This is a genomic window from Paenibacillus sp. GCM10023250 (assembly GCF_042653205.1).
Taxonomy (GTDB): domain Bacteria; phylum Bacillota; class Bacilli; order Paenibacillales; family Paenibacillaceae; genus Paenibacillus_Z.
The window spans coordinates 57,672-98,779 of the sequence record NZ_JBHSHY010000023.1 but is presented as its reverse complement, the minus strand read 5'-3'; the positions used below and the strand labels follow the sequence as shown (position 1 = coordinate 98,779).

Annotated in this window: 37 protein-coding genes (1 of these 37 only partly in view); 12 read left to right on the top strand and 25 right to left on the bottom strand. The window is 65.5% G+C overall.

Going from position 1 to position 41,108, the window contains the following annotated elements:
- The first annotated feature begins 127 nt into the window (after positions 1-127).
- A complete protein-coding gene (locus tag ACFPB1_RS17975; RefSeq protein WP_379227487.1) occupies positions 128-1,156 on the top strand; it encodes an electron transfer flavoprotein subunit alpha/FixB family protein in 1,029 nt (342 codons plus the stop codon).
- Positions 1,157-1,374: 218 nt separating this feature from the next.
- Here the strand turns inward: ACFPB1_RS17975 and ACFPB1_RS17970 are convergent, their stop codons facing one another.
- From ACFPB1_RS17970 to ACFPB1_RS17955, 4 genes are all read right to left on the bottom strand, one after another.
- Complete coding sequence (locus tag ACFPB1_RS17970) at positions 1,375-5,268, bottom strand: choice-of-anchor I family protein (protein WP_379227486.1); 3,894 nt, start codon at positions 5,266-5,268, stop codon at positions 1,375-1,377.
- A gap of 260 nt (positions 5,269-5,528) precedes the next feature.
- Positions 5,529-5,954: a metallothiol transferase FosB gene (gene fosB, locus ACFPB1_RS17965; RefSeq protein WP_379227485.1), complete on the bottom strand. Its 426-nt coding sequence runs from the start codon at positions 5,952-5,954 to the stop codon at positions 5,529-5,531.
- Positions 5,955-5,967: 13 nt separating this feature from the next.
- On the bottom strand, positions 5,968-6,285 hold the full coding sequence (locus tag ACFPB1_RS17960) for a Dabb family protein (protein ID WP_379227484.1): 318 nt from the start codon (positions 6,283-6,285) through the stop codon (positions 5,968-5,970).
- Positions 6,286-6,382: 97 nt separating this feature from the next.
- Positions 6,383-6,802: a GNAT family N-acetyltransferase gene (locus ACFPB1_RS17955; RefSeq protein WP_379227483.1), complete on the bottom strand. Its 420-nt coding sequence runs from the start codon at positions 6,800-6,802 to the stop codon at positions 6,383-6,385.
- 221 nt (positions 6,803-7,023) lie between these two features.
- Between ACFPB1_RS17955 and ACFPB1_RS17950 the strand changes: the two genes are divergently transcribed.
- From ACFPB1_RS17950 to ACFPB1_RS17920, 7 genes are all read left to right on the top strand, one after another.
- Complete coding sequence (locus ACFPB1_RS17950) at positions 7,024-7,839, top strand: PPK2 family polyphosphate kinase (RefSeq protein ID WP_379227482.1); 816 nt, start codon at positions 7,024-7,026, stop codon at positions 7,837-7,839.
- Between the two features lie 492 nt (positions 7,840-8,331).
- Positions 8,332-9,603 carry a threonine ammonia-lyase IlvA gene (ilvA, locus tag ACFPB1_RS17945; RefSeq protein ID WP_379227481.1) on the top strand — a complete coding sequence of 424 codons (1,272 nt, stop codon included), beginning with the start codon at positions 8,332-8,334 and terminating at the stop codon, positions 9,601-9,603.
- A 203-nt stretch (positions 9,604-9,806) separates the two neighbouring features.
- Positions 9,807-10,943, top strand: a complete 1,137-nt coding sequence (locus tag ACFPB1_RS17940; protein ID WP_379227480.1) for an MGDG synthase family glycosyltransferase — start codon at positions 9,807-9,809, stop codon at positions 10,941-10,943.
- Between the two features lie 50 nt (positions 10,944-10,993).
- Complete coding sequence (locus ACFPB1_RS17935; protein WP_379227479.1) at positions 10,994-12,184, top strand: MFS transporter; 1,191 nt, start codon at positions 10,994-10,996, stop codon at positions 12,182-12,184.
- Positions 12,185-12,214: 30 nt separating this feature from the next.
- Positions 12,215-12,820 carry a TVP38/TMEM64 family protein gene (locus tag ACFPB1_RS17930; RefSeq protein ID WP_379227478.1) on the top strand — a complete coding sequence of 202 codons (606 nt, stop codon included), beginning with the start codon at positions 12,215-12,217 and terminating at the stop codon, positions 12,818-12,820.
- Positions 12,821-12,952: 132 nt separating this feature from the next.
- Complete coding sequence (locus ACFPB1_RS17925) at positions 12,953-13,099, top strand: hypothetical protein (RefSeq protein WP_379227477.1); 147 nt, start codon at positions 12,953-12,955, stop codon at positions 13,097-13,099.
- 35 nt (positions 13,100-13,134) lie between these two features.
- A complete protein-coding gene (locus ACFPB1_RS17920) occupies positions 13,135-13,428 on the top strand; it encodes a transposase (protein ID WP_379227476.1) in 294 nt (97 codons plus the stop codon).
- An 83-nt stretch (positions 13,429-13,511) separates the two neighbouring features.
- Here ACFPB1_RS17920 and ACFPB1_RS17915 read toward each other — a convergent pair whose 3' ends face one another.
- The 9 genes from ACFPB1_RS17915 to ACFPB1_RS17875 form a co-directional block, all read right to left on the bottom strand.
- Positions 13,512-14,402 (bottom strand): helix-turn-helix transcriptional regulator, encoded by an 891-nt coding sequence (locus ACFPB1_RS17915; RefSeq protein ID WP_379227475.1) that lies wholly within the window; start codon positions 14,400-14,402, stop codon positions 13,512-13,514.
- A 180-nt stretch (positions 14,403-14,582) separates the two neighbouring features.
- Entirely contained in the window at positions 14,583-15,632 is a 1,050-nt protein-coding gene (locus ACFPB1_RS17910) for a substrate-binding domain-containing protein (protein ID WP_379227474.1), read from the bottom strand.
- A 24-nt stretch (positions 15,633-15,656) separates the two neighbouring features.
- Positions 15,657-16,127: a hypothetical protein gene (locus ACFPB1_RS17905; protein WP_379227473.1), complete on the bottom strand. Its 471-nt coding sequence runs from the start codon at positions 16,125-16,127 to the stop codon at positions 15,657-15,659.
- A 5-nt stretch (positions 16,128-16,132) separates the two neighbouring features.
- Positions 16,133-16,444 (bottom strand): hypothetical protein, encoded by a 312-nt coding sequence (locus tag ACFPB1_RS17900; protein ID WP_208850858.1) that lies wholly within the window; start codon positions 16,442-16,444, stop codon positions 16,133-16,135.
- A complete protein-coding gene (locus ACFPB1_RS17895; RefSeq protein WP_379227489.1) occupies positions 16,441-17,466 on the bottom strand; it encodes an ABC transporter ATP-binding protein in 1,026 nt (341 codons plus the stop codon). The genes ACFPB1_RS17900 and ACFPB1_RS17895 overlap by 4 nt, the downstream gene beginning before the upstream one ends.
- A 35-nt stretch (positions 17,467-17,501) precedes the next feature.
- Entirely contained in the window at positions 17,502-18,575 is a 1,074-nt protein-coding gene (locus ACFPB1_RS17890; protein ID WP_379227472.1) for an ABC transporter ATP-binding protein, read from the bottom strand.
- 12 nt (positions 18,576-18,587) lie between these two features.
- Positions 18,588-19,754, bottom strand: coding sequence for an ABC transporter permease (locus ACFPB1_RS17885; RefSeq protein ID WP_240546571.1), 1,167 nt, complete (start codon positions 19,752-19,754; stop codon positions 18,588-18,590).
- Complete coding sequence (locus ACFPB1_RS17880) at positions 19,751-20,749, bottom strand: ABC transporter permease (RefSeq protein ID WP_208850856.1); 999 nt, start codon at positions 20,747-20,749, stop codon at positions 19,751-19,753. Before ACFPB1_RS17880 ends, ACFPB1_RS17885 begins: the two co-directional genes overlap by 4 nt.
- An 88-nt stretch (positions 20,750-20,837) precedes the next feature.
- On the bottom strand, positions 20,838-22,856 hold the full coding sequence (locus ACFPB1_RS17875) for an ABC transporter substrate-binding protein (RefSeq protein WP_379227471.1): 2,019 nt from the start codon (positions 22,854-22,856) through the stop codon (positions 20,838-20,840).
- Positions 22,857-23,318: 462 nt separating this feature from the next.
- Between ACFPB1_RS17875 and ACFPB1_RS17870 the strand changes: the two genes are divergently transcribed.
- Both ACFPB1_RS17870 and ACFPB1_RS17865 read left to right on the top strand, forming a co-directional pair.
- Positions 23,319-23,462, top strand: a complete 144-nt coding sequence (locus ACFPB1_RS17870) for a hypothetical protein (protein ID WP_379227470.1) — start codon at positions 23,319-23,321, stop codon at positions 23,460-23,462.
- Between the two features lie 8 nt (positions 23,463-23,470).
- Positions 23,471-24,157 carry a phytanoyl-CoA dioxygenase family protein gene (locus ACFPB1_RS17865; protein ID WP_379227469.1) on the top strand — a complete coding sequence of 229 codons (687 nt, stop codon included), beginning with the start codon at positions 23,471-23,473 and terminating at the stop codon, positions 24,155-24,157.
- A 192-nt stretch (positions 24,158-24,349) separates the two neighbouring features.
- Here the strand turns inward: ACFPB1_RS17865 and ACFPB1_RS17860 are convergent, their stop codons facing one another.
- From ACFPB1_RS17860 to ACFPB1_RS17850, 3 genes are all read right to left on the bottom strand, one after another.
- Positions 24,350-25,405: an FUSC family protein gene (locus tag ACFPB1_RS17860; RefSeq protein WP_379227468.1), complete on the bottom strand. Its 1,056-nt coding sequence runs from the start codon at positions 25,403-25,405 to the stop codon at positions 24,350-24,352.
- A complete protein-coding gene (locus ACFPB1_RS17855) occupies positions 25,402-26,547 on the bottom strand; it encodes a DNA alkylation repair protein (RefSeq protein WP_379227467.1) in 1,146 nt (381 codons plus the stop codon). The genes ACFPB1_RS17860 and ACFPB1_RS17855 overlap by 4 nt, the downstream gene beginning before the upstream one ends.
- Before the next feature lie 232 nt (positions 26,548-26,779).
- The gene (locus ACFPB1_RS17850; protein ID WP_379227466.1) at positions 26,780-28,582 is read right to left on the bottom strand and encodes an ATP-binding protein; all 1,803 of its coding nucleotides are present in this window, start codon (positions 28,580-28,582) and stop codon (positions 26,780-26,782) included.
- A gap of 171 nt (positions 28,583-28,753) precedes the next feature.
- Here ACFPB1_RS17850 and mscL point away from each other — a divergent pair, with 171 nt between their 5' ends.
- Positions 28,754-29,248 (top strand): large conductance mechanosensitive channel protein MscL, encoded by a 495-nt coding sequence (gene mscL / locus ACFPB1_RS17845; RefSeq protein ID WP_379227465.1) that lies wholly within the window; start codon positions 28,754-28,756, stop codon positions 29,246-29,248.
- 2 nt (positions 29,249-29,250) lie between these two features.
- The gene (locus tag ACFPB1_RS17840) at positions 29,251-29,952 is read left to right on the top strand and encodes an NUDIX hydrolase (protein ID WP_379227464.1); all 702 of its coding nucleotides are present in this window, start codon (positions 29,251-29,253) and stop codon (positions 29,950-29,952) included.
- 81 nt (positions 29,953-30,033) lie between these two features.
- Here ACFPB1_RS17840 and ACFPB1_RS17835 read toward each other — a convergent pair whose 3' ends face one another.
- From ACFPB1_RS17835 to ACFPB1_RS17795, 9 genes are all read right to left on the bottom strand, one after another.
- Complete coding sequence (locus tag ACFPB1_RS17835) at positions 30,034-30,564, bottom strand: hypothetical protein (RefSeq protein WP_379227463.1); 531 nt, start codon at positions 30,562-30,564, stop codon at positions 30,034-30,036.
- Between the two features lie 372 nt (positions 30,565-30,936).
- On the bottom strand, positions 30,937-31,347 hold the full coding sequence (locus ACFPB1_RS17830) for a hypothetical protein (protein WP_379227462.1): 411 nt from the start codon (positions 31,345-31,347) through the stop codon (positions 30,937-30,939).
- A gap of 300 nt (positions 31,348-31,647) precedes the next feature.
- Positions 31,648-33,144, bottom strand: coding sequence for an FGGY-family carbohydrate kinase (locus ACFPB1_RS17825; RefSeq protein WP_379227461.1), 1,497 nt, complete (start codon positions 33,142-33,144; stop codon positions 31,648-31,650).
- A gap of 149 nt (positions 33,145-33,293) precedes the next feature.
- Positions 33,294-35,411, bottom strand: coding sequence for a Sip1-related alpha-galactosidase (locus ACFPB1_RS17820; RefSeq protein WP_379227460.1), 2,118 nt, complete (start codon positions 35,409-35,411; stop codon positions 33,294-33,296).
- Between the two features lie 42 nt (positions 35,412-35,453).
- Entirely contained in the window at positions 35,454-36,425 is a 972-nt protein-coding gene (locus ACFPB1_RS17815; RefSeq protein ID WP_379227459.1) for an ROK family protein, read from the bottom strand.
- The gene (locus ACFPB1_RS17810) at positions 36,422-37,051 is read right to left on the bottom strand and encodes a D-sedoheptulose-7-phosphate isomerase (protein WP_379227458.1); all 630 of its coding nucleotides are present in this window, start codon (positions 37,049-37,051) and stop codon (positions 36,422-36,424) included. The genes ACFPB1_RS17815 and ACFPB1_RS17810 overlap by 4 nt, the downstream gene beginning before the upstream one ends.
- Before the next feature lie 12 nt (positions 37,052-37,063).
- A complete protein-coding gene (locus ACFPB1_RS17805; RefSeq protein ID WP_379227457.1) occupies positions 37,064-38,440 on the bottom strand; it encodes a four-carbon acid sugar kinase family protein in 1,377 nt (458 codons plus the stop codon).
- A complete protein-coding gene (locus ACFPB1_RS17800) occupies positions 38,437-39,108 on the bottom strand; it encodes a class II aldolase/adducin family protein (RefSeq protein ID WP_379227456.1) in 672 nt (223 codons plus the stop codon). Before ACFPB1_RS17800 ends, ACFPB1_RS17805 begins: the two co-directional genes overlap by 4 nt.
- Positions 39,105-41,108, bottom strand: partial view of an alpha-mannosidase gene (locus tag ACFPB1_RS17795; protein WP_379227455.1) — the 3' portion only. Its footprint extends 435 nt past the window's final position; the window shows 2,004 of its 2,439 coding nt (coding positions 436-2,439); its start codon lies beyond the right edge, outside the window; its stop codon occupies positions 39,105-39,107. Before ACFPB1_RS17795 ends, ACFPB1_RS17800 begins: the two co-directional genes overlap by 4 nt.

Genomic DNA, 41,108 nt, shown 5'->3' with positions numbered 1-41,108 from the left:
CTGCTGGCGCCGCCGGCCCGCGCGGCCGGCCGCCGGCTGGGCGGCACGGCGGCGGAGCAGGCCGCGCAGCTGGCGGACGCGCTGCGCGGCGAAGCGAAGCTGTTTTAAGAAGGGAGGTCGCGAATCGATGACCGATACGGGAAAGATTACGGCGCTCGTCTATGGCGAGTGCCTGGATGGCAAGCTGCGCCGCGTGGCGCTGGAGGCGCTCGGCGCCGCGCGGCGCTTGGCCGGGGACGGCGGCGCCGTGCATGCCGTCGTCGTCGGCGGCGGGCCCGGGGCGGCGCTGCGGGAGGCCGCCGCGGAGCTCGCCGCCCGCGGGGCCGAGGTCGTCCACGTCGTCGACGACCCGGCCCTGGCCGGCTTCGCGCCGGAGGCGTACGCCGCCGCCATCGGCGCCGCGGTTGACGCGGCGGGGGCGAGCGTGATCGTGCTCGGCCACACCGCGGCGGGGCGCGAGCTTGCGCCCCGCGTGGCCGCGCGGCTCGGCGCCGGCCACGTCGCGGACGTGACCGCCGTCGAGCCGCCGGGCGACGGCCGCGCGGCGTCCGCGGTGCTGACCCGCCCGCTCTACGCCGGCAAGGCGTTCGAGCAGCGGCGGCTGCTCCCCGGGGCGCGGCAGGTCGTGACCGTGCGCCCCAATAATCTGCCGGCCGCGGAGCCGGTCGCGGCCGGCGCCGAAGGCGCGGTGGCGGCGCTGCCGTACGCGGCGCCGCCGCTCTGGACCGTCGTCCGCGGCATCGCGCGCAAGGCCGGCGGCACGGTCGACCTCGCCGAGGCGGACGTCATCGTCGCCGGCGGCCGGGGCGTCCGCAGCGCGGAGGGCTTCGCCCCGCTCGCGGAGCTGGCGGCCGTGCTCGGCGGCGCGGTCGGCGCCTCGCGCGGCGCGTGCGACGCCGGCTACTGCGACTACGCGCTGCAGATCGGCCAGACGGGCAAGACCGTCACGCCGAAGCTGTACATCGCCTGCGGCATCAGCGGCGCGATCCAGCATTTGGCGGGCATGAGCCAATCGCGCGTCATCGTCGCCATCAACAAAGACCCCGACGCGCCCATCTTCGGCGTGGCCGATTACGGAATCGTCGGGGACTTGTTCGAGGTCGTGCCGGAGCTGACGGCGCAGTTCAGGCGGATGCTCGCCAACCCGGGCGCATGACGCCCGGGTTTTACTGGTTTGCGGCAGCGGCGGGGTCCGGATCGCGCCGGCATGCGGCCGTTCCGCCGGCTCGCCGACCGGCCCGTCCTTCCGCCGAAGCCATCGCGGCCGCCGCGGAACCGTTCCCCTGCGGCGAATCCCGCCTCCTCATACGCAAAAAAACAGCCCGGACCGCGAACGGTCCGGGCTGTTCCTTGCGTCTTTCCTATTTCTCGCGGTTACTTCGTCATGAGCCGATAGAGCGCGGCGATCATTTTCGCCGTCTCTTCGCGCGTCGCGAATTGCTTCGGCGCGAACTTCGCGCCGCTGCCGCTCGGCTGGCCGTTGATGATGCCGGCCTGCTGCGCGGCCGCTGCCGCTTCCCGCGCGTACGGCGCGATGCTCGCGGCATCCGTGAACGCGATGCCCGGCACCGACGCCGGCAGCTCGAGCTTCTGCGCGTCCGCGAAGCGGGCGATCATCGCGACCATCTGCTCGCGCGTGATGGACGCGCCCGGGTCGAACCGGCTCGCGGAGACGCCGCTCGCGATGCCGGCCGAAGCCGCCCACGCGACGGACTTCGCGTAGTACGCGTCCGCCCCGACGTCTCCGAACCCGCTCGCGCTATAGGCGCTCAGGTCCGCACCGGCCGCGCGGGCGAGAATGAGCGTAAAGTCCGCCCGCGTCACGTTCGACTTCGGATCGAACACGCTCGCGCTCTTGCCTTGCATGATGTTCCGCGCGGTCAGGTACGTAATGTGATCCTTCGCGAAGCTGTTCGCGATGTCCGCGAACTTCACCGGACTATAAGCCGCCGCGTACGTCGAGAAGTGCTTCACCGTGAAGCTAAGCGTGCCCGCTGCCGAATCGAAGCTCGCTTGCGGCAATAGCGCGAGCTCGCCGTTGTCCGCAATGTCATACACGATGACGGCATTCGGGTTCTCGCCCGCCACCAGCGTATACGGCACGCGGATCTCCGCAGAGCCGCCGGCGAAATCGGCGATAGTCTTGCCGTCCGCCGTCACCGAGAAGTCAAAGACCGGATGCGATCCGACCGCCGCCGCGATCGCCGCCTGCTTGTCGGCCGGCAGCTTCGCCGTCACGTCGGCCAGGTTCTTCTTGGCGACCGTAATCGCGACGTCGCCCGTCGCGGCGCCATTCGCCATCGCCGTCAGCGCCGCTTTGTCGAACGTGACTTGTCCAACGCCCGCATCGAGGACGACGGCGTCCGCCGCGCTGGCCGCCAGCTTACCGACCGATGCCGCCGGCAGCGAGACCGTCGTTTGCTTCGCGTTCGCGTCCGCGGCTGCTCGGATCGTCACCGTCTTGACCGCGCCGGAGAGCTTCCCGATCGCCTGGTCGATTTGCTGCGCCGTCACGGCCGCCGCCGCGCTGCCGCTCGCGTCCGTCGCCGCCTTCGCGATGAGCGTCACCGTGGAGCCGTCAACCGTCGCGCTGTTATCCGGCGTGACCGGTACGTATACGCCCCCGCCCGTGCCGTTATTCGGCGTTTGGCTTACTTCCATTTGCAGCACGGAGATCGTGCCGCCCACTTCGTTCGCCACCAGAATCAGCGGCTTGCCCGTCGGGCTGACCGCCGCCGGGATGAAGTCGATGCCTTCCGGACCGGCGTCGGTTTGCAGGTTATCCGGGTGCGCGAAATCGCGTGTATTGATGTAGTTCGCGAATACCGGATGCGCCGGATCGGTCACGTCGTACGTCATGATGCCGCTGACCCGCTCCAGACCGACGAAAGCATACGTCTTATCGCCGACTTGGCCGACCTTCACGTACTCCGGCTCCGGTCCTTTTTTCGGGCTGCGCTTGTCGAAGGACACGTCGGCGTGATTGGAGTTGAAATACGCCGGAATCCGCTCGGCCGTGATCGTCTCGAAGTCGTTATGGCTGTCGTAGACTTGGGCCATCGAATCGGCATCCCAGACGGAGAACGAACGCGCGCCGTACAGGTAGATGCCGTCCGGTCCCATGTCGCTCGGAATTTCGACGCCGTCGTACGCCGTCTTGCCCGCCAGGAATTTAGCGGCCTCGGAATTCGGATCCAGCTTCGCCTTCATGTCCTTGATCGTCGAGACGTTCGTTCTGCCCGGCCAATCCGTGCTGTCGCCTTCGTTGGCCGTGAACACGTACGTCTTGCCGTTCACGCTGTACGTGTCGATGCCGTCCGGCATGTACATGCCCTTGAACGGCACGCTCTCGAACTTGATCGCGCCGTCCTTGACGAGGTCCAGCGAATTTCCCGGCAGGTTCAGGTCCTTGTAGCCAAGCCCTTTCACCGACGTGACCTTGCCGCCCGCGATGTCGATCGTGCCGATCGCGTTGCCTTCCTGCAGGGACACGTACGCGACGGATTCATCGGCCGACAGCGCGATGTATTCCGGCTCGAGGTCGCGTTCCGCCGCCGACTTGTCCGCGGCCGGTCCGGTGATGACGCCGTCCGCGACGGCGCCGCGGAGATGCACGTTGTCGTCGATGACGCTCTCGTCGTCGAACAGGACGTGCTTCACCGTGCCCGCCAAGGTATCGACGATCGTGACGCTGCCCTTCGGATCCTTCTCCGGATCCGCGCCGCCTTCCCGGTCTTCGGCCTCGTCGGCCGTCAGGACATAACGTCCGTCCTTCGCGACTTTGATCATGTCCGGCTGCACGCCGGCTTCATACGACTTCACGTAGTTGCCGTCGTAATCAAAAACGAGGATGGCGCCGTTCTTGTCGTACGCCTTCTCTTGAATCGCCGCGTAGACCAAATCGTGCTGCGTATCGATGTCCACGCTGGTAAAATCGCCGTAATCGAAGCCGTCCAGATGCGCGGCCACCGTATCCTCGATGTTGACGCGCCGGACCGTTTCCTGATTCGGCTTGCCTTGGCTGTCCAGGCTCACGATATCGAGCGTCGCCGGCGTGCTGGAGCCGTTGACGGAATAGTAGCTCTGGTTCTCCGGGTTGTACTTCACGATTTCGGCGACGCCGCCGTCCTCGTTCGGCTCGCCGGCGATGAAGGAGCCCAATTTCGTGATGTTGACCGTATCCGGATGGCCCGTGCCCACGTTCAGCGTATACGACTTGCTGACCGCCTCGGACCGGCTGTCCGTCACCGTAACGTTAACCGCGGCGGAAGCGGGCGCATCCTGCGCCGGCGTTCCGGAGATCGCGCCCGTGTCGGCATCGATGCTGAGGCCGCTCGGCAGACCCGTCGCTGCAAAGACGTACGGCTTCACGCCGCCCGTTGCCGCGATGCCGGCCGAATACGCAAGGCCCTTGTACGCGTCCGGAAGCGAAGGCGTGGAGATCGCGATCGGATCCGGCACGGCCGCCCACGAACCGTCGCCGGCGTTATGCGGATAGAACGGCGCGGCCTCGGCGGCCGGTAGGCTCTTGTAGTCGATCAATTTGAAATCGTTCACATTGCTGTCCGTATCGATGAAATTGTCGCGGCGCAGCGCGATGTTCTTGGACGGGCCGCCGGCTTCCTTCGGATAATCGCCTTCGGCGCCGTCGATGGTGCTGCCCTTATCATTGCCGGCCGCTCCGAGCATGTCCACGAAGCCGGCCGGTTTATCGGCGGACGGATTGACGTTCGTCTGTTCCAGCGGCGTCTGATTGCTCATCAGGACGACCTTCATGCCTTTGTTTTGCGTCGTCGTGCCGGGCGGCGTGCGATCGAATGGCTGATCCCCCGGCTTGACGTTCACCTTAACGCTCGGCGATTGCGAAGCGGCGGCGCGGATCAGGTACGAGCCGTGCGCCGGGATGCTGCCGGTCAAGTTCAAGACTTCCCACGGTCCGGTCGGGCCGGTCAGCGGCAGTTCGCCGGTATTGGCATCGACCAGCGCCATCCGGTCGGCATATTGGACGGACCATGTACTGAGATCGATGGCGGAATCCGTCGGATTGTACAGCTCGATGAAACCGTAGTCCGCGGCTCCGCCCGTGGATACGCCCGACCCGTAATACTGATTGATCACGACGTGCGGAACGTTCACGTCGTAAGTTCTGTTCGCGTCGTACGGCGTGCCGGCGAGCGGCCCGGCCGCGGCGGCCGGAACCGCCGACACGACGATGCCCGCCGCGATCTCCACGGAGAGCAGCAGGGAAAGCAGGCGTTTGTTTCTCATATTCAACTCTACTTCAACTCCTATTCTAGGACTTCGCCCCCAGCGTATAGGAGTTTTATGTCGAGATTGTTAATGGTATTTTGATATTTTGTAAATAAGCGGCAAATGGTTGGAAAATTCCGAACGCCCACGATCGGGGCGAGGCCGCCGCAAGGGCCGCCTAACGAACAAAACCCCCGCGTTTCGCCGCCGGACGAGCCGGAAACGAAACGCGGGGGTTTGCGCCGAAGGACGGTCGGTCCATCAGCCGGTCGGGATCTTCAATCCTCGCAGAACAGCATATGCGGCTTCTCGGCTTTATAGTAGGCCAACCGGTCCCGCAGGCTGCCGGTATGGAATTCGAACTTGTGGCCGTCGGGGTCGGCGAAGTAGACCGAACGTTTGTCGCGCTCGTCCCGCTCGCGCCCCGGCAGCATGTCCGCGCCCAGCGCTTCCAGCCGCCGCACGGCGTCGTCGAACGCCGCCTCCTCGACCGAGAACGCGATGTGCGTGTACGACTGCCGGATCTCGCCGCGCGGGATGTCCGGCTCCGCGTTCAGCGCCAGCCACAGCCCATTCAGGTCGAAATACGCCGTCGCCCGGCCCCGGACGAGCAGCTTGGCGCCGAAGACATCGCGGTAGAACGCGATGGACCGGTCCAAGTCCGACACGGAGAAGAGCAGATGATTGATGCCGCCGAGCTTCACGCGTCTCGCCCGCCTACGCTTGCTGCCCGTATTTCTCGAAATCGATCTCCAGGAACCGCGACACTTCCGGCACCCAGCGGGTTTCCACGAAATCGACGTGCTGCGGATGCGCGTTATAGGTCTCGTAATCCGCCTGATTGTCGAAGACCATGGAGAACCCGTAGTCGTAGTCATTCTTCGGGCTGACCTGGCGGAATACGCTGAACTGCTTCACGACCGGAATGGAGGTGAGCTGGCGCTCGCCGTCGCGCAGAAACTTCTCCGCCGCTTCCGATCCCGCCTCATGCTTCAAGTTGAAAATCACCATGTGCTGAATGCTCGTTTGTCCCATTGTCTTCGTCCTCCTCAAGTTGAATGTCCCGCCTGCCGCGGCATTGCCGCCCGGCGCTTGTCTCTTCCTTCTTCCTTCGCGGACGCCTCTCGTCCGGTCAAGTATCGGCCGAATACAGCAGGATGCCCTCCCGCTTCTCCCAGCCCGACCAGGCCCAGAAGCCCTGCCCGAGCTCATTGCTCTCGAGCACGAACAGGTGGCACTTGCCGATGCCCGCTTCCCGCAGCTTCGCGAGGGCGAGCCGGGCGAGCGTTCCGCCGATGCCCCTGCCGCGCATGCCGGGTGCCACGGCGGCATGGTAGAGGAAGCCCCTGCGGCCGTCATGGCCGCACAGCACCGTGCCTGCCAGCCGCTCGCCCTCGGCGCAGACGAAGCTGAGGCCCGGATTGCGCCGCAGAAATGCTTCGATTTGCTCCCGCTCGTCGGAAGCGCTCAGCACCATGCCTTCGGTAGCGGCCCAGAGCGCGAAGCTCGCATCGTAATCGTCCATCGTCATTGCCCGGTACGCCAAGTCCACAGCCGTTTCACTCCCAGATGTTCGTCATGCCCGAAATCGAACCGGTAGACGTCCGAGCCGGCGCGCCGCCCCTTCCCGGTCCGCGGGCATGGCGGAACGATTTCTAGTATAATCCATTTTAACACAGCGTTTCGCGTTTGCAGACGACGGATTTTTCCGCCGGGCAGGCGCTGCCGCGAGGCAAGAGAAGCGCATTTCGGACGACGTAAAGGAGAATGCCCATGTTGGACAACTACCGGCTGAACGGCAAGAAGGGCGCGTCCCTCGCGGATTTCGCCCCCGAGGATACCGCAGGCATCGGCGGCAAAGACGAGATCGAGGCCGAATTCGACGCGCTCAAGGACAAGCTGAAGGAGCATCAGGAGAAGCTGTTCGCGAGCAAGTCGAACGGCGTGCTCATTGTGTTCCAGGGTATGGACTGCAGCGGGAAGGACGGCGTCATCAAGAAGGTGCTCGCCGGGCTGAACCCGCAGGGCTTCCGGGCGGAGAGCTTCAAGAAGCCGACGGCCGACGAGTCGGCGCACGATTTCCTGTGGCGCGCGCACAAGGTCGCCCCGGCCAAAGGCGCGATCGTCGCCTTCAACCGGTCGTACTACGAGGACGTGCTCGTCACGCGCGTGCACGGGGCCGTCGACGACAAGGAAGCGGAGCGGCGGCTCAAGCACATCCGCCATTTCGAGAACATGCTGACCGACGGCGGCATCGCCATCGTCAAAATTTTCCTCCACATCTCCCCGGACTTCCAGTTAAGAAAAATCCGCGAGCGAATGGAGAATCCCGAGAAGCTGTGGAAGTTCGACCCCGCCGACCTAGAAGAACGGCGGTATTGGAAAGCGTACGCCAAAGCCTACGAGCAGGCGTTCCGGGCGACCGCGACCAAACGCAACCCGTGGTACGTCGTCCCGGCGAACAACCGCTGGTTCCGCGACTATCTCGTGCTCCGCATCGTGGAATCCAAGCTCGGCTCGCTCGGATTGTCGTATCCACAGGTCGACCTGTCGCCGTTCCGGGATCTCGCCGGCGACGCGGACGCGTAACAGCGGGGGCCGAAGCGGGTCGGCGGCGGCCGAGGCGGACGTTCCCGGGGCCTGTCTTATTTTTGCCGTTGACATTTACCCGGCCGGAGGGGTATAACAAATATAATTCATTCCCGACATCGCCACATTCGCAGAAGGGAACACGCGCTCCGCGCATCAGGCAATCCCCAGAGAGTCGGTGCCCGCTGAAAGCCGACGATTGCCCGCCGTTGCCGCATCCTCCCCGAGAAGCCGCGCCGAAACGCAAGCCTCCGTCAGACGAACGGGGCCGGTAAGCGCGGACGGTATCCGCCGTTACCCGGAGCGCGTATGATCGTACGCGGCAAAGAGCCGTCGATCGGGCATAAGGGCGTCAATCGCCATGCCGGACGGAAGCAGGGTGGTAACGCGAGGCAATCTCGTCCCTTATCGGGGACGGGATTTTTTTATGTTCCGGCGGTGGTCCGCCGGAGCGATACATTGAATCCAATTCGAGCAAAGGGGACGGTTCCCATGGGACACGAACGAAATTACGAAGCGCTGACGGTCGGACTGACGGAGATCGCCCAGGCGCAGATGCATGTGAAGGAAGTGGCCGCGCGCACGCCGCTGCAGCAGAACCGCGTGCTGTCCGCGCGCTACGGCTGCAACGTCCTGCTGAAGCGCGAGGACCTGCAGGTCGTCCGCTCCTTCAAGCTGCGGGGCGCCTACCATCTCATTAAATCGCTCCCGCCGGAGCGGCTCATGCGCGGCGTCATCTGCGCGAGCGCCGGCAACCACGCGCAGGGCGTCGCGTACTCCTGCCACGCGCTCGGCATCCCCGGCAAGATCTTCATGCCGAGCACGACGCCGCGGCAGAAGGTCAACCAGGTCAAGTTTTTCGGCGGCCCCGACGTGGAGATCGTCCTGACCGGCGACACGTTCGACGACGCCTTCCGGGAAGCGATGGAGGCGAGCCGCAAGGACGATCTGGCCTTCATCCATCCGTTCGACGATCCGCGGATCATCGCCGGCAACGGCACGATCGGCAAGGAAATCATGGAGGCGGTCGAGACCGCGCCGGACTTCGTCTTCGTCACGATCGGCGGCGGCGGGCTCGCGGCAGGTGTCGCCGCGTACATCAAAGCCGTCTCGCCCGCCACGCGGCTGATCGGCGTGGAGCCGGAGGGCGCGCCGTCGATGCGCGTCTCGCTGGACGCCGGCGAAGTCGTGCCGCTCGGGGCGATCGACAAGTTCGTCGACGGCGCGGCGGTGATGCGCGTCGGCGACCTGACGTTCCGCATGTGCCGCGAGCTGCTCGACGATATCGTCCTCGTGCCCGAAGGCAAGGCATGCACGACGATGCTCGACTTGTACAACGAGAACGCCATCGTCGCGGAGCCGGCCGGCGCCCTGCCGATCGCCGCGCTCGACCTGTACCGCGACCAGATCGCGGGCAAGACCGTCGTTTGCGTCGTGAGCGGCGGCAACAACGACGTCGACCGGATGCAGGAGATCAAGGAGCGCTCGCTCGTATTCGAAGGGCTGAAGCATTACTTCATGGTCAGCTTCCCGCAGCGGGCCGGCGCCCTGCGCGAATTCCTCGACGAGGTGCTCGGGCCGGACGACGACATCACCCGCTTCGAGTACACCAAGAAGCATAACAAGGACAATGGCCCCGCGCTCGTCGGCATCGAGCTGAAGCAGCGCTGCGACTACGAGCCGCTCATCGCCCGCATGAACCAGAAGGGCCTCAGCTACCTCGAGCTGAATAAGGACCCCGTGCTGTTCAACCTGCTGATCTGAACGGGCGAACACCTCGGCCGGTGCCCCTTTCCGCCAACGACGCTGCGTCCTACGCCCTTGTTCCTCCTTAACGGCCAAGCCTTGAAACGCCCGTCCGTCGCGCGTTTCAAGGCTTTTTCCTATTCCTTACAATCACTTCATACACCGCTAACGGCCCTGTGACATTCCGGCGCTATCCTTGCCTGTAGGGAGGTGCGTTCGCAATGAAGATCATGATTCTGTACGCCTCTTACGGCGACGGGCATTTGCAGGCCGCGCGCGCGATCGGCGAAGCGATCGAAGACCGGGGGCTCGGCGAGCCCGTGCTCGTCGACCTGCTCGCCGAAGCGCATCCGTGGATCAACGCCATGACACGGCATGTCTATCAGAAGAGCTACTCGCTCATCCCCGGCTTGTATGGCTGGCTGTACGACCGGACCAAGCCCATGAAGCACGACTCCGTCTTCGCCAACTGGCTCCACTCATTCGGCCGCGAGCGGCTGCGCCGGATCTTGCTCGGCCAGCGCCCAGATGCCGTGATCCATACCTTCCCCCTGCTCGCCATGCCCGCGCTCAAGAAACGCATCGGCCTTCGCATCCCGACCTGCACCGTCGTGACGGATTTCGACCTGCACCGCCGCTGGGTCCATCCCGACATCGACCGCTATTACGTGCCGACCGGCGACATGAAGCACGAGCTGCAAGCGCTCGGCATCCCCGAACGCCGCGTCTGCGTCAGCGGCATTCCGATCAGGCGCGGCTTCCGCGCGGCGGCGGCCGATCCCTCGGCGCGCGAGCGTTACGGCTTCCGCGCCGGCAGCCCCGTCGTGCTCGTCATGGCCGGCGCGCAGGCGGCCGCGGCCGCGGTCCAGGCTATGATTTCCCCGCTATTAGGGTATCCTGATCTTACCGTTGCCGTCGTGTGCGGGCGCAACGAAGCGCTGGCAGCGGCCCTCCCGGAGACGGCCGCGGAAGCCTGCGCGAGCGGGCGGCTGCGCGTCTTCGGCTACGTCGAGCGGATGCACGAGCTCATGGCGCTCTCCGCCTGCATCGTCACGAAGCCCGGCGGCGTCACGCTCGCGGAATCGCTGTCGCTCGGCCTGCCGATCTTCGCCTACCAGCCCGTACCGGGCCAAGAACGGAACAACGCGCGCTACCTGGCCGGCCAATCCGCCGCCCGCCTGATCCATACGCCGGATGAGCTGGCTCGGGGCATCGCGGCGCTGATCCGTGATCCCGTCGTGCTTGCGCAGCATCGCGCCAGAGCCCGGAAGCTCCAGCGCAAGGACGCGGCCGAGTCCGTCGCCTTGGATTTTTGTTCCAGCTTGCATATAATGGAGAGGACGTCCGTCCGGCTATAATCGCCCAGGCATGGGAGAAACCATTTCGGGATTCCGACGTACAAGGGGTTGTGACCGTCATCAAACCAAGTCGTTTCAGCCGCGAAATCATGTTGTTCTCCGTCATTCTGCTGTTCGTCGAATTCATCCGCGGCGCCGCGCTCATCAGCTTTCTGCCCATTTACGGGGAGAAGACGCTCGGGCTGTCGCTCGACATTATCGGCATCGCCATCACGGCCCATTATCTGACGGACACCGTGCTCAAAATCTTCATCGGATACCTGCTCGACCGCTTCTCCATCCGCTTCGTCGTCCATACCGGGCTGCTCATCTCCATTGCCGGCATTCTGCTGCTTCCGATCGCGGATGAGCCTTGGCTGTTCATCTTGGCTTCGGCCTTGTACGGCGTCGGCATCTCGCCGATCTGGATCGTCTGCCTGACCAAAGTCACGGGCGAGCGGCGGGCGATGCAAATGGGGTATTTCTATACGGTTTGGTTCATCGGCATCGGCGCCGGGCCGATCGCCTGCAATCTGCTTTTGGACGTCAGCCGGACGGCGGCCTATTATCTGATTCTCGGCATCGCCGTGCTCAGCTGGCTGTTCTCGCTGCTGCTCACGAGCGGCCGGGCGTCCGGCGTCGCGCCGACGCTTCCGCTCAGCGAGCAGTTCGCCATCCTGCGGGAGCGGCTGCGCCATATGCGGCTGCTGCTTCCCGGCATGGTGCTGCAGACGATGGGCGCGGGCATGCTCGTGCCCATCCTCCCCAGCTTCGCGGAAGACAAGCTCGGCATGAACGGCTCGCAGTATTCGCTGCTGCTGCTGGCGGGCGGTGCTTGCACTGTCATCAGCCTCATGCCGCTCGGCCGTCTGTCGGACATGCTCGGCGGCAAGAAGTGGTTCCTCGTCCTCGGCTTCGTGCTGATCGGCGGGGGGTTGTACTTGCTCTCCATGGCGCCGCCGATCTGGATCTGCATCGCGCTGACCGGCTTGCTCGGGCTCTCCTACGCCACGCTGCTGCCGGCCTGGAACGCGCTGCTCGCCAATTACGTGCCGCCGAAGCAGCAAGGGCTCGGCTGGGGCATCTTCTCCACCGTCGAAGGGATCGGCGGCATGGTCGGCCCCGTGGTGGGCGGCACGCTCGCGCTGTGGCAGAGCCAAGCCCACGTGCTCTTATACTGCGGCATCATGTATGCCGCGATCGGCTTTTTTTATATTTGGTTTCCGTTCCGCGCGTTTCACGATCCCAAGACGCCCGGCTGACGGGCCCACACGATACAGGGGGACCAAGGAATGGAATTGATCGACAACTGGCTCCAAGAGCTCAAGGGCATGGATTTGGAGCATTTGCAGCGGACGCTCGAGAGCTACTCCGCCTTCGGTCCGCTCCCCGGCATCCTCCTGCCGCTCGCGGAATCGTTCATTCCGGTGCTGCCGCTGCTCGTCTTCGTGGCGGCCAACGCCAATATTTACGGCCTGTTCCTCGGCTCGCTCTACTCGTGGATCGGCGTCTGCAGCGGCTCCCTGCTGCTGTTCTGGCTCTCGCGCAAGCTCGGCGGCCATTTCGGCGGCTGGCTGCGCAGGCGCTTCCCGCGCACGGGCAAGCTGCTCGGCTTCGTGGAGCGCAAAGGATTCACGCCGATCTTCCTCTTCGCCTGCTTTCCCTTCTCGCCGTCCGCGCTCATTAACGTCATCTCCGGCCTGAGCGGCATCTCGTTCCGCTCCTTCGCCCTCGCCATCCTGCTCGGCAAAGCCGTCATGATCTTCGCCGTGTCGCTGCTCAGCTTCAACATCGGCGACCTGCTCGAACAGCCGTGGCGGATCCTGCTCGCGCTCGTGCTGCTCGTCGTCATGTGGTTCGGCGGCAAGCGGCTGGAAGCCCGGTATCAGATGAAGTAGCCCGCAAGGAAGCGGCCGCCCCATGTTGAACACGATCACGGCTGGCGGCCGGCGTCGCACATAGTTTGCGCGCCGCCGTGGCACACTGAAGGTGGGTCATCATGACTTATCCGATCAGGAGGACGATGCGTTATGTCAGGCGAACATCCTTCCCATCTGCAGCGCGCCGCCAGCCGGGCGCAGTCCAAGGCGGACCGCAGCGGCGGCCAAGGCAAGGATTCGGCGAGCAAAGCCCAATCCGAAGCTGACCGCGCTGCCGTGCCGAAGCACGGCCTGTAGGCCGCGGACGCGATTGACATCAGGAGGCGATCGATATGAGCGAACAACAACGGCATTTCGAAATGGAACCCATGTCCGGCGAGCCGGTCGAGGTGGACGGCGTCTACAAGAACGAATGGGGCCGCGAGGAGAAGCTGAGCCGCGGCGACATCTTCCCTGCCGATCCGCAACTCGGCACGACGGAATGGGAGCTCGCGCAGCTCGATTTCGAGAATCACCATGAAGGCACGACGGACGTGCGGCTCGTGGCCAAGAAGGAGACGAGCTCGCTCGAGGCGCATCTGCAGCATCCGCGCCGCCATCCGAAGGACACGAAGGAAACGAACTGACGCCAAAACGCCCTTGCACGCCGGCCGAGCCGGTCTGGTGCAAGGGCGTTCTTCGTCGTTTAGGGCGCAAGCGGCGGCCAAGCTCAGGACTTGGCGGCCAGCAGTTGAACCAGGGTGGCCGGATTCTGCTTGAATTCGCTCGGCGAGAGGCCCGTCGCTTTCTTAAAGCTGCTGCTGAAATAATGGATGCTGGCATAGCCCAGGCTCTCGGCGATCTGTTCGACCGGCTCGCCCTTGAGCAGCGCCGTCTTGGCCTGCCGGACCCGCTCCGCGATCAGGTACTCCTTCGGATTTTGCCCGACCTCCTGGAAGAACAGGCCCGTAAAATAGCTCGGATGGTAACCGCACATCTCGGCGAGCCGGCACACCGTCCACTTGGCGCCGGGATTGTCCCGGATCGCGGCAAGCGCGGGCTCGATCTTGCTGACCGGCGCGCCGTTAGGCTGGCGGGCGAGCTGGCGGATGAGCAGCACGAGCAGCTCCATCAGCATTGCGCGCAGCAAAAAATAATTGCCGGCCGCTTCGTCATGGTATTCCTTGACCATCCGGAGCATGAGGGCATCCAGCCCGCCCGTCGGGAAATGCGGGGGAAGCTCCACTTCGCCCACGCCGGGCACGAAGATGCCGCAGCTTTCGGGACGCGTCATCAGCGCGCCTGCCGGCACGTTCTGGATGCGGTACGCGGGATGCACCGGCGCCGGAGACGTCTCGTGCCAGGAGAAGTGGAAGCTGAAATATTCGGTCGGCTGCTCGGCGGACAGATCATGGGGACTGTTTGGCCCATAGAGGACGCTCTCGCCCGGACGGATCCGGTAGGTTTGCCTGCCCAGCTTCAGCAGCGCTTCCCCGGACACGACCGAGAAGATCTGCCAATCCGGAATCGTCCGCGGCCCCCAGCGGTCCCCCGCCCGCGCCCGGTCGCGGCTCGCGAAATTCAATCTCGGCGTCAAATCCATCAAGTTCCCCATATGCATGAACGGTCGCCTCCCGATAAGAATCCATGCCCTAAGCCCGGTCGGGGCTTCGTATTAGCCTGGCATCGTGCGTACCCAAACGTTCATTGGCAGCTTGGCGAAGCTGATCCCCGATGGCGAAGCTGATCCTCCCCTGCATCGGCGAGCCCGCCGTTCCTTGGACGTGCCTCAAAGCCTCCGTTACGCGCGGCCGGAAGGCGGCAGCACCGATTGGCGATGAATGATCCGGCAAGGGAGCAGCGCCGACGGCGCGTCGTCGTCGCCGAGCGCCATCCGGACCGCCTGCCTGCCCATCTCCGCGAACGGCTGCACCACGCTGCTCGGCGGCACGACCAGATACGGCGACGAATCCACTTCCCCCATGACGAACAGCGAGAGGTCCCGCGGAATGCGGACGCCGGCCTTCATCGCCCAGCCGAGCACGGCCAAGCCCGACGTGTAATCCGCGGCGAACACGGCGCTGCACGCGGGATGTCCGCCCATCCAGCGGCCAAGCAGCGCTTCGGCGTCCGCCGGCTTCTCGGGGCGGTACACCATCCAGTCCGCGTCGGGCTTCAGGCCGTATTCGGTCAGCGCCAGCTCGTACCCGCGCGCCTTCTGCTCGTAGTTTGCCATGCCGCGCCGCAGCCCGAACAGCAGGATGCGGCGGTGTCCGGCGGCGAGCAGCTGCCCGACCGCCCGGCGCGTCCCTTCCCGCGTATCGGAGCTGACCCACCGCCCGCCGGGCTCGCGGAATTCGGAGCCGAGCACGACGAACCGCTCTCCGCGCGAGACCGACTTGGCCAGCTCGGGATAATCCGCCGCCCCCGGCGTGATGACGATCCGGCCGTCGAGTCCGCCCAGGTCATGGAGCCGCCCCGGTTCCCGCATGCCGGTAAATTCCGCGTGCACGCCGCTTTCGCCCGCCGCCTCGTGAATGCCCTGCATCAATTTCAGCACGGAATGGTAGACGCTCTCGGTAAAGCTGCACAGCAGCACGGACAGCGTGCGGACCGGGCCTGCCCGCCCGGGAGCCGCGGGGCTGACGAACGTCCCCTTCCCCTTCTCGGCGTACAGCATGCCTTCGAGAATCAATTCCTGGATGGCGCGGTTGACCGTCGCCCAGCTGCAGCCGTATTGCTCCGTGAGCTTCCAGCGTCCCGGCAGCAGCACGTGGGGAAGGAGCTGCCCGTCGCGGATCAGCCGTTGAATGTCGCGTTTGATCGTCAGGTAGTGCGGCACTTCTCCCATCGGGTCCTCCTCATCTTCTCGAAGCTAACGATCCGCCGGATCCGATCGGGCCGCCCGCCGCGCGCGGGCGATGCGGCAGCCCGCGTACAGCAGGACGGCCGCCGCCGCCTCGAGGACGACCGGCAGCAGCGAACGGAAAGTGGCCGCCTCGCCGAGCGGATAGCGGATCGCTTGGCTGCACGCCAGCAGCCCCAGCAGCAGCGCGAGCAGCTGCAGGATCCGGTCGGACAGCCGGCCGCGGAGCGCGCTCCGGTACAGCAGATGCTGCATCAAGAAGACGCCGGCGAGCCACGCCAGGCCGAAGCCGATGAACGCGAACGACTTGATCGCGCTCCACGACCACGTGCTGACGCCGCCCGCGACGAGCGCGATCTCGATCGCCCGCTGCAGCGACAGCCATAGGAACAGGGCGAGCAGCGACGGCGCGAGGACGAGCAGCCAGGACAGAAAGCCGGCGCTGGCCCTGCGCTTCTCTTGTCTCAGATAAGGATCCATGCGCGCTATTCCTTTCCGGACGTTCCGGCTTGCTCCAGCCTGGCCAGCAGTAGCGCGCGGGTCTCTTCGCCGTCGACCAGCCGCGTCTTGCGGACGTAAGCCGCCAGCCGCCTGACCCGCTTCTCCGCGTCCGCGGGCCGGGCGGCCCCGTCCGTCCAGGCCTGCGGCAGCTTGCCGGTGTCCAAGATTTCTTCCAGCAGCCGGTGCTTCCGCCCGATCAGGCGATTGACCGCGAAGCGGACGAACGCCGCCGTGCCGAGCAGGAAGCCGATCAACGCCGCGACGTAGAGCAGGATCGCGCCGAGGAGGGGGCTCATAATTCGAGCGCTCCCTGCAGCGTCAATTCGTCGGCGAGATGGCAGGCGACGAAGTGATCCTCGCCGACTCTTCGCCATTCCGGCTTCTGAAGCCTGCACGTCTCCTGCGCGTACGGACAGCGCGGGTGAAAATAACAGCCCGACGGCGGCTTCGCGGGATTGGCGACCTCGCCCTGCAGCACGATCCGCTCGGACTTCCGGCGCGGATCCGGCACCGGCTTGGCGGACAGCAACGCCTCCGTATACGGATGGCGCGGCCGCCGGAACAGCTCCGCGGTCCGACCCGTCTCCACCATCCGCCCGACGTACATGACGCCGACCCGGTCGGAGATATGCTGAATGACGCCCAAGTCGTGCGAGATGAACAAGTAGCTAAGGTCGAGCTGCCGCTGCAAATCCTGCAGCAGGTTCAAGATCTGGGCTTGCACGGACACGTCCAGCGCGCTGACCGCCTCGTCGCAGACGACGAACCGCGGATTCGTCGCGAGCGCGCGGGCGATGCCGATCCGCTGGCGCTGGCCGCCGCTGAACGCGTGCGGATACCGGTCCATGTGGCGGCTGTTCAGCCCGACCAGCTCGATGAGCTGGCGGACCCGGCTCCGCAGCTCTTCGCCGTGCGCGATCCCGTTGCAGATCAGCGGCTCCGCCACGATGTTGTACACGGTCATCCGGGGATTGAGGGACGAATAGGGATCCTGGAAGATCAGCTGGATGTCCCGGCGGAGCTTGCGCATACGTTTGTTGTCCAGACTGTTGAGGTCGCTGACGCGGCCTTCCCGGTCCTTGAACAGCGTCGCCCCTTCCGTCGGCTCGATGGCCCGCAGCACGCAGCGGCCGAGCGTCGTCTTGCCGCAGCCGGATTCGCCGACGAGCCCGAACGTCTCGCCTTCGCGGATATAGAAGCTCACGTCGTCGACCGCCTTGACGTAGCCTTCCGTCCGCTGGAGAAAGCCTTTCCGGATCGGAAAATATTTTTTCAACGATTGGACGTTCAAAATGACGTCGCCTTGCCCGGCCCCCATGTTAGCCCGGCCTCCGAGATCGGCCTCGCGCACGCTCATTGTCCCGCACCTCCTCCGGTCGTATCGTCTTCGGCGAACAGACAGCGCACGTAATGATTGTCCTTCACCTTGATCAGCGGAATGTCCGCGACGTTGCACGCCCCCGCCTGCGCCTTCGGGCAGCGGGAGTAGAACCCGCAGCCCGCCGGAAGGTTCATCGGGTACGGCACCGAGCCTTCGATCGATTCGAGCCGCGCGTTCCGGTGCGCGACGGACGGAATCGAATGCAGCAGCGCCTTCGTGTACGGATGGCGCGGGCCGTAGAACAGCGTATCGACGTCCGTGTATTCGACGACTTTGCCGAGATACATGACCGCCACCTCGTCGGACATTTCCGCGATGACGCCGAGATCGTGCGTGATGAAGACGACCGACGTGCCGAGCTTCTCCTTCAGCCGGTTGATCAGCATCAGCACCTGGGCCTGCACGGTCACGTCCAGCGCCGTCGTCGGTTCGTCCGCGATCAGGATCTTCGGGTGCGAGGCGAGCGCCATGGCGATCATCGCGCGCTGGCGCATGCCGCCGGACAGCTGATGGGGATATTCGTCCAGCCGCTGCTTCGGGTTCGACATGCCGACGCTGGCGAGCGTCTCGAGCGCGATCTCCCGCGCCTCCTTCTTGTCGTTCGTCCGGTGCAGCAGGATGGCCTCCATGATCTGGTTGCCGATGGTGTGGATCGGCGAGAACGCCTTCATCGGCTCTTGGAAAATCATCGCGATCTCCCCGCCCCGGACGCTCCGGATCTCCTTGCCGTCCCCGTCCAGCTTCGCCAGATCGACGAACTCCGCCTTCGCCTCGCCGCCCCCGCGCTTAAGCAGAATTTCCCCCTCCACGCGGCCCGGCTTCGGCACGATCCGCAGCAGCGCCTGCGACGTCACGCTCTTGCCGCAGCCGCTCTCGCCGACGATGCCCAGCGTTTTGCCCTTGCGGATGAGCAGGTCCACGCCGTCAACGGATTTGAGCCTGCCTTCGTCCAAATGGAAATGCACCTTCAGGCCGGTCGCCTGCAAAATGACGTCGTCGTCCTCGATCGAGCCGGCCAGCGGCCGGTTCGGCAGCTCGATGCTCATCGCACGGCCTCCTTATTTGTAGGGATCGGCCGCGTCGCGGAGCCCGTCTCCCAAGAAATTGAACATCAACACGGTCACGACGATCAGCGCCGCCGGCCAGAGCAGCCAAGGATGGTGGGCCAGCGTCTCGAGATTTTGCGAATCCTGCAGCAGCACGCCCCAGCTGACGACCGGCGGGGCCAGGCCGATCCCGAGGAAGCTGAGCGCCGTCTCGCCGAGAATCGTCGCCGGGATGGACAGCGTCACCGTCACGATCGTGTAGCTGGCGAACGACGGCAGCAGATGCTTGCGGATGATCCGCAGATCGCTCGCGCCGGCGAGCCGCGCCGCCATCGTGAAGTCCTCTTCGCGCAGCGACAGAATCTTGCCCCGCACGACGCGCGCCAGCCCCGTCCAGCCGATGATCGAGAAGATGATGACCATGCCGAAGTAGATTTCCAGCGCCGACCAGTCGCGCGGCAGCGCGGCGGACATCGCCATCCACAGCGGAATCGTCGGAATGCAGATCAGCAGGTCGATCGTCCGCTGCACGATCGTATCGGTCACGCCCCCGAGATAGCCCGACAGGCCGCCGAGCAGCAGTCCGAGGATCAGCGTCAGCACGATGCCCAGCACCCCGAAGGAAAGCGAGATCCGGCCGCCGTAGATCATCCGGGACAGCAGGTCGCGTCCGAGATCGTCCGTCCCGGCGAGAAACAACGGGGCGCGGACGTCCTTCGTCCCGAAGAGGTGGATGTCCGTCTTGAACAGCCCCCACATCGTATATTCCCGTCCCTTGACGAAGAAGTGGAGGTAATACTTCTTGGACGTATCGGGCTGGAACGTCCGGAGGAACGTCTCCTGGTTGACGCTCATTTTCATGTCGTAGACGAACGGACGCAGGCTGAAGCCGGATTCCTTGCTGTAGAAATGGATCGCCTGCGGAGGCGCGTTCTTATAGGCGGTGTACCGGTCGAGCGGCAGATGCGGCGACAGGAATTCGCAGAACAGCGCGGACAGGTAGAACAGGACGAGCACGACGGCCGCGGCCATGGCGATGCGGTGCTTCTTGAATTTCCACCACATCAGCTTCCACTGGGAAGCGACCTCGTACGCCTCGTCCGGCTCGGCCGTCTTCGGGACCTTGCCGAGGCGGAACCATCGTTTCTTCTCCGCTTTCGTCGGTACGGCGGTATTCAATCGGCAACCCCTCCAAACCGGATGCGCGGATCGAGCCACGCGAGCAGAATGTCGGATATCAGCGTGCCGACGACGGTCAGCACGCTCACGATCAGCAGGAAGCTGCCCGCGAGGTACATATCCTGGAACATGAGCGCCCGCAGCAGCACGGGCCCGGTCGTCGGCAGATTCATGACGATGGACACGATCGCTTCGCCGGAGATGAGCGCGGGCAGCGTCCACCCGATGGTGCTGATAAGCGGATTGATCGCCATGCGGACCGGATACTTGAACAGCAGCTTCTTGCTCTCGACCCCTTTGGCGCGGGCGGTGATGACGTATTGCTTCGAAAGCTCGTCGAGCAGCATGCCCCGCATGACGCGGATCAGGCCGGCCGTGCCGGACATGCCGATGATCACGACGGGCAGCACCAGCCGCGGAAGCATATCCATCACCTTCGCCATGCTCCACGGCGCGTCCACGTATTCCGGCGAGAACAGGCCGCTTAGCGAGACGCCCGTCGTGGCGAACACGAAGTACAACACGACCAGCGCGATCAGGAAGCCGGGAACGGCGAGCCCGATGAAGCCGATGAACGTGAACACGTAATCGAGAATCGAATACTGCCGCACGGCGGAGTAGATGCCGATCGGAATCGCGACGATCCAGACGAAGATCAGCGAGACGACCGAAATGACCATCGTCAGCATCAGCCGGCCGCCGAGCACCTCGGATACCGGCTGGTTCCATTGAAAGGAACGGCCCAGGTCGCCGTTCACGACGATGTTTTTGATCCAGATGAGGTATTGGACGATGAACGGCTGATCCAGCCCGTACTGCCGCTGCAAATTCAGGATCGTGCCGGCGTCGACCTTCGTGCCGGACAGCTCCAGCTGCTGGATGTACGTGGACAGAAAATCGCCGGGCGGCAGCTGGATGATGAAGAACACGATGATGCTGATCGCGATCAGCAGCGGGATCAGCTGCAGCACCCGGTAGCCGATGTAATGGAGCATGCGCTCCCTCCTCTCGGGAATGGCTCAAACGGCAGCGCCCAGGCGGCAAAGACGCTGCCGTTGCTCCTGGGCGATGCCGAGCCTGGGCTTACTTGCCGAAGAACAGCTGCTCGCCGGCGTAATCGGTCGCGACCGCAAGCGCGTTCTCGTTGCCGACGTTGCGCAGCTTCGCGTTCACGATGAGCGGCTGCTTGACGTTCTGAAGCGGTACGATGAAGTAGAATTTGTCGCCGAGCGCTTTTTTGATCTCATTGTCGACGATCGCCTTGGCGTCCTTCGGATTGGCGACGTTCGCCTTTGCCAGGCTCTGGTAGAACGCCGCGACGTCGTCCGGCGGCTTGACGCCTTTCTTGCCTCCGGAGGTATTGTACAGGTTCCAGGCCGGCCCCCAGATGCCCTGACCCCAATCGCCGTAATACCACATCGGGTCGGCCGCCCAGATGATGGTCGCCTTCAGCTCGTTCGCCTCGTTGCGCTTGCCCCACAGCGTCCCGTCGATCTTCTTCATCGTGACGTCGAGGCCGAGCTGCTTCCACATCTCGACGACGAGCTCGGTCATCGGCACGATGTCGGGCGCCTGCGCGCCGACTTCGAGCGGAATCGTGAACTTCTTGCCGTCCGGTCCGGCCCGGAAGCCGTCGGAGCCCTTCTTCATCCCCATCTCGTCGAGCAGCTTGTTGGCTTCGTCCACGTTGTACGTGGAATCCTGCCAGCTGTTCTTCTCCGCGAACCCGTAATAGATGGAGTCGATGATCTCGTCGCGGTCGAGCGCGAGGCTGAGCGCCTTGCGGAACCGCACGTCGTTCACGACCTGCGACCAGTTCTTGTCGCTGCTGCTGAGATTCAGGAAGATGTCCGTCGGCGACACGTGAAGATTGCTGAGCAGCGCCTTGAAGCCCTTGCTCTCGTTCTCGCGGTACAGCGGCATCTTGACCAGGGACGCCGATTCGCGGGAGAAGTCGACCTCGCCGGCGATCGTCTTCAGCGTGACCATCTCGATGTCCTGAACGAGCGTGCTTTGGATTTTATCGATGTACGGGAGCTGGTTGCCCGCGGAGTCGACCTTGAAATAATACGGGTTGCGCTCGAAGGTCGCCGTCGTGTTCGTCTTCTTCGTCATCATCCACGGATAGAGCACCGGGAAGCCGATGGCTCTGGGCTTCGTGAGATCCCAGTTCGTGACGTCCACGTCATTGAAGAGATTCACCCACTCGCCCTTCTTGAATCCGGCCTTCTTGATCTCCGGCTCCAGCTTGGCGAGCTCCGTATACTTGGTGTGGTAGTTCTTCAGAAAATGCGCCGGCTTCAGCAGGTCGGTGTACCCCCGCCAGCCCTGGACCGCCAGGCTGAGCAGGAAGCCGCCGTACGGCTGGTCGAAGCTGAGCTTGAAGGTGTACTCGTCGATCAGCTCGAACGCGAACGGCTTGCCGTTCGGATCGCCGCCGCCGTTCAGCCACGCGGGGAAGATCGGCGTCAGCTCCTTATTCATCAGCACGTCCTCGACGGTGAACCGGACGTCCTCGGTCGTGACCGGCTGGCCGTCCGACCACTTGAGGCCCTTGCGCATATGGAACGTGAAGCTCTTCTCGTCGCTGCTCATCTCGTAGCTCTTCAGGACGTTGCCCGTGACCTCTTCGCCGAGCAGGCCCGGCGTGTTCAGCAGCGCCTCGTCGTTCATGATGAAGACGTCCGCGTCCCAGTCGACGACCGACGTGACCGTGCGCAGGGTGCCGCCATACGTGCCAATCTCGTAGTTCAGCAGGCTGCTGGGCATTTCATTCGTGATCTTGTAGTCCTCGGGCAGACGGTCCTTGAGCGGAACCGCGAAGCTGCCTAGCCCCGGCGACTGCTGGAACGCGGTCGGCTTGGCGTCTTCCGCCGGCGCGGCGCCTCCGTCCGCCGGCGCCGCGGCATCGGCGCCGTTCTCCGGCTTCGCGTCGCCGGCATTCGCGTTCGTGCCGCCGGCGTTGCCTTCCTGGGAGCCGTCGTTAATGGCTCCGATCTCCGCGCCTCCGCCGCCTCCGCTTTCGCACGCGCTCAATGCGGCGGACAGGATCAGCGCGGCCGCGCACAGCAGCGCGAGCGATCTGTGCTTCTTCTTTCTCATAGGCATCCTCCGACCGTTAAATTTGGCGAACCCGCTGGCTTTCCAACACGTAATAGAAAACGCTTACATCAGTAATGACGGACGACCGGTCCGCGTATATATATACGTTTGCGCATGGTTGCGGAGCGACCGGGGGAAACCGAACGAACCGACGAACCCTCCCCTTTGTCAGGCGCGCCTCCTCGGCGCGTTCCCGTATTGGTCTCGTGAGGCGTTGTTCCATCGCAAGGATGATTGCGCTTTCATCATACTAACGCGCCTCCCGCTTGTATTTAGAAAAAAAGAAGGTTTATTTGCGTTTTTCCCAGATTTCTTGACGTTCGACAGAATCGGGGGCGATTCGACCCCGCGATATGGGAAAATCGCAAAACTGCCTGGCATTCTGCTAAATACATCCGGATGAAGGCTTAGTATGCTGGGAATACGCGCAAGGCCAAATCAATCGTGAGAGGTGCAAATCGCATGCTGACGCAAAGCCAGATCGAAGAATTCGACCGCAACGGATTTCTGAAAGGGGAGATCGTGCTCGGCGAGGATGAAGTGGAGGCGCTGCGCCGGGAGCTGGACGACGTCATGGAGGGCCGAACGGTCAAGAAGCCCGTCTGAACCATAACATGCTGGGCGGAGGCTCGCTCTACGACAATATGAAAATGACCGTGAACGAGCGGGTCGTCCAGATCGTGAATATTTGGATGGCCAGCGACGCCTTCCTCCGGCACGCGGCCAACCCCCGCATCTGCGAAGAAGTCGCGCAGCTCTGCCGGACCGGCGAGCTCCGAATATGGCATGACCAGATCCAATACAAACCGCCGGTATCCGGGGGGCCGACGGGCTGGCACCAGGATCACCCGCTGTGGCCGATCATTCAGCCGGCCGACCTGGTCAGCGCGTGGGTGGCGCTCGACGATGCGGTCATCGAGAACGGCTGCATGTGGATGGTGCCGGGCAGCCATAAGTGGGGCAATCACCAGAAGCACCTGGCGAGCGACAAGGCGTTCAAGCCTTATCATAGACAGCCGGAGCTGCTGCCGCCGGGCGCGGTCGTCGAAGCGGTGCCGTTCGAAATCAAAAAAGGCCAGGTCGGGTATCACCACAGCCTGACCTGGCACGGCAGCCCGCATAACCGGTCCGCGCTGAAGCGCCGCGCGATCGCGGTCCACTACATGCCCGGCCATATCCGCTACGAGCCGCGCGCCGAGCATCCGATGCACGATTACGTGCGGGTGAAGCCGGGCGAGCTGCTGACCGGCGACGACTTCCCGCTCGTCTATACCGCGCCCTCCCGGGAGTCGGCCGGTTAATAAGCCTACGACAAGAGCCCGCCATTACGACAAGAGCCCGCCATGCTTGGCGGGCTCTTTTGTACGGTGCGGGAAAGCGCCTCCCAAGCGGGGGCAGCCCGCACGGCGCATGACAAAACCCGCGCTGCGCGCGGTCGGCAGGGCCGTTCGGCGCTGCCCGGATGCGGTCCCGGACGGCGGAGGCCGCGGCCCTCATGCCTCCGCTTCCTCCGCTTCCGCCGCCTCCGCCTCGCGGCGCTGCTGGACCTGATCCGCTACGCGGTCGAGCCGGCGCAGATGGTAGGCGTATTCCAGCATCGCCGACGCGACGAAGACGAGCCGCTTGTGTTCCTCGGGATCCCGGTGCAAGTAATCGCTCAGCTGCGCGATCAGCCGGTCCTCCCGTTCCTCCTCCGGCTCGATGGCGGCGTTCGCCTTCATCTTGCCTTCGAGCTTCAGCAGCAGATGCTCGTGGTACTTCGACAGCTCCTCGATCTGATGATCGAACCGCTGCGCCCACGTCTCCGCCCCCGAGACGGCGAAGTAGTGCTCTTCCACCGCCTCCAGCAGGTCCACGCCCTTATGCAGCGCCTTGATCTGATGCCGCGACAGAATCAGCTGCCGCGCGTTCGCCTGCTTGCGTCCCGGACGCAGCGGCCGCTCCTCCTCGAACAGCCGGTGCGCCTCGTCGAGCTTGCGCAGCTTGCCCTGCAGCTTCTCCTTCTCTTCGCGGTGCACGCTCTCCTTCATCTCGTTCGAGATCGCCATCCGCAGCAGCAGCGACAGCTGGTCGTGCGCGTCGTGCACCTGCGCGACGAACTGCTTGCGGGGCCGCGGCGGGAACACGAGGATGTTCACCACCAACGCCGCGGCCATCCCCGCCAGCACCATGAACAGCCGCTCGACCGCGAACTGCCAGCCCGCTTGATTGTTGGCCTCCATGACGGCGACCACGGTAACGAGCGTCAGGCCGACGGTACTCTCCATGCGCAGCCGGATGCAGACGAGAATGACGATGATGCACACCATGCCGAGGGCGATCGGCGTCTGTCCGAACAGCCGGACCGCGGCCAGCGCGAGCAGCGCGCCGAGCACGTTCGTCTGCACCTGCTCCACCACCTGCTGCCAGGAACGCGAGATGGACGGCTGAATCGTGAAGATCGCGGCGACCGCGGAAATAATCGGCGACGGGAAACCGAGCAGCGTGCTGATGTACACGGCCAGCGCCACGGCCAGCCCGGTCTTGACGACGCGCGCTCCGATCGTCATGCGTCACCGCTCCTTGCCGGGGCGGCGCTCGCCGCCTGCGCCGCATCCCGCAGCAGGACGGACGTCTCCGCGACCGCCGCGCCGTTCACGAGCAGCGCCAGCCGGTGCAGCCCCGCGTAATGCTTGCGCGTCGACAGGTCCTTCCAGTCGAGCCGCTTCTCGCCCTGGATGCCCGCTCCGGGCATCGCGCGCTTGTCGCCGAGCAGGAAGCGCTTCTCGGATATTTTGCCGCCGGACTTCACGTAGCCGACGGCGAGCTCTAGACGCAGCCGGACCGGACCGGCTCCCTCGTCCTTCAGCCGCAGCGCGTACCGCAGCTCCGTGCTGCCCCCGAGCTCAGCCTCGGGGCGCAGCGCCGCGATCTCGGCGGATGCGACGAGCTCCGCGGCCGCCGTCCCTTCGTAGCCGAACAGCGCCAGCGCCTCCGGATCGGCGGCGCCGACGAGCGAGCGGCAGCCCCGCCGGACGATCCAGTCCGTAAGCGGATGCTGCCCCATCCAGCGCGCGGCGATTGCCTTAACGACGTCCGGATGATCTTTGGCGATGTCATTTAGGTTGTTCGCCACGCTCTTGCGCACGTACAGGGACGGGTCGGCCTTCAACTGCTCCAGGATCGGCAGGATCGGCGACGGGTCGCGCTTGAACGGCGGCAGCGCCTGCGCCCACGGCAGCCGGGGCCGGCACCCTTCGCTGGCCAGCCGGCGGACGTGCTCATTGTCGTGCCGGGACCACGCCTCCATCCGCGCCATCGTCCGTTCGGGCTCCCGCAGGATGAACGGCCGGATCGCGAACTCCGCCGAGGACTGGACCGTGAAGCGCTCCAGCGCGGCCATCGACCGCTCCCAGTCCGCCAGGCCGTACATTTCAACGAAATCGGGAAAAAACAAATAAGGAAATCCGCTGCACCGGTCGCAGACGGCCAGCAGCACGTCCAGCGCTTCCGGATAATTCGGGGGCAGCGTCTCCCCGAGCGACGTCGTAATCCGCCGCATGCGGCCCTTCAGCTCCAGCTCCTCCCAGCCCGCGGCGGTCGCGCGCCGGACGAAGTCCTCCCCGGGGAAGGACGGCCAGGCGGATGCGACGATCGCCGCGAACTGCCGGAGAAACGGCAGATCATACATCGCTTTCAACGGTTCGGGCATGTTCTTCTCTCGCCTCCTTCCGCTATTATAGACGATCCGCGGGCGAAGATAAAAAGGCGCGGCGTCTCTGCATTCCTATACGCCGTTCGCGCGCCCTCCGCCCCTTCGGCGGCCGTTCCCGGCCATAGCGATACGGCCGCCAGTGCCGCCGCGGCGCGACAACGGCCGGCTTCGCGCCCGATGGCAACGAAAGCCGGCCGCCGGGTCGGGCGAACGGAACGACGGTTCAGGACTAGGACGCGCTCTCGTTGTCTTCGCGGAACCGGTGCAGCGGAATGACCTTGCCCCGGCCCCCCTCCTCGGCGCCGGACGGCGCCTGGTACGGCAGCAGGATGTCGAAGGTCGTCCCTTCCCCGATGCGGCTGCTGACCACGACGCTTCCCTGGTGGTTGTCCACGATCTTGTACGTCACCATGAGGCCGAGGCCCGTGCCCTTCTCCTTCGTCGTGTAGAACGGCTGCCCGATCTTCGCCAGCTGGTCCTCGGCGATGCCGGGCCCCCGGTCCGCGATCCGCACGACGATGCGCCCGTCCTCGTCGCGCATGCAGGCGACTTCGATGCTGCCGCCGTCGAGCATGACCTCGATCGCGTTTTTGATCACGTTGATGAACACCTGCTTGAGCTGGTTTTCCACGCCGTGCACCCACAGCGGCTCGTCGCCGAGATTCGCCTCGATGACGATGTCGTGCAGGATCGCCTGCGCCTCCAGCAAGGTCACCGTGTCCGCGATCAGCACGCGGATATCCTGATGCGACAGCTCGTAGATTTGCGGCTTGGACAGCATGAGCAGCTCGCTTACGATCGACTCGATGCGGGTCAGCTCCGATTTCATGATGTCGTAGTAATTCTTGCTGCTCCGGCCGGACGCGATCAGCTGCAGGAAGCCCTTAAGCGATGTCAGCGGATTGCGGATCTCGTGGGCGATGCCCGCGGCCAGCTGCCCGGCGACGTACAGCTTCTCGGAATTAATCAGCAGCTCCTCGTTCTTCTTCCGCTCCGAGATGTCCCGGATGATCACCTGCGTGACCGGCTGGCCCGACAGCCTCGTCACCGATTCGATGACCTCCGTATGCAGCGTCCTGCCCTGCACGGTGAACCAGTCCATCTCGACCGGCGACTGGCGCTCCTTCGGCCGCGGCGACTGCAGCAGATGCCGCATCTGCGCGTGGAACTCCGGCTGCAGGTGCAGGTAGATGCTGCGGCCGATCAGGTCGCGCCCGCTCTCGGCCTCGAACATGCGCAAGCCGGAGCGGTTGACGTATTCCCAATGCTCGCCGCGGATGACGGCGATCATGTCGATGGAATTCTCGACGAGCAGCTTGTAGCGCTCGTTGATGGACGTGTACCGGCGGTCCACGTAGCGCGCCACCAGGCTGAACGCGAAGATGACGAGCGTCGCGAGGCCGAGCACGATGGACAGCAGCCGCATGTAATCGTTCAGCCGGTCGGCGGTCAGGACGTAGCCGGCGTCGACGTTCGTGACCGCGCCGAGCCCGAACAGCTGCATGACCATGTCCGTCAGGCCGAGCAGCAGGCCGGGCACCAGCGGCGAACCGGCTTTGCGGTCGAACAGGTAGAGCGAGCCGGCCGTGCCGGCGAAGCCGAACAGAAACGTGAACAGCACGAAGCCCGGATCGACGCGGAACGATGCCGCCTGGTGGCCGAGCAGCGCCGTATACAGCACGAGATTCGCGCCGAGCGCCATGAGCAGGCTGCCGCCGAACAGCCGTACGCCGTACGCCGCCCGGGAGCCCAGCAGCCGGAACGAGCCGTACGTGCAGGCCATGATGCCGAACAGCTTGACCGCGCTCGTCCAGTCGACGGCGATCATCGAACCTGACGTCAGCAGGATGATGAAATGGCTGACCCACAGGCCGAGCGCGTAGACGAGCGCGCCGCTCAGCAGCCAGTACGGATGCATGGCCCGCAGCCGCTTGAACTGGCCGATCATGCTATAGAGGGTCATCGACGCGAATAAATGGATCGCCAAGGCGAGCAGGAGCATCATCCACTTATCGCCAATCCAAGGTTCCATCATGACGATTCTCCAATACTCCGAATAGTGGTTACGTCCTCACATTTCGACAGATTTCTAGATAATCCTTTTTTTCGCGACACGCTTTTGCCCGCCGGTCCGGGACCGGCAATTCGGGCTTGATGCGGACACGGCGTCCGCTATAATAAGACAAGTGGAAGGAGTGGAATCATGATCAAAAAAGTATTGAAAGAATTCAAGGAATTCGCCGTCCGCGGCAACGTGCTCGATCTCGCGGTCGGGGTCATCATCGGCGGCGCCTTCGGCAAGATCGTCACTTCGCTCGTGAACGACATCATCATGCCGCCGATCAGCCGGCTCCTCGGCAGCGTCAACCTGGTCGACCAATTCATACAAATATCGAAGCTGGACGAGCATCCGACGACGCTTGAGGCAGCGAAAGCGGGCTCCGTTACGGTCATCGCCTACGGCAATTTCCTCAACGTCGTGCTCGACTTCGCGATCGTCGCCTTCTGTATCTTCATGATCGTCAAGGGCGCGAACGCGCTGCGCCGCCTCGGACAGCCCGAAGCGGCCGCCCCGTCGGAGCCGACGGACAAGAGCTGCCCGTACTGCCTGTCCAAAATCCCGATCAAGGCGACGCGCTGCGCGCACTGCACGTCCCACCTCGAGGCCGAGCCCGAGCTTGAGGGAGGCTTGTCCTGACGATGGGCAAGGAACGGGATCCGCGGGACATGCGCGATGACGCCGGTCCAGCCGGCGCGGCAACTCCGGCCGGGGATGAGGAACGGTTCGATATCTACGACGAGCGCGGCGCCCATCTCGGCACCGCGCCCCGAAGCGAGGTGCATGCCCGCGGCCTCTGGCACCGGTCCATCCACTGCTGGCTGGCGCGGCGCGACGGCGGCCGGAAGCTCGTCCTGTTCCAGCAGCGGGCCGAAGGCAAGGATACGTTCCCGGGCCTGTTCGACATTACGGCGGCGGGCCATCTGGCCGCGGGCGAGACGATGCGGGACGCGGCGCGCGAGATCGAGGAGGAGCTCGGCTTCGCCGTGCCGTTCGAAGCGCTCATCCCGCTCGGCAAAGCCCGCAAGGAAGCGGCCGGCACCGCGAAGGGCCTCGCCTTCGTCGACCGCGAGATCAGCGGCGTGTACGGCTGCGTGTACGAGGGGCCGCTCTCCGCGCTCACGCTGCAGCGCGAGGAGGTGGCCGGCGTCTACGAGGCGGAGCTGGCGGACATGATCGCGCTGTTCGAGGGCCGGACGAACCGGGTGCGCGCGGCCGGCTTCCGCCTCGGCACGGACGGCGCGCCGGAGGACGCGGAAGCCGACGTCGAAGCCGCGAGCTTCGTGCCGCGGCCGGCTTCCTATTATAGCGGCGTGTTCCGCGACCTGCTGCTCCGTCTCTGAGCGGCGGTCCGGCACGCCAAGAAGGACCGCGAGCCGCGCGGTCCTTTTTTGCGCCGTGCGGGTCACGGCCGTGCCAGACCCTTAGCGCCGATCCCGCTTGCGCGCCGGACCGGAAGGATTTTTGCCCGCACCTCTGACGATTCCGGCCGAGCGCTCCCAGTTGCGGTACCATTGATCGATCATGCCGTGAATGTTGTAGAACATCGTCGTCCGCGGCGCCTCGTCGAAGTCGTTGAGCGCGGGCTCGCCGAAGAGGCGGGCGGCTTCCTGGTGAATGCACCCGTGCAGGCTCGATGCCTCGATGAAGATGCCCAGCTGGTCCGCCGACGCGAACGACCTCGGATTGTTCAGCACGCGGGCCTCCGCCGCCCGATTGTAGCAGGCCGTGCTGCGGATCGCTTCCGGGACGCTCTGCCAGCCCGCGATCGCCCGCGGGTCGTAGCCCGTCGTGCCGTACCATTGGTAGACCTTGTTGATGAACTGCCGGTGGAAATCGAGGAAGTTCTGTCCGTAGCCCGGGGGAAGCTGCGAGAAGTCGTCGTAGTGGTTCGCATGATGCCAGCGCATATGCTCTTCGAGCAGCGACTGCGGGAAATTCGGAATGATCGGCATACCTGTCCCCTCCCTTTTGCTAACGTTCTGTTCATCAGCATATGCCGGGGGCCCGGCATCGGTTCGCCCAAGCGGCGGTTCCGCGTCCGCGCCTGCCGGGCATGCAGAACAAGAACGGCACGCAGGTCAGCGGGGAAGGAAGTACGATCGATATGCGGGGCCCGGAGAAGGAAGCGCGGCAATCGCGGAGAAGACGGCGAATCCGCGGGGCGGCGAGGAAGCGGCGAAGAAGCAGGAAGCCCGAATCACGAAAGGCCGTTCCGGAGTCGGCCGGCGGGAACGGCCTCTTCGCCGCGCGCCAAAACGCCCCGGGAAGCATCCATGCGGATCTTCCCGGGACATTCCGGCCTGACTGGAGGATCGAGAGGGGAATTAGAATACGTTGTGGCAGTTGCCTTGAGACACGCAAATATCAAACGAGATGCGGACGTCGCAGCAGTTGCCGAACGTGCACGCGATGCGGACGCAGGAAAAGCGGCCTTGGTGGAAGAAACAGACGACTTGGCAGTTAGCGCCGATCAGTTCTTCGACGATCTTGCGGTTTCTGCAGCGGATGGCGCGGACGAGCTTGGCGGCGACGACCGGGTTTTTCAGCTGGCAGAACAGATCGCTTAAGTCGGCTCCAGCCTCTTGAATCCCTTCGACGGCGCCGTCGCGGCGGTTGCAGCAGCCATGGCCCATGCTGGCGGCACCGACCATTTCGTTGGACACCTTCGCTCTACGGCTGGACTTCGACTTCGTGCGGACGGCCTTGACGTTCTTCACTTTAAACTTCGCGGACATTGTAATTCCTCCTTCTCGAGAGCTAATTTACTCTATGTGAAGGGGGACATCCTTGAATAAGACAAGATGCCAATGCCAAGCGCACAAGCTGCAGCGCAGGAAACCCGCGGGGGCGCACGCCTCGCACGGCAGCCGTCCCGCCGCCGGAGCGGCCGGAAACCGCAGCTTCCGGGCGGGTGCGTAATACCGGTGCCCGGTGCGATCCCCGCAAAATGGAGCCGGGGGCCGCGCGTACCGGCGCAAAACGAAAAGCCGCCCGCGGCGACCCGCGGGCGGCCGGACGGCCGCGATATGAAGCGATTACGTTAGGCGTCTATAGCAGGTCGACAGCGGGCCGAGCAGCGTCAGAAACCCCTGCTCGTACAGGCGCGCGTACCGGGCATGGCGCTCGGGATCCGGTTCGTACCGCCGGCTTGCCGGCCGGCGCGCCGCGGCCGACGCTTCCCGGAACGAGCCGTAGACGCCGGAGCCGACGCCGGCGGACAGCGCCGCGCCGAGAAGCGTCGCCTCGGCGGCGCCGGGCACCGTCAGGGCGATGCCCGATACGTCGGCTTTGATCTGCAGCCAGACGCCGTTCTTCGCGCCTCCCCCGACGACGTTCATCCCGCGGATCGGGGCTCCCGCGACCCGTTCCGCCTCGCGGCGCATGAATTCCAGCTGGTAGGCATTGCCCTCGATCGCCGCCTTGAGCAGCTCCGCCCGGCCGTGCTTCGCCGTCAAGCCGACGAACGCGGCCTTAGCCGCCGGGTCGATCAACGGCGCCCCGCTGCCTGCGAGATAAGGGAAATAGAGGATGCCCGTCGGACCGGGTGCCGTTCCTTCCAGCAGCTCCATGATCGCCGCGTACGGCAAGCCGCTGTCCCCGATGACGCCGCGGAGCCATTCGACGGAGCCGCCGGAGGTCGAATGGCCGCCCATCCAGAACATCCGGTCCGGGAACGCGTGCCGGCCGAACGACAGCCCGGAGGCAAAGTCGGCGTCGCTGAGCGCGCGCGCGGGAATCGCGCCGACCAGCGTCTCCGCGGTGCCCATGGAGTTGTAGACGCCGTCCCCGTCCGCCGAGCAGACGAGGGAGGCGGCGACATGGTCGTGGCCCGCGAGGCAGACGGCCGCGCCGCCGTCCAGCCCGAGCCGCGGCGCGATGTCCGGCAAGACCTTGCCGACGGCGCTGCCGGGCGGCACGACGCGCGGGAACCGTTCCGGCCCGAAGCCGAAGTGGCGGATGAACGGCTCGTCCCACTCGCGGCGGTCGATCCGGTACGCGAACGTCCGGGCCGCGAGCGTCTCGTCCTCGGCGACGGCCCCCGTCAGGCGATACGCGAGGTACGCCGAGACCGACAGCCAGACGCCGCTTCCGTCGAACGCCTCCGGGCAATGCTCCCGCATCCAGAGCAGCTTCGGCAGGCCGTACTTGAATGACGCGTGCAGGCCGGTACGGCGGAAATGCGCCTTCGCGTCGATCTCCCCTCTTACCCGCTCCGCCTGCGCGAGAGAGCAGGTTTCGAACCACGGCAGAATCGGCGTGCGCGCCCGGCCGCTCCGCGGATCCAGCAGCAGCCCGCTCTCCGCCATGCTCGTGATGCCGACCGTCCGCACGCGGGGCGAGCCGGCGGCCGCCGTCACGTCGCGGATCATGCCCGCGGCCGCTTCCCACAGCCGCTCGGGATCATACGCGACGGTCCCGGCGGGACCGGACGCCTTGGCGTTCGGCCGCTCCGCCTGCGCGACGGGCGCGCCGTCCTCGCGGAACAGCCCCGCTTTCAGATTGGTAGTGCCGACGTCAATAGCCAGCAACATGCCGGTTCCCTCCTCCTGATCGCAAGCGAACCGGCTATCACATCCAAAGCCGATTCTGCCGGCGACCGCCGCGTCGGCATCGCCCGCACCGGCACCGCCGCGCGCGCGATGTTCAACTTGTTCATCCGTATCGCTCCTCCCGCGTGCCGTTACGCCGTCGCGATCTCGATCCGGACGGCGCGGTCCGGCGAGCCGGCGGCGATCTCGTACGCGCAATCGCCGATCGGCTTGATCGCGGCTTCAACGCCGTCCACGCTCGCGCGCGGCGGCTGCCGCTTGGCGGCGAAGACGAACCGGCCGCCTTCCCGCAGCGTCACGACCGTCTTGCTCTCCGCCGCTTCGCAGCCCGTTACTGCCGCCGACGGGACGTACTTGTCCGCGAGGCCGATCGGCGCGATGCCGCCCGTCACCGGCACGACCGCGTACAGCGCGCAGCCGCCCTCTTCCAGGCGGATCGCTTCGCGCTTGCCCGCCGCGAGGAACGAGCAGCTCTGCGCGAAATGCTCGTACACCGCGAACTCGTCGCCGGCCAGGCCGGGCACGTCGTCCGGGCCGATGAAGCCGTCGACCGGCGCCGCGCCGCGGTGGATATGGAACGCCGCCACGACGCCGGCGCCGCCGGCCGTGTTCCACAGCTTCAGCGGCACCGGCGTCTCGGCCGGGTCGGTCAGCAGGCAGTCCGGCGTCGGATTCGCCGTGCCGTCGCAGCGAATGATCGCGCCGTCGGCGTAGATCAGCGGCCAGACGTTGGCCGGATTCGTGTTGCCCGGCGCGTCGCTGATATAGATCGGGCCGCCGCTGATGGCGCGAAGCACCGCGTTTTGCCTGTCGTCGTGGTTGTTCGTCCAGTACATGTCCCAGTCGCCCCAGTAGAAGGCGCCGTGGTAGTACGAATTGTAGCCGTTCTGCAGCGCGTGCTCCGGGAAGCCCCGCTTCTCCTGCGGCACGAAGTCGTCGCTGTTGCGCGAGACCGCCGATTTCGGGCGGTGCCAAACGTTCTCGGACGCCATGCCCATGCAGTTGATGATTGTGCCGTCGAAGTGCAGCGCGACCGATGCTTCCAGCGCCTCGTGCGCCGCCGCGGTCGCTTCGCCGACGGACCGGCGCTCCTTGAGATAGTTCAGCACGGCGGCTTGGCTGTCCACCTTGACGAAATCAACGCCTTGGCGGCGCAGGAAGCCGTGCCACGCATGCCAGAAGCCGAAGCCCCGGCCCGCTTCGGGATACGGGATCAGGTTGCCGCGCGGCACCCGGTACAGCGACTCGCGGCTCTCGCGCGCGATGGCGCTGTCCTCGTGCACGCCGCCCCAGTAGCCTGCGATCGTATGCCAGACGCCGACGTGGCGGATGCCGAAGCGCTCCTTGAGCGCCGCGACGGTCCGCTTCAGGCCGCCCGGGAATTTGACCGGATCCGCTTCGAAATGCATGAGCTTGCCGTCCTTGATCTCGGACCAGCCGTCGTCGATCATGATCCAGCCGACCGGCAGGCCGAGCTTCCGGAGCTCTTCGGCCTTCTCCAGCAGCCCCGCCTCGTCGACCTTATGGTAGAAGGCATCCCAGCTGCACCAGCCGAGCCGGTCCAGCGGCGCCGGATAGGTCTTCCGCCCACGCGGCAGCGTCGGGTAGTCCAGCGCCTTCAGCGCGGCGTCGACGTTCGCCTGCACGAGCCGGTACGGATCGTCGCCGGCCGACAGCGCGAACGCCAGCGTCTCGCAGCGGCGATGGCCGCTCTCGTAGGCGGACAGCCGCAGCGCGAAGCCGCCATCCGTGCCGGCCGCGTCCGTGCGCCAGACGGCGCCGGTCACCGGCAGCAGGTGGCGGTAACCGCCGGCCGACCGCCAAAGGATCGACTGCGTCCGCCCCGGCAGCCGCGCCGGATCGGCGTCGAAATGCGGCCGCGTCCACCAGTCCTTGTGCTGGTAGTTCGCCATCAGCCCTTCGATCGGCTCCGACGGCCGGACCGTCACGACAATCGCGTGCTCCACCGCGAACGTGCGCTGCGGGCCGAAATCGTTGTCGTTCGCCGTCTCCGCGCTCACGCTCGCCAGCGCGGTGCCGTCCTCCAGCACCTCGACGCGAACCGAAGCGCGCACCGTGTCCGCCTCGTTGGCGTACCGGTAGATCCCCACGCTTCCCGCCGCGTCCGGTTCGAAGCCCCGCGGCGCCAGCGACTCTTGCTCCCGCCCGTCCAGCTTGACCGCGACCTCGAACGGCCCGAACGCGGCCGATGACGCGCGAAAGGCGCCCTTCTCGTTGAATGCAAACATGTCTCCCCGCTCCTCCCGCGAACTATCCGTGAATGATTTCGTTTATCCCAGCGCGTGCAGCGCCACCGAAAGGCTGGCCGCGTCGCCGACGTGCTCGCCGAGCCCCGAAGGCACGATCTCGCAGGCCGACAGCGAGAGCGGCAGCGCCTCGTGCGCCAGCTCCTCCATGACGATCGGGCGCAGAAGCGCCTCCTGCCGCGCGTAAATGCTGCCGATGACGATGCGCTCGGGATTGAGCACGTCGATCAGGAGCGCCAACCCTCTGCCGAGCTTGCGCCCGACGATGCCGACGACCTCAAGCGCCAGCGCATCGCCATCGTGCGCGGCGTCGAACACCGCTTTGGCCGTAATGCCGTCCAGCCCCGCGGCGTCCGGACAGATCGCGGTCGCGCCGCCTTCTTGCAGCCGCCGCTCGGCCATCGCCCGTCCCAGCCGCGCAATGCCGCCGCCGCTGCAGAACCCTTCGAACGAGCCCGCTTTCCCGTAGCCGACGGGGCCGTCTTCCTCGAGCCGCATATGGCCGACCTCGCCCGCCATATCGGAGATGCCCGCGTACAGCCGGCCTTCGAGGATCAGCCCGGCGCCCATGCCCGTCCCGAACGTCAGGAAGACCAGGTTCGAGACGCCGTTGCCCGCGCCCCATTTCCACTCGGCCAGCGCGCAGGCGTTGGCGTCGTTCTGCAGGGCGACGGGCACGCCGAACCGCTCGCGCAGCGGCGAGACGACGTCGATGCCGTCCCAGCCCGGCAGGTTCGGCGGCGACAGCACGAGGCCGCGGCGGCTGTCGAGCGGCCCGCCGCAGCTGATGCCGATCGCCCGCAGCGGCCCCGCGTCCTTCGCGTCCGCCAGCAGCGCTTCCATCGCTTCGCCGAAGCGCCGGATCGTCTCCTCCGGCGTCGGCGGCGTCGGGAAGGCGCGCTTGGCCGCGATCTCGACCTTGCCGTCCGCGGCGATGCCGAGGACGGCCGCGCATTTCGTCCCGCCGATATCGAATCCGCCCAGCAGCATGCTCATCCGAAGAACGCCTCCTCGAGCATCATGCATAAGGCGTGATAGATCGGCAGATGGCGCTCCTGAATGTCCGGCGTGCCCGCGTACGGCACCCGGATCGTGACGTCGCACAGCTCCTTCAGCCGGCCGCCGCCTTGGCCGGTCAGGCCGATCGTGGCCATGCCGAGCGACTTCGCCACCTGCACGGCGCGGACGACGTTGGCCGAATTTCCCGACGTGCTGAACACGACGAGCGCGTCCTCCGGCCGGCCGTAGCCGTACACCTGCTGCGCGAACACCATGTCCGCGGCCACGTCGTTGATGTACGCCGTCGCGAGCGCGCTCTGGCTGACGAGCGAGATCGCGGGCAGCGCGCCCTGCAGCCGGTCGGCGATGTACGCCCCTTCCTCGCCGTGGACGAGCATTTTCTCGCGCTCCGATGCCGGCAGCTTCCGCGGCGACATGAAGCCCTTCATCAGCTCGCCGACGACGTGCTCGCAATCCGCGGCGCTGCCGCCGTTGCCGGCCAGCAGCATTTTGCCGCCCTTGCGGAACGAGGCCTCCATCGCCTCGAACGCCTGCCGGATCGCGTCCCGGCACGGCTCCAAATCGGGATATTTCGCAAAAAGTCCGTTGAATACGTCGCTCACCGCAACCACTCCCTATTCAATATCGTCACCGAGCCGCTTCAGGTGCTCGATCGCCTTGACGAAAAACGTTTCGCTGCCGAAGCTGCCGGATTTCAGCACGAGCCGGTACGGCGTCCCCCCGAGCGCGAGGCAGGAGGGCAGCCCGGGCTCGATCTCCCGTAGCAGCCGGAGTCCGCGGACACCGAGGGCGCCGCATACCGCCGCCGACGTCTCCCCGCCCGCGATCAGCAGGCTGCGCTGGCCGGTCCGCTCCGCAACCGCCGCCACGACGGACGACAGCGCGCCGGATACGACGCGCGAGATGTCCGTGTTGCCGCTGCCGAGCGCCCGTGCAAGCGTTTTCGTCGCCGTGACCTTCTCCGGCTCATTCGACGCGTGCACCACCACGTCGCGTCCCGCGCGCAGCTCCGCGCAGGCGAGGGCGATCAGCGCCTCGAGGTGCGCGTCCCTCTCTGCCGGCCGCAGCAGCACGAGCGAATCGAGCTCGAGCGCCGCGACGCCGCTTCGCTTCGCGTACGCGAGCTGCGCCGCCGTCTGCGGCATCAGGCTGCCCGCGGCGCACAGCACGGCGCCCGGCGCAACTTGCCCCTCGCCGGCCGCGGCGCCGGGCGTATCCGTGCTTTTGCCGCTTGGCCCGCCTTCGCCGCTCGTTCCGCCTTGCCCGCCGCCGGCCGCGGACGCCCGCTCCGCCGCGAGCAGGAGCGCCGACTCCTCCGACAGCGCCGAGCTGCCGCACAGAATCGGCTCCTCCTTCGCCGCTTCGGCGATGATGCGCAGCGATGCCTGGTCGCGCACGTCGAGAATCAGGTACGCGCAAAGCGTCCGCATCCGCTCGATCTCGGCGCGGAGCGCCTCCGGCCCCCGCTCGACCGCGTCTATCGTCAGCAGGGCGACCTTCCGCTCCGTCTGCTTTTGCAAAATATCAATCAGGTTCGACTCCGTCATCGGATGGACGGGATCGCGCCGGAATTCCGACTCCTCCAGCAGCTTGCCGTGCACGTAATGCACGCCGCCGAGCGTCGTCCGGCCGTTCTTCGGAAAGCCGAGCACCACGACGGCGAATTCGGCGCCGAGCGTATCCAGCATGGCGTCGAACTCCGGTCCGACGTTGCCGCGGAAGACGGAGCATGTCTTGTTGACGAACCGGGCGCAGCCGGCCTCCCGTAGCGCGCGCGCCGCCTTCGCGGCTTTCGCGTACGCTTCCTCCGGGCGGTCGAGCCGCGAGTTGGTATCGATCACGAGCACGTCCGGCCGGTCCTTGGCGACCGCGCCCGGGTCCCATGCTTCGAGCGGATAGACGTCCGTGCGCAGCCCCGCTTTTGCGTACATGATGCCGATGTCGTTCGCGCCCGTGATGTCGTCCGCGACGATGCCGATCATCCCGCTCATCCTTCCCACTTCCTTCTCGGCCGGTAGCCGGAATTCTCCAGGAAATCGCTTTCGATCGTCTTCGGCAGCCGGTTCAGCCCGATGCCCGCGCCCAGTGCCTCGACGATCATCCGGCAGGCCATCTCCAGCGTCTGCAGCGCCATCCGCGCTTCCTTAACGTTCGAATCGTACACCAGCACGCCGTGGTTCTCGAGCAGCAGCACGTTGGCCGACTTCGCCTTGGCCCGCACCGCTTCGCCGAGCGCCGCCGAGCCGGGATGATGGTAGCCGACGCGCTCGATCCGCTCGAGGTAATACATCGTCTCGACGAACAAGCCCGACGATACCGGCTCTGACGCGCACGCGAACAGCGTGCTGTAGAACGGTGACGCGTGCAGCACGGCGCCGATGTCGGGCCGCTCCTCGTAGACCGCGGCGTGCATCGGCACTTCCTTGGACGGCTTCTTGCCCGTCCCCGGAATCGCGTCCGCGCCGCCGGAGGTGAGCGAGCAGACGGCAAAATCGTCTTGGCCGAGCTCTCCCAGGAACGTCCCCGTCGCGGTGATCAGGAAGCTGCCGTCGCCGAGCCGCGCGCTGATGTTGCCCGCGTTGCCCCACGCCAGCCCGTTGTCCATCATGTACTTGCCCGCCGCGCGCAGCTCCGCGGCCGTCTCCTCCCGCCGCGTCATGCTTTCGCGAGCTCCCATTCCAGCATGCTCGTCTCCGTGACGGCCGCCTCGGCGTTCGCCGGGACGCGGAACGTCTTGATCTCCGACGGCTTGAAGTCGGCACGGATGACCCGGTTCCACTTCGGCAGCCGGATCTCGGCGGACGTCGCCCGCTTGGCCGTCTCGTAGCAGCGGACGATCAGGTCGTCGTTGTCCTCGGCCTTCTTGACCGCGCTCACGATGATGTTGTCGTGATCGACGTTGACGAACGAATCCGTCTGCGGCAGCTTGCCCTCGTGGAACGTCTCGATGACCGCCACCGGCTTGCAGTTCAGTTCGGCCGCGCGGCGCGCCGTCCCTGCCTGCTCCCACGTGCCTTGGTGCGGCAGCAGGGAGTAATTGAAGTGCTGGATGCCTTGGTCGATGAACGAATATTCGCCGTTCGGATCCGGCTCGTACGGCACGTGATGCGCGTAGATCGGGCTGCGCAGCACCGTCAGCGCCATTTCCTTCGCGTGCATGCTGTAGCTGTACTTGGCGTCGTTCATCAGGCTGAGGCCGTACACGTCATTCGTCTCCTGCACGATGCCCGTGTAGTCGACCCAGTTTTGGCCCGGCTCTTCTTCGCCGTTATGCTCTCTCTCGATGGTACCATATGGAATTTCATAGGTTTGTTTGCTGAAAATAACGTTGACCGGAAACACGAGCTTCAGCATCTTGAACTTCTCGCGCCAGTCGACGGTCACGCTGACGTCGATCTGCTTGCTGCCCGGGTACATGGCGAAGTCCTGCACCAGCTTGGAGCTGCCGTACTCGCTGACGACGCGGACGACGGATTTGACCGGCCCGTGTTCGATGCGGAGCACCTTCGCCGCACTGAACGTCTCCGACGGCCCGTTGAAGTGCAGCACGTCGTGGCTCCACGTGTCCGACTTGTCTTCGATGACGACCGGACGGGCGCCGTCCTTCATAACCTCGAAGTTCAGCTCTTTGTCCTTCAGGCTCTTGATGAAGCCGGTCTGCTTATCGAACTCCAGGCGCAGCAGGCCGTTCTCCAGCACGAGATCGCTGGCCGATATCGGCTCGCCGATCGGCTTCAGCGACGCGGACTCCTTCACGAGCTTGTACGTGCGGTAGCCGAGCGGCGGCAGGTCCGCCATGAAGCTGAGCCGGTAGCGGCCGCGCGCGGACGCCTGCGACTTCACCGTCTGGAACGGCACCGGCTTGCCGGTCTCGTCGAGCAGCACGCTCGCGTCCTTCATGCCGCCGACCTCGAGCTCCACGTTGACGCGGCTCTGCCACGCGTGCGGGTTGAAGACGACGATCGGGTGCATGGACTCGTCCTGCTCGATGCCGATGTTCCACGACAGCGATTGGACGGCGTAGTTGAGCGAGCGGTCGGCGATCGCCATTGCCTCGCCGAACAGGTAGCGCGCGTCGTCGTACGCCGCTTCCAGGCTCGTCCCGGCCAGGATGTCGTGGAACTGGTTGAACAGCACGTTCTTCCACGCGCGGCTCAGATCGGCCTGCGGATACGGCTGGCCGGTGATCCACGACGCGAGCGCCGAGAATTTCTCCGCGGCGATCAGCCGGTTCTCCGCCTGGCGGTTCCACTGCTTGATGCCGGAATGCGCCGCGTAGCAGCCGCTCGCGTGATGCTGCAGGTCGTCGTGCACGACCGGGAACGCCAGGCCGGATTCGACCATGTCCTCGAAATAGCGGTCCGGCGTCGCGAATTCAAGCTTCGGCAGGCCGGCTTCCCCGTTCATCCGGCGGATGCTGGCGATGTTCTCCTTCGTCGGGCCGCCGCCGTGATTGCCGACGCCGTAGAACAGCATCAGGTCGTTCAGCGGCTCTTTGAATTCGCCGAGGCAGCGGCGGACGTGGTTTTCCAGGTCCTTGCCCCACGACAGGTATTCGTACATGATGCGGAACGTCAGCACCTTCGAGCCGTCGTCGGACTGCCACCAGAATGTGCGGCCCGGCAGGCCTTTCTCGTTCGGCATCGGGCGCATCATGAC

Bases quoted from the DNA above. Each gene is read 5' to 3' on its own strand.
- ACFPB1_RS17910 (WP_379227474.1), bottom strand. From the start codon at position 15,632: ATGGGAGAAGTGCCGCACTACCTGACGATCAAACGCGACATTCAACGG.
- ACFPB1_RS17835 (WP_379227463.1), bottom strand. From the start codon at position 30,564: ATGCCGATCATTCCGAATTTCCCGCAGTCGCTGCTCGAAGAGCATATG.
- ACFPB1_RS17840 (WP_379227464.1), top strand. From the start codon at position 29,251: ATGGGCAAGGAACGGGATCCGCGGGACATGCGCGATGACGCCGGTCCA.
- ACFPB1_RS17875 (WP_379227471.1), bottom strand. From the start codon at position 22,856: ATGAGAAAGAAGAAGCACAGATCGCTCGCGCTGCTGTGCGCGGCCGCG.
- ACFPB1_RS17940 (WP_379227480.1), top strand. From the start codon at position 9,807: ATGAAGATCATGATTCTGTACGCCTCTTACGGCGACGGGCATTTGCAG.
- ACFPB1_RS17880 (WP_208850856.1), bottom strand. From the start codon at position 20,749: ATGCTCCATTACATCGGCTACCGGGTGCTGCAGCTGATCCCGCTGCTG.
- ACFPB1_RS17915 (WP_379227475.1), bottom strand. From the start codon at position 14,402: ATGCATATGGGGAACTTGATGGATTTGACGCCGAGATTGAATTTCGCG.
- ACFPB1_RS17925 (WP_379227477.1), top strand. From the start codon at position 12,953: ATGTCAGGCGAACATCCTTCCCATCTGCAGCGCGCCGCCAGCCGGGCG.
- ACFPB1_RS17850 (WP_379227466.1), bottom strand. From the start codon at position 28,582: ATGGAACCTTGGATTGGCGATAAGTGGATGATGCTCCTGCTCGCCTTG.
- ACFPB1_RS17825 (WP_379227461.1), bottom strand. From the start codon at position 33,144: ATGTTGCTGGCTATTGACGTCGGCACTACCAATCTGAAAGCGGGGCTG.
- ACFPB1_RS17900 (WP_208850858.1), bottom strand. From the start codon at position 16,444: ATGAGCCCCCTCCTCGGCGCGATCCTGCTCTACGTCGCGGCGTTGATC.
- ACFPB1_RS17870 (WP_379227470.1), top strand. From the start codon at position 23,319: ATGCTGACGCAAAGCCAGATCGAAGAATTCGACCGCAACGGATTTCTG.
- ACFPB1_RS17815 (WP_379227459.1), bottom strand. From the start codon at position 36,425: ATGAGCATGCTGCTGGGCGGATTCGATATCGGCGGGACGAAATGCGCG.
- ACFPB1_RS17970 (WP_379227486.1), bottom strand. From the start codon at position 5,268: ATGAGAAACAAACGCCTGCTTTCCCTGCTGCTCTCCGTGGAGATCGCG.
- mscL (WP_379227465.1), top strand. From the start codon at position 28,754: ATGATCAAAAAAGTATTGAAAGAATTCAAGGAATTCGCCGTCCGCGGC.
- ACFPB1_RS17865 (WP_379227469.1), top strand. From the start codon at position 23,471: ATGCTGGGCGGAGGCTCGCTCTACGACAATATGAAAATGACCGTGAAC.
- ACFPB1_RS17905 (WP_379227473.1), bottom strand. From the start codon at position 16,127: ATGGATCCTTATCTGAGACAAGAGAAGCGCAGGGCCAGCGCCGGCTTT.
- ACFPB1_RS17920 (WP_379227476.1), top strand. From the start codon at position 13,135: ATGAGCGAACAACAACGGCATTTCGAAATGGAACCCATGTCCGGCGAG.
- ACFPB1_RS17960 (WP_379227484.1), bottom strand. From the start codon at position 6,285: ATGGGACAAACGAGCATTCAGCACATGGTGATTTTCAACTTGAAGCAT.
- ACFPB1_RS17805 (WP_379227457.1), bottom strand. From the start codon at position 38,440: ATGAGCGGGATGATCGGCATCGTCGCGGACGACATCACGGGCGCGAAC.
- ACFPB1_RS17930 (WP_379227478.1), top strand. From the start codon at position 12,215: ATGGAATTGATCGACAACTGGCTCCAAGAGCTCAAGGGCATGGATTTG.
- ACFPB1_RS17820 (WP_379227460.1), bottom strand. From the start codon at position 35,411: ATGTTTGCATTCAACGAGAAGGGCGCCTTTCGCGCGTCATCGGCCGCG.
- ACFPB1_RS17950 (WP_379227482.1), top strand. From the start codon at position 7,024: ATGTTGGACAACTACCGGCTGAACGGCAAGAAGGGCGCGTCCCTCGCG.
- ACFPB1_RS17830 (WP_379227462.1), bottom strand. From the start codon at position 31,347: ATGTCCGCGAAGTTTAAAGTGAAGAACGTCAAGGCCGTCCGCACGAAG.
- ACFPB1_RS17890 (WP_379227472.1), bottom strand. From the start codon at position 18,575: ATGAGCATCGAGCTGCCGAACCGGCCGCTGGCCGGCTCGATCGAGGAC.
- ACFPB1_RS17860 (WP_379227468.1), bottom strand. From the start codon at position 25,405: ATGACGATCGGAGCGCGCGTCGTCAAGACCGGGCTGGCCGTGGCGCTG.
- ilvA (WP_379227481.1), top strand. From the start codon at position 8,332: ATGGGACACGAACGAAATTACGAAGCGCTGACGGTCGGACTGACGGAG.
- ACFPB1_RS17800 (WP_379227456.1), bottom strand. From the start codon at position 39,108: ATGACGCGGCGGGAGGAGACGGCCGCGGAGCTGCGCGCGGCGGGCAAG.
- ACFPB1_RS17855 (WP_379227467.1), bottom strand. From the start codon at position 26,547: ATGCCCGAACCGTTGAAAGCGATGTATGATCTGCCGTTTCTCCGGCAG.
- ACFPB1_RS17975 (WP_379227487.1), top strand. From the start codon at position 128: ATGACCGATACGGGAAAGATTACGGCGCTCGTCTATGGCGAGTGCCTG.
- ACFPB1_RS17895 (WP_379227489.1), bottom strand. From the start codon at position 17,466: ATGGGGGCCGGGCAAGGCGACGTCATTTTGAACGTCCAATCGTTGAAA.